Raw genomic sequence first — 57,671 nt, 5'->3', positions numbered from 1 at the left:
GGCATTATCAAGCCTGAAATTCCAGTAGTTATTGGAGAAACACTAGAAGAGACAAAACCGGTTTTTATTCAAAAAGCAACACAGAACAATGCTCCAATTCATTTTGCTGAAGATCTTGAGTGCAAATTACCAGCGTGTGATCTAAAGGGAAGTTATCAACAGTTCAATATAAGAACTTGCCTAAAAAGTATCGAAGTTTTAAATACGTTGAATTGCTGGGACATTTCTCAACAAAACATTGAGAAAGGCTTGAAAAGTGTGGTATCGTCTACTCAGCTTAGAGGCCGCTGGGAAGTCCTTGGCCAAATGCCTAAAATCATAACCGATACGGCGCATAATGCGGAAGGTCTAACATTGGTTTTAAATCAATTGACAAATGAAAGCTTTGAAAACCTTCATATGGTACTAGGATTTGTCAATGATAAGGACCTTAATTCTATCCTCCAGTTATTTCCTCAAAATGCCAAATATTATTTTTCTAAACCAGATGTTCCTCGAGGCTTACCGGCTAAGGATTTACATCAACAAGCTAAACAACAAGGACTTAAGGGCGATGTATTTTTGACAGTTCAAGATGCTTTTAAAGCAGCAAGACAAGAAGCCTCGGAAAACGATCTTATTTATATTGGAGGAAGCACATTTACTGTTGCAGAAATTTTATAAAAATTAAAAATATTAGTTTGTGAAATCAAAATAAGGTTTATATTTGCACTCCCAATTTAGGGTGCGTAGCTCAGTTGGTTCAGAGCATCTGGTTTACACCCAGAAGGTCAGGGGTTCGAATCCCTTCGCACCCACTAACCCTAGCTTAAGTTAGGGTTTTTTATTTTAGAATCGGGTCATTAACTCAGTTGGTTCAGAGTGTTACCTTGACAGGGTAGAAGTCACTGGTTCGAATCCAGTATGACCCACATCAAGCAGAAATCCAATGCCTAATGGTATTGGATTTTTTATTAGACATAAGCTCAAGCTTGCTTGAGATCTTATGTTTAATAAAAAAGACAAAAGCGCGATAGCGGTTTGGATTTTTATTTGCAGGAGTGGATATAGTCTGGATCAACGCTAGTTAATCCATGGTTTACAGATCTATTTTTAGTCTAACTTCAAAACAACAGGAACTGCGATAGCGGTTTGGATTTTTATTTGCAGGAGTGGATCTAGTCTGGATCAACGCTAGTTAATCCATGGTTTACAGATCTATTTTTAGTCTAACTTCAAAACAACAGGAACTGCGATAGCGGTTTGGATTTTTATTTGCAGGAGTGGATCTAGTCTGGATCAACGCTAGTTAATCCAAAATATTAAGCGTTAGTTTAATTCTAATTAAAAAAACAGAAGCTGCAACAGAAGCTTGGTATTTCTTTGTGCAAGAGAGGGTCTACTCTGGGATTAACGCTACTTAATCCTACTCCACTACTTTTGAATTTATTTCTGAAAGAAAAAAAACTGTCTCAAAATATGATAAATTGATGAATTTGATATTGAGAGCAGTCAAAACATACTGAATTTCAATAACCTGGATTTCTCGACTACGCCTGTCTGCTTACAGGCAGGCTCGAAATGACAAATATGGAGATTTTAAGAAAGTTGAGCGAATTTCTATTTGCAGAAGTGATTCTACTCTGGATCAACGCTAATTCTTCGGCGTGACTCCATCATTTCACAACTGACTGATGAAGTGATTTTAGCTTTTATTGAATTTGTTCAATTAGTCAATTTCTTATGATAAAAAAACCCAACGCCTATGCGATGGGTTTTAATGATAGTTATTATTGTGCTTAAATCGCAGCTTTATCTTTGGTATAGGTAGAGGGCAATTCCATGGTACACAGCGCCTCTTTATTTTCATGAAGCTCGTGCTGAATCACTTCCCCGAAATAAACTCTATGATCTCCCATATTTATGCTATTCACCACTTTACAGGTCATATAGCCTAAAGTTCCCTCAACAATAGCTTGTTCATTTTTCTTTTGGAAAGGAATATTATTAATTTTTCCATCTTCGATGGTTGATTTTGAAGCAAACTTTTGTACATACTCTTTGTGGTCTTTAGATAAGACATGTACACTGAAGTGTTCACTATAATCTATGGTTTCGTTTAAATCACTGTTTTGACCTACTGCGATCGATATTATCTCGGGAGAAAATGAAACCTGAGATACCCAGTTGGCCGTGCCGGCTGCTATATAATCTTTTTCTCTAGTCTTCAAATTATCTCCTTTTTTTAAGGCCGTAATGATGTAATAACCGTAAGTCATTTGTTTACTTAATTCGCTCATATGTTTTTTTTTTAAATTTACATTGATGAGTCACTCTTTAGTCAAATTATCCATTTTTTTAAAAAACTAGCAACTCTTTTCTTTTTTCTAAAAATAGGGCATCAAGGACAGTTGAGCTGTTAATAAAATGGCAAGATTCAGGTAATACCTCCTTAATCCTGCTCAGTTAAGGCTAATTAGACCCTAAAGTAATCCTTTGATTAATCATCTTCCAAACTAAGCGATAACAGCTTAATCGAAATCCACTATAGTTAAAACCTGTTAAATTACTACTTTGCTATGCATAGTACTGTAACAAACATAGAATTGGATCGTCTTTCTTATATAAACATAACCTAAAACCCTTTAATCATGAGAACCTTAGACAACGACAACTTATCAAAAAGAGGAAAAGACACAGTTTCATTTAACTGGAATTCGAAAAGACGGTATAGAACCGGATTTGGTTATTAACTTTTAAAACTTTTAAACATGAGAACCTTAGACAGTAAAAATTTATCACGAAGAGCAAAGGACACCAATGGATTTCATTGGAATTTGAAAAGACGGCATAGAACAGGAACTAATTAATAACCTTTAAATCCCAAATCAATGAAAGCACTAAAATCTGTAGATCAGCATCGTAGAATTGAACCCGATAAAGGATATAGTGCTAGATTTATGAAACAAGAACTAAGTTTCGGTTACAAACTATCTACACATAAGCCCGTTGGAAACCAAAATTATTAACCTGGTTATATTGCTAAACTTCAACCGTTTTGAGGCTTAGCAATTTTTTTTGAGAGCATCTCCTGAATTTATGTCATTAAAAAAAGCTAAAGTTTAAAATATATGCGTTTAATGTTTGATATTTCGGCATAGAAACAACTAGACAATACAGGTCTTTTATCTGAAACTAACATGTCAAACTATAATTTTTTAAACAAGCCACATCGTTGGTATAAAAAATTCAGAGTAAGTAAATCTCCTCAAATGAATCTTGTTTGGGGATTTTTTCTTTACACCATCATCGGCTTTTTGGTTCTATCCATCCCTTTGTTTCATAAGACTAGTGTCGGGTTTTTAGATCACCTGTTTATTTCCACATCGGCTATTTCTACAACGGGATTGGTCACTGTAAGCGTTTTCGATTCTTACAACTTTTTTGGTCAAATAGTCATTATGGCTCTATTCCAAATTGGAGGGATTGGATACATGACCCTTACCACCTACTTTCTATTGTTTACGACCCAACGTCTTACCCGTTGGCACAGTAAAATCATGGGAGCAGAATTTACCTTGCCGGAGACCATCAAAATTAGAGATTTTATAAAAAGCGTTATTGTTTTTACGGTTGTGATGGAATTTATTGGAGCGATTTGTTTTTATTTCGCCTTTCAACAAACGGGCATGGAGGGAATAAAGGCGGTTTGGTTTTCTATATTTCATAGCGTCTCTGCATTTTGTACCGCTGGGTTCGGTTTGTTTAACGATAGTTTTGAAGGCTACAGTGGCAATACGTTTATCAACAGCATCATAGCGGTATTAGCAATTGCTGGTTCCTTAGGCTTTATCGTTATTACAGATCTTTGGTATAGATTAACAGGTAAATCCAAGGCCATTTCCTTCACCACCAAAATCGTTACTTATGGGTTTTTGATTTTACTTAGCCTAGGTACTCTTCTGGTCTTTATTGCAGAACCCAGCGTTCAGGATTCTTCTTCAAAATTAGCAGAGTCCTTTTTTCAAGCCATGACGGCTATGACTACCGTCGGGTTCAATACCATTCCTACCAGTAACCTTAGCTTACCCATTCTTTTGTTTGTTATTTTCTTAATGTATATAGGCGCTTCCCCGTCTGGAACTGCGGGTGGAATGAAAATTACAACACTTTTTGCAATGATTTCGGTATTAAAAAGCAGATTGGTAGGACAAAAGAAAATCACCTTCTTTAATAGAGCTATTCCTTTTGAACGTCTCTATGTAGCTACCTCCTCTTTTATACTGTACACAAGCATCATTTTCATCTTTACTTTTTTATTGACACTTACCGAGCAGTTTAGTTTTGAATCTATCCTTTTTGAAGTCGCTTCTGCCCTCGGTACTGTAGGACTAAGTACGGGAATTACTGGTGACCTTTCAGACATTGGTAAAGTTCTCGTTATCCTTTTAATGTTCGTTGGGAGGGTAGGTGTTTTGACCTTTGGCTTTGCATTGCTTCAGCGAAAATCCAATGATCAAACCAAAACTAAAACCGATGATTTAGCGGTATAAAGAAAATCAAGTAATCAAAGAATGGAATCCATAAATTTTTCATCTTTTGAAAATATGAATATTAAAATAGACTCCACATAATTCAGTAAAGTGACATAGTATTTGTCGATTTTAAGATCTTATACTATTAAAAAAATCACCCTCAAAAATGAAGGTGATTCTTTAAAGCCAAAACAATAATAGAATGGATCAATTAATAGAGGAAATTTAAAGCTGTAACATCATTAGAATTGAATTCACCATCTTCATTGTTACTAAAACAAGCCAGCATAATTGATGTAGGATCATAACCACTTGGAGTACCTGGGATGTAGTTCGCCCCAACACCAGCAGTTCCTTCGTTTGTGTTCTGTCCACAACTTTGTCTACTGAAGTAATCGGTGTGTCTAAAGCCTACCGAGTGACCGATTTCGTGAGTGATCACGTGCTCAATCACATTGGTATTGTAGTTACTTAATCCATAGATCTGTACAAATTTAAAGGGTCTGCCATTACTAGGAAATCCCGCAGATCCTCCTGCACCACTTGGGTTGTTGATTGTATTGTTATACACAACCATATCCTTATCTTGGTAACCAGTTCCGAATGTCAAATTGAAATTGATGTTGAGGTTCAATCGGTTATAATTAGCAACCGCCCACTGTAATGCAGTTCTTTCAGAGTTGGTCAAAGCCTGACTTCCTCCAGTATAACCTATAATATTGATCGTTCTAGGGCTAACCAATGCATTGGTACTGTATTGTTTTTGATGAATGTTTTCATAACCATCAAAGTCTAGCTTTTCTAAATCTTCAGGAAACATCACGATATCTCCTTCAACACGAATAACATCTCGTTTTTCACCACCAGGAAGCACCATTTGTTCCTTTTGAGCACCAATAGGACTCAAGTGATTTTTAGAAATCAGGTCTAAAGTTTTGTCATCAAGATTCGTTGGAGTTTCTGAAGTATTTACTCCTAAAACAATTTTTTCGGAATCGTCAATTTGATTCGTATCCGCAACCTCATCAGTTAATGGTTTTTCATTTTCACAGGATGCAAATAGCAATCCTAATACGGCTGGAACAATAAATAATCTTTGTAATTTCATAAAAGTTTAATTTTAGTTAGTTACACCTGCGCAAGTGTTCATTAATTTTGCTCTAATTTCATTTTAAATGATTGTAATGTAAAATTAAAGTTAATTATTAACTTTTTATTAACTAATGTAGATCTTTAATAATTCAATTAAATTTAAACCCAACACTCACAGTGTCTTTAAGGCTTTTAAATAATTTTTAAATTTAGACATCTCATAAAATAAGCATCAAGTCTTAATTGATAGGGCTTAACCTTGATTTTATAAAAAAAATTATAGAAGTTTTGAAAGGCCTTAGCCAAATTGTTTGATTATAAGTATTTCTAAAAAAGTTTTACTTTTAGTGATATAATCTTAAATCGTACCTCATGCTCACTCAACCCCATTTAAAGTTACTTTTTGTATTCGCATTTCTTGTTGGAGTTTCTTGCCAGGAACCTGAAGAAGAAGTAAATATTAACGACCAACTCACAGACTGGTTAGACGAAAAACACGAAGAATCACTCCAGAAAAGTCCCTTAAGACTCACCGCTTTAGGAAGAAAAGAACGATACAGTGATTTAGACGATATGAGTCTTAAGGCTTTAGAGGAGGAAGCTCAATGGATGCAGAAAAGTGTTGACGAACTGAAAGCTAAGTTCTCCTATGAAGAACTTGATCTGCAGGGAAAACTATCTTATGATTTATGGCTCTACCAAAACGACATGAAGCAAATGCAGGTTAAGTATACTCCAATGGAGTATGTGTTTGATCAGATGACTTCTATTCATACCAGGCTTCCTAATATGTTGATTAATTTTCATAAAGTAGATAGCCTGGCCGATATGGAAGCATACCTCAGTAGAGTAGAAAAAATAGGGAGAGCATCAGATCAATTATTAGATCGAGCTAAAGCTCAAGCTGAAAACGACATCCTTCCTCCTCGATTCGCACTTGAAATTGTTCAAAAACAAAGTGAGGCCTTAATAAGTGGACAGCCTTTTGATGAGTCTGAAGAAATTTCAGCTATGTATAACGATATGGTCAAAAAAACGGAAGCTTTATTAAATAAAGAGGCCATTACTGAAGAAAAAGCTGAAGAACTTAAAGAATCCTCAAGACAAGTTTTATTGAAAGTGTTTAAACCTTCTTACGAAAAACTTATAGCCTGGACAGAAAAAGAGATTCCTAATTCGATTGAAAAACCTACAGGTGTAAGTCGTCATGCCAATGGAAAAGAGTATTATGATTATAAATTGAATGCTTCCACTACTACAGAGTTAACCGCTGATGAAATACACAAGATTGGTCTAGAAGAGGTGGAACGTATTCAGGAAGAAATGAAGCTTATCAAAGATAAAGTAGGCTTTGAGGGTGACCTGCAGGCTTTTTTCAAGTTTGTTGATGAAGACCAACAGTTTTATTTTCCTAATACTGACGAAGGACGTCAAGGCTATTTAGACCTAGCAAGAAAATATATCGATGAAATCACCCAAAAGCTACCAGACTATTTTGGAATTTTACCAAAAGCTGAATTGCAAGTTAAACGCGTAGAATCCTTTCGCGAGCAGGATGGAGCACCCCAACATTATATGGCAGGGACTCCAGATGGATCTAGACCAGGCACTTATTATGTTCATCTTTCGGATATGACTTCGATGGATAAAACTACTTTAGAAGGAGTGGCTTACCATGAAGGAAATCCAGGCCACCACATGCAAATCTCTATTGCACAGGAGCTGAAAGATATTCCAAAATTTAGAACCCAGGGAGGTTATAATGCCTATGTGGAGGGCTGGGCCTTATATTCAGAAAAGCTAGCTAAAGAAATGGGACAGTATGAAAACCCATATTACGATTTTGGTAGATTGGTCAATGAAATCTGGAGAGCAATTCGTCTAGTAGTGGACACTGGACTTCATTCTAAAGGCTGGACTGAAGAAGATGCTATTGCATATTTTAAAGCCAATTCCTCTGTTTCTGACAATGCTATCAAAGCAGAGGTTAGGCGTTATATGGTTATACCAGGACAAGCTACAGGATACAAAATCGGAATGCTAAAAATTGGTGAGCTGAGAGATAGAGCAGAACGAGTTTTAGGTGAAAAGTTTGACATCAAAGCATTTCATGACCTGATTCTAGGAAATGGAGCTTTACCTTTAAATATGTTAGAAAATCAGGTGAATATGTGGATAGAATCTAATAAAATTAAAGCTTAATAGGAGTTTTAGGATAGATTTAAAAGAATTGGAATGGTAATATTTTATTTTGCTAAAAATATAAAATTATAATACAATGAAAATTCAATCATATTTATCCTTTAAAGGACAATGCCAGGAAGCTTTAGATTTTTACCAGTCCATTTTTGGTGGTCAGGTGATCAACAGACAAACCTATGAAGACAAAAAAATGGATATCCCAGAGCACTATAGAACTAAACTTCAGCACGCCGAATTGAAAGGTGATGGCTTTCACATCATGGGCTATGATGCTTCACCAGATACTCCTGTAACTGATGGAACTAATATTCAAATGAGTATTGATTTGGATACTGCTGACAAAGCCAAGGATCTATTTCATTCATTAAGCAAAGGTGGTAAAGTGCATACCGAATTTCAAAAAACAACCTGGGGTGCGCATTATGGGCGTATCACTGACCAATACGGCATCAATTGGATGATTAATGCTAAATAGCATTAATTCCCCAACAGTTACTAAGCGCAGTTTTTGACTGCGCTTTTTTTATACCTCTGAAGGTGATTTACGTTTTAATTTTAGAACTGTGACCTCAGGCCAAATGCCCACTCGACCTGGATAAGCCAAATACCCAAAGCCACGATTCACATTGATATAACGCTTTGCATTTTCATAAATTCCAGCCCACTGCTCGTAGCGGTACTGTACCGGGCTCCATTTAAACCAGCCGGGGATCTCAATGCCAAATTGCATTCCGTGCGTATGCCCACTCAATGTTAATTGTACATCTTTTTCGTGGTGCTTTATCTCTTCATCCCAGTGTGATGGATCGTGGCTCATCAAAATTTTAAAATCATTTGCGTCTATGCCTTCTGCAGCTTTTTTAAAATCTCCGGCCTTTTTAAAACCACCTTTACCCCAATTTTCCACTCCAATTAAGTGAAGCTTGCTCTCTCCTTTTGTAATTTCTCTACGCTCATTCCTCAGTAAATCCCAGCCCATATCTGAGTGCACTTTTACTAAACGCTCAAAGTTTTCCTGTTTATCCTTTTTCGTTTTGAAATCATAATAGTCGCCATAATCGTGATTCCCCAATATGGAATACACCCCGTCTTTGGCTTTGAACTCAGAAAATACTGGCGTCCACGGTTTCATCTCGTCCGCTAGGTTATTGACCAGGTCTCCTGTAAAAAGAATGACATCAGAATTTTGCTCATTAACAAGGTTGACAGCATATTCAATTTTTTCTTGATTATCAAAGCTTCCGCTATGGATATCACTAATTTGCGTGATCTGATACCCGTCAAAAGCTTCTGGTAGATTGTCAAATTCCAACTCATAGGCCAATACTTTAAAATTGTATTTTCCCTTAAACATTCCATAGAGAAGAGATAGAAATGGAATCGCTCCTAATCCAAGAGCAATCGTGCTAATGAATTTTCTACGTGAAGGCAAATTATCTACAGAAGAAGTGAATAATTTACGGTATAAGAAGATGAAAAACCTCACAATATCTTCCCCAAACATCATAACAATAATACTCAACTTTAAAGCCATGAGGCTTAAAAAGAAGCCAATCATATAAGCTCTGAATCCCGTGAGGGAACCATTGGGCGTCGGCTGATAAAATGAATAAATCATCAACCCTACTACAATCAAGGTGATACCTACGTAAGCAGATAAACTCCACCAAAATCTAAAAAGCGTCTTAAACGCCTGAAAGGCATAGACTTCCAAAGCTAGCAAAATGACTATAGTTAGGATCCACCGCATCTTTTTTGAGCAAATATAATTTCGATCAATTCTTAACTGCTTCATTTATAAAAAGTTTTATAAGAATTTATACTGAATTTGATTCTGCCAGATTTAACTCTTTATAAAAACACTTGACTTAAGTCTAAAATTGATGCAGATGTCTGGTGGGATGTTCCACTGAAGTATTTGATGATGGGTTTAAATTTGTTACTTCCTCTATAGCAAGCTGAAACAAATGGTAGTTTGATATTCACCGCTAGGACGCAGAGTTCGCTGGGAAAAACCTTCAATATATCTGAGTAAATTGAAATCAGAACTCAAACATCTTCATATAATTAAAGTATGTTTACTTTTTTGAAGGGGCAGCGCCCCAAAATCTTAGTAACTATGCTAAGTAATACAGTTAGAGGGGCAGCGCCCTGAAATATGAAGCTCTTTTTACCTCACCACAAAGGCACAGAGGACGCAGAGCTTGATCTCAGTGCTCTCCGTGGCTTCGTGGTTAAATGAATAGAAACCCATTATTAATTGTAAAAAATTATTTTATACAGCTTTCAACTTACCACGAATTCAAAGTTGTACATATGTTTAACCTTAAACTCCATGATTAGATTTTGAAATCAAGATTTGAGTCCAAACAAACACCTTTATCCATTTTGGCTAGCCCATATTTTCAGTTAAATTTACATTCAACAAAAATTCACTTATGGCTTCCAAAAAACGACTTTTCCTCGTCGATGCTTATGCAATGATCTTTCGCGGCTACTATGCCCTCATCAAAAATCCAAGAATAAATTCCAAAGGACAAGATACCTCGGCTATTATGGGGTTCATGAATTCACTTTTTGATGTGATCAAACGTGAAAATCCAGACCATCTGGCGGTGTGTTTCGATAAGGACGGCAGCAAGGAACGCCAGGAGATGTACGAAGACTACAAAGCCAATCGGGATGAAACTCCAAAAGTGATCAAAGAATCTATCCCTATTATACAAGATATTCTCCACGCCATGGAAATTCCCGTCATTGAAATTTCAGGAATGGAAGCCGATGATATCATAGGAACTCTGGCCAAGCAAGCCGAAAAACAAGATTATGAGGTCCATATGGTTACTCCAGATAAAGATTTCGCTCAGTTGGTAAGCGAAAACATCTTTATGCAACGCCCGGCACGAATGGGTAATGGCGTTGAGAAGTGGGGCATCCCTGAAGTTCAAAAGAAATTTGGGGTGGAACGCCCTGAGCAGGTCATCGACTTTCTAGGCATGATGGGCGACTCAGCCGATAATATTCCTGGATTACCAGGAGTTGGCGAGAAGACTGCCAAGAAATTCCTGGAACAGTTTGGCTCCATGGAAGCCCTTCTTGAAAACATTGATCAACTGAAAGGTAAGATGAAAGAGAAGGTGGAAGAAAATGCAGAACTTGGTCGCCTCTCCAAAAAACTAGCCACCATTTTCACCGATTGTGACGTCACTTTTGATGAAGAAAAGTATGAAGTCTCTCCTCCAAATGTGGAGAAAGTACTCGATATTTTCAAAGACTTAGAGTTTAGACGATTGACGGAGCAGTTCGTCAAAATGTACAACAAAGGCGAAGCTGCAACAGAAGAGTCTTCCTCCTCAAAAGGTTCTTCAAAAACCGCTGGAGCAGGTCAGTTTTCTTTATTTGGAAATGATACGGATGCTTCCAATGTGGATCCCTCGGATTTCGATGGCTATAAAACCCTAAAAAACACAGATCATCACTATCAGTACATCAAAGGAGATATGTCGGTCAAGCTGTTTATGGACAAATTGATGAAACAAACGTCTGTCTGTTTTGATACTGAAACCACCAGCCTTAAAACCCTGGATGCAGAATTAGTCGGTATAGCCTTTTCATGGGAAGCTCATAAGGGTTATTATGTGGTTTTTCCTGAAGCTAAAGAAGAGGCAAAAGAGTTAATTGAAGTCCTCAGGCCATTCTTCGAATCTGAAGATATCGAGAAAATTGGTCAAAATTTGAAATATGACATCAAGGTCCTAGCCAATTATAACCTTAAAGTCAAAGGGCCTTTATTCGATACCATGCTGGCGCATTACATTATTAATCCGGATATGCGACATAATATGAATGTCCTTTCAGAAACTTACCTCAACTACTCCCCGCAACCCATTGAAGAGTTGATTGGTAAAGGCAAGAAACAAAAGTCGATGCGCTCGGTAGACCTGGAAGACCAAACCCAATATGCAGTAGAAGATGCCGATATCACCTTTCAGCTTAAAACTTATTTCGATAAAGAATTAAAAGAAGCCTCTAACCAGCCTTTATTTAAAGACATGGAAATTCCTTTACTTCGGGTCTTGGCAGCCATGGAGCTTGAAGGTATCAATCTGGACAAGTCGGCTTTGGAAAACATTTCAAAAAAACTCAACGAGGACATTAATCAGCTGGAGAAGTCGGTGTATGAAGAAGCCGGAGAGGAATTTAATATTGGCTCACCAAAACAACTGGGGGAAATCTTATTTGGTAAATTGGAGATCGCCAAAAAACCTAAAAAAACCAAGTCTGGTCAGTACTCCACGGCAGAGGATGTTTTATCAGAATACACCAAAGATCATAAGATCGTGAGAGAAGTCCTCGAATGGAGGCAACTTTCTAAACTGAAGAGTACCTACGTGGATGCTTTGCCTAAGCAAATTCATTCAAGAACTAAGCGGGTGCATACTGAGTTTATGCAAACGGTAGCTGCTACTGGTCGTTTAAGCTCCAACAATCCCAACTTGCAAAACATCCCTATCCGAACTGAACGTGGACGTGAGGTACGAAAAGCCTTTGTCCCAAGAGATGAAAATTATGTTTTGCTGGCTGCCGATTACTCCCAGATCGAACTTAGAATTATCGCGTCCTTAAGCCAGGAGGAAACTATGATCGAGGCCTTTAAAAATGGAGAAGACATCCATGCTTCCACAGCTGCTAGAGTGTTTGATGTGGACATTGAAGACGTGACTCGAGAACAGCGAAGCAATGCCAAAACGGTCAACTTTGGGATCATCTATGGCGTGTCGGCCTTTGGCTTAAGCAATCAAACCGATCTTTCACGCTCTGAGTCAAAAGAACTCATTGAAACCTACTACAAGACCTATCCGAAACTGAGAGACTATATCGACGATCAGGTCGAGTTTGCCAAAGAACACGGCTACGTCAAAACCGTGATGGGCAGACGCCGCTACCTGAAAGACATCAATGCCAAAAATAATGTGGTCCGCAGTGCTGCCGAACGAAATGCCGTAAACGCACCTGTACAGGGAAGCGCTGCCGACATCATTAAAGTCGCTATGATCAATATTCACGAGGCTATGGAAGAAAAGAACTTCAAATCCAAAATGCTTTTACAAGTGCATGATGAATTGATTTTCGATGCGCATAAAGATGAATTGGATGAGCTCAAAGCTTTAGTCAAAGACAAAATGGAAAACGCCTTTAAGCTAGATGTTCCGTTGGATGTGGATATGGGAACGGGGCAAAACTGGCTGGAAGCGCATTAACAACATACCCCGAGGCAAAGCCATCGGGGTATCTCTATTTTTATAGGATAAGGTTGTCACCGCGGTCCTGCCTGCGTTTCGCTCCGGAAGGCAGGAGCAGCTTTGTCAACCTGAACTTGTTTCAGGTTCTAAATCAAGTGATTGAATAATTAGATTCTGATCCCGATAGCTATCGGGACAGAATGACAATACTATCCCACTATATTCACAATCTTACCCGGAACAATGATCACCTTTTTAGGGGTTCTGCCGTCTAGTTGCTTTTGGGTGCGCTCATCAGCCATCACCACCTCTTCGATCTCGTCTTTGCTCAATTCTAGGGAAAGATCCATGGTGAATCGCATTTTTCCGTTAAACGAAATCGGATAGGTTTTGGCGTCTTCCTTCAGGTATTGTTCGTCAAATATAGGATAAGCCACTTCAGAAATACTTCCAGAATACCCAAGACCTTCCCACAGTTCTTCCGCAATATGCGGCGCATAAGGTGAAATCAATATGGCCAAAGGCTCCAACACTTCTCTGGACTTGCATTTCTGTTGAATCAATTCATTCACGCAAATCATAAAGGTAGACACTGAAGTATTGAAACTAAAGTCTTCAATATCCTGAGTCACTTTTTTGATGGTTTTATGTAATGTTTTTAAAGACTCCTTAGAGGCTGAATCTTCGGTAACTTCAAACTGGTCTCCGTTGTGGTATAATTTCCAAAGCTTCTTTAAGAAATTATGCACCCCCGAAAGGCCGGCGGTATTCCAGGGCTTAGCCTGTTCTATAGGCCCCAAAAACATTTCGTAAAGACGTAAACTATCGGCACCATATTCCTCGCACACATCGTCTGGATTAACCACGTTGAATTTGGATTTGGACATTTTTTCGACTTCTCTGCTCACGATGAACTCTCCTTTTTCATTGAGGATAAAATCGGCGTCTTTAAATTCGGGTTTTAGCAACTTAAGTGCCTCAATGTCTAATTTATTGGACGTATCAACAACAGATACATCGACGTGAATCTTCTGATAATCATCATCAACTTTAACATCCTCTGAATAATAGGTGTTACCAATCCGTTTTACAAAAGCGCTTTCTCCCAAAATCATTCCTTGGTTAATCAGCTTTTTAAAAGGTTCGTCTTCCGGAAGCACTCCTCTATCGTTAAGAAATTTAGTCCAGAAACGAGAATATAGCAGGTGACCGGTCGCGTGCTCACTCCCTCCAATATACAAATCCACGTTGTTCCAGTAGTTCAAGGCTTCATCAGAAGCGATATGTTGGTCTCTGTTGTTTTGTTCTTCCATATAACGGAAGAGGTACCAGGAACTTCCTGCCCAGCCTGGCATGGTGTTTAATTCCAGAGGAAAAATGGTTTTATGATCGATCTTATCATTAGACACTACTTGACTGGCTTCTGTATCCCAGGCCCACTCATTGGCTCTTCCTAAAGGTGGCGCCCCATCTTCAGTTGGTAAATACTTCTCCACTTCTGGCAACTCTAAAGGCAAGTGCTGTTCTGCTATCATTTTCGGTAGTCCGTTGACATAGTAGACGGGAAAAGGCTCTCCCCAGTAGCGCTGTCTGGAAAACACTGCATCTCTCAATCGGTAATTTATTTTTTTCTCACCAACGCCTTTATCGGCTAGCGCCTCAATGGCTTTGGGGATGGCTTCTAAAACCCCTAATCCGTTTAAAAATTCAGAGTTAGCGATTTTGGTCGCATTGGACTTATCGGTGTGGGCTTCTTCAGAAATATCGATACCTTCAAACACATTTGGAATTGGGACTCCAAAATGCTTGGCAAAATCATGATCACGCTGGTCACCGCAAGGGACGGCCATAACCGCTCCAGTGCCATATCCTGCCAACACATAATCGCCAATCCAGATCGGTATAGGTTCCTGAGTGAGTGGATGCTCAGCATAAGCACCGGTAAACACTCCTGAAATGGTTTTGACATCGGCCATACGATCGCGTTCGCTGCGTTTGGCCGCGGCTTTAATGTAAGCTTCAACCTCTTTCCTTTGCTCTGGTGTTGTAATTTGGCTGACTAACTCATGCTCTGGAGCTAGGGTAACAAAGGAAACTCCGTAAATGGTATCTGGTCTTGTCGTAAAAGCCGAAATACCAAAGGTTGAATTTTGAATTTTGAATTTGACCAATGCTCCAACCGATTTTCCAATCCAGTTTCTTTGGGTTTCTTTAAGACTTTCGCTCCAGTCTAAATCTTCGAGTCCTGACAACAAACGTTCAGCAAAAGCGGAAATTCGCATGCTCCACTGCTTCATTTTCTTCCTCAGCACCGGATGACCACCGCGTTCTGAGACTCCGTTTACGATTTCATCATTAGCCAAAACAGTCCCTAGTGCCGGACACCAGTTCACCTCTGTTTCGGCTAAATAGGTAAGTCGATAATTTAACAGGAGACGTTCTTTATCATCGTTGGAAAAATCCTTCCAGTCTTCAGCTGAAAATGATGGGGTTGCCTCATCACAGATGGCTTTCACCTCAGAGTTTCCCTGTGTTTCAAAAGTGGAAATCAACTCTGAAATCGGCTTGGACTTTTGAGCGGCTTCATCGTACCAGCTCTCAAACAATTGAATAAAAATCCACTGCGTCCACTTATAATATTGGGGATCACTCGTCCGTACTTCCCTACTCCAATCGAAAGAAAAGCCAATTTTATCGAGTTGCTCTCTATAGCGCTTGATGTTGGTTTCTGTCGTTTTAGCGGGATGTTGCCCGGTTTGGATGGCGTATTGCTCGGCAGGGAGACCAAAGGAATCGTAGCCTTGCGGATGCAAAACGTTATAACCAGTGTGTCTTTTATAACGCGCATAGATATCACTGGCAATATAACCCAGAGGGTGTCCTACGTGAAGTCCTGCTCCCGAAGGGTATGGAAACATGTCCAACACATAAAAGGGTGGCTTAGGTTCACCAATAAAATCCTGAGGTTGCTTAGCTTTAAAGGTTTGGTTCTTCGCCCAATAGGTTTGCCATTTGTGCTCTATTGCCTTAAAATCGTACGCCATAGTAAGTCTGCTTATTTACAAGTGGCAAAACTAATATATATGAAGTTAACTCCTAGTGGAGAGAGGAATTAAAATAGGTTTTTAGACGGTAGATGGTAGATGGTAGATGGTAGATAAAATTAAAATCTATACCCGATATAAAAATCGCCAGCGGCCACAAACTCATTAGGGCTATTGCCCAGTAAATTTCGACCGATTCCCAATTTGATCTCAAAAAGAACACCAGAAGAATTGATCCATTTGGAGCCAAGTGAAAATCCTGGAGCTACGTCGAAAAATGAATCTCCACCTTCGATTCTTTCTATTCCGTTTTGAAAAAAATAGACTTCATCGTCTTCGCCAGAATAAAAAAAAGAAAAAGCTTCAACAAAAAAGCGATGTCCTTGAAACTCTGGGTTTTTTCCAAAATAGAATCTATAGTAAGGGCTTACGCCAAATTTTTCATTTTCGATAGCATCGTCAAGATTAATAAAGACCGATGCCCCGAATCCAGAACGTGGGGTATTGATGTATTCGTAACTGAGATCGAGATAGCCTCCGGCCAAAAGCTTAAAGGCTCCCAACCTTAGCTCATGAATTTTATGGTAGTTGGAATTGTTTAATGAGTCTGTTTCAATGGTGTCTTGGTCGGATTGAGCATAAGTGAATGTAAAGCTCAAAACTAATAAAAGGGTTAAAAAGGTTTTCATATCAATAAGAGGGATGATTAGTCTTAAGCTAAGATAGCCTAAAATCTGAAACTTAAATTTTAAATTGATAATTAAACTTCTATGCGCTCCCGATAGGAGTGGAAACCCTGTAAGCCTATTTTTTGAAAAATGTTGAACTGATAGGAGCTTGACCAAAGGAAAAGCCTCAAAGCAGTTACAACTTTAAAAAATAGGCTTGCGGAGTTGTAACATATAACGGGTTGAAGCGCCCATAAAATTAATCTTGGCCTATGTCGTTATAATGCTATAGTTTTATATTTTTACCAAAATTTATAAAGTGGCTTCATCTTTTGAGAAATACCAGAGACGGCGATTGATTACTTCCTATTTTTCGGTGGTAATTAGTATTGCTTTGGTTTTGTTTCTCGTAGGCCTGCTCGCCTTGCTGGTGCTCAACACCAAAAAAGTAGCAGATCACTTTAAGGAACAGATTGCTTTGTCTATCTACCTTAAAGACACCGCCAAGGAGGTGGAAATTGACCAGCTGCAAAAAACGTTGGCCTTATCAGACTACACTAAAGGCATTGAGTTTGTGTCTAAAGAAGAAGCGGCCAAAGCCTACAGCAAGGAAATCGGAGAAGATTTTATGGAATTTCTAGGTTATAACCCCTTACAAAATTCGATTGATGTATACTTTAACGCTGATTTTGTCTCTGAAACTAAAATCGCCGAGATTTCCAGAGATCTGGGAGAAAAAGAATTTGTAGATGAAATTATCTACGACAAGCCTTTGATCGCTTTGCTGAATGATAATATCAAACGCCTGAGTTTCTGGATTTTGATTGTGAGCGGATTGTTGACCTTTATTGCGGTTTTACTGATCAATAGCTCCATTCGTTTATCTGTATATTCCAAACGCTTTACCATCAAGACCATGCAAATGGTAGGAGCGACCAAGCGATTTATCCGCAGACCTTTTATACTGAAAAGTGTAAAACTGGGCATCATAGGCTCTTCGCTTTCTTTGATAGGTATGGCTGTGGTATTGTATTACCTGGATCAGGGCTTTCCAGAGCTTAATTTAATAAGTGATGAAATCCTTCTCGCTGCAATATTTACAGGAGTACTCCTCCTAGGAATCTTGATTTCCTGGCTAAGTACTTTCTTTGCTACACAGCGTTTTTTAAATTTGAAAACCGACGAATTATATTATTAATATGGGAGAAAGCAAACGTAAGAAAGAAGCTAAAGCCAACGAAAAGTTCATTTTTGAAAAAGAGAACTATAAATTTATGGTGATTGGCTTAGCAGTGATTGCTCTTGGATTTATCCTTATGGCAGGTGGCGGAAGCGATGACCCCAACGTCTTTAATCCAGAGATTTTTAGTTGGAGACGCATTCGACTTGCACCAACTGTGGTTCTGATTGGCTTTGCCATTGAAGTATATGCTATCCTACTCAAGCCAAAATCGGCCAAATAATGGATGTATGGGACGCAGGTATCCTTGGGATCATCCAAGGTTTAACGGAGTTTCTTCCAGTTTCTTCTAGTGGACATTTAGAGTTAGGAAAGGCCATTTTAGGAGACGATAGCTTGCCTAAGGAGTCTTTGTTGCTCACCGTCATTCTACATTTCGCAACCGCCTTAAGTACCATAGTCATCTTCAGAAAAGACATTGCTGACATTCTAAAAGGCCTAGTTTCTTTTCAGTGGAACGAACAAACTCAGTTTTCGCTAAAAATCATTATTTCCATGATTCCTGCGGCTTTGGTAGGCTACTTTTTTGAGTCTGAAATGGAATTGCTGTTTGGTGAAAACCTCATTTTGGTTGGGTTTATGCTCATTTTTACTGCGCTTCTGCTTTGGCTTACCGACAAAGCTAAAGCTACCCGAAAACCAGTATCTTATACTAATGCTTTTGTAATTGGTGTAGCTCAGGCCATTGCCATTTTACCTGGAATTTCCCGAAGTGGAGCAACCATTGCTACTTCTGTATTGCTTGGCAACGACAAGCCCAAGGCGGCTAGATTTTCTTTTTTGATGGTCATCCCTCTTATATTAGGAAAAATTGCTAAGGATATTGGAAGTGGAGAGATTTCAACTGAAAATGCCAATTTTATGATCTATGGTATTGGCTTTATCACTGCTTTTATTTCTGGCTTATTCGCTTGCACCTGGATGATTAGTATCGTAAAAAAAAGTAAGTTAAAGTACTTCTCTATCTACTGTTTTGTGGTAGGTGTGGGTGCTATTATTTTTACTCAAGTGAATGGATAAACTAACTTTAGAACAGATTAAAGAGGGACAGGTATTGTTATTCGACAAACCTTTAAACTGGACTTCCTTTCAGGTGGTCAATAAAGTCAGGTGGCTCATCAAACAAAAGTTTAAACTAAAAAAGATTAAAGTTGGCCACGCTGGAACCTTAGATCCTCTGGCAACTGGACTTGTTATACTGTGTACAGGAAAAGCCACCAAAACTATTGAATCTTTGATGGGACAAACTAAAGTGTACACTGGTGAATTTACGTTGGGGGCCACTACCCCTTCTTATGATATGGAGACTGAAATTGATGAGAGATTTGAAATTGATCACATTGATCACGATTTAATTGAAGAAACTATAAAGCAATTTCAAGGTGAAATCATGCAGCAGCCTCCCGTATTTTCTGCCTTAAAAAAGGAAGGAAAGCGGCTTTATGAATACGCCAGAAAGGGTGAAAAGGTAGATATTCCCATGCGTAAAGTAAAAATTGATCATTTCATGATCACTCGCTTCAACTTGCCTCAATTAGAATTTAAAGTGAAATGCAGTAAGGGGACTTACATCAGGAGTCTGGCTCATGATTTTGGAAAATCCTTAAGCTCTGGAGCCTACTTATCTGGACTTAGGCGTACTCAAATTGGAGATTATAATGTAGATGACGCCTTTTCTATTGAAGATTTTGAAAAGTTATTGAATGACTAGTTGGCTGCTTTGAGACAATTCACGAGATCTTCGGCAATGTTTTTTCCCTTATCCTGGTTGTACCATTTCTGTAGAGTCACTTTAAATTCATCTCTCAATTTTCCGTGTTCTGCTTTTTCTTTGGCCACCAACTCTGCCGCTTCTTTAGGCCGCGGGCCCCAGGTAAAGAACAATTGATCTTCTTCTAAATTAAAAGCGATTAACTTAGGAATAGATTTTCCTCCGTTGGTCAAAAATTCACTCATCAATTCGTCATTTTCGTCTCTTAAAATCAATTTGAAGTCAATTAATGGATTATGATCAGCTATTTTTTTCATGATGGGAATCACTGGAGCTGCGTCTCCACACCAGCCTTCGGTTATGACTAGCCAGGTTTGCTTTAGATCAACTTGTTGTATGCTTTGAATTTGTTCTGAGGTCAATTCTGAAGTTTTTTCCCAACGTTTCATACGGTTAAATCCAAGTTTAGAATAATTGAGATAGGCCTCATTTTGTGTATGACCGGTTGACTTCCCTTCTTTTAAAAGACGCTCAATAAGCTCCTTATATTCTGAATAGGAAAGCGTATGGTCTAAATGCTTTTTTATAATTTGGAGTTTATGCTGTTCTGACATAATCGTATGTTTACTTTATGAATCAAAATCAATTTTAATAAATCATGACAAAAGTAAGATGTGACTGGTGCAATAATTCTGAAATCTATGTGAAATATCACGATGAAGAATGGGGTGTTCCTGAATATGATGACCAAAAACTTTTTGAAATGTTGGTGCTCGAAAGTTTCCAGGCTGGACTTAATTGGCTTACCATTTTGAAGAAAAGGGAGAATTTCAAAAGCGCTTTTGATGATTTCAACTATGAAATGATATCAAAATACACGGAAATGAAAATTTCTAAGTTACTTAAGAATGAAGGTATCATAAGGCATCGCGGGAAGATTGAAGCTACTGTACAAAATGCAAGATCGTTTATGAAGGTTCAGGAGGAGTTTGGTTCCTTTTCCACTTTTATCTGGAGCTATGTGGATGATCGACCTAAGATAAATTCATTTAAAAATCTGGACCAGGTTCCTACTCAAACTGAGTTGAGTCAGCGTATTTCTGAAAATTTGAAAAAAAGAGGGTTTAAGTTTTTAGGGCCAACAACAGTTTACGCCTTTATGCAAGCCACTGGACTGGTCAACGATCATGTCATCTATTGTTTTAAACATAAAAAAAGCGCCTAATGGCTTAGGCGCTTTAAATTTTTATCATGATAAATTAGTTACTTACCAATTGGGTATCTAATTTATCCCAGGTGCTTACCTGAACGATTTTATTATTATCGTAATCGACTTCAGATAGCATCCCATCGTTCCAGAAGAACCATTTTCCTACTTTATTTCCTTGATCATAAGTCGCTTTCGCTATCTTATTTCCTTCTTTATCGTAAGATTTCCATTCTCCATGTAGCTTGTTTTTTAAGATGAAACCAACTTGATGAACTTCACCTGTTTCATAATACATAGTCACTTTTTCTAAATCACCTACTTTTTCTTTCTTCACCAAGTTATTTTCTGTCTGAGCAAAAAAAGTAAAACTCATTAAAAATACCATTACAAGTGTGCTAAATGCTTTCATATCTTTTTATTTATATCCAAAGATACATATTATTTACATTCAAAACACATTTAGTTAACATTAAATTTACATACCGAGGCTAAACCCCTATGATTCATACAGTTTTAAAAATAAGATTTGGTAACATTGATCGAAAGTTATTCGTAAAAATTTTCAAGGCTTAACTTTAATAAGACCGCTAACTTCTTATTTTTGCAAATCATTTCAGAAATCAAAACGCATGTATAGAGATCACAATAACAGCGAGTTAAACCTCAGTTCTGTAAACAAAAAGGTAACCTTATCGGGATGGGTTCAGAAAATAAGAGATAAGGGATTCATCATTTGGGTAGATCTTAGAGACCGGTATGGGATAACTCAGCTCGTGTTTGATTCTGAAAGAACCTCATCAGAAATGATGGAGCAGGCCAAAAAACTAGGTCGGGAATTCGTTATCCAGATTACAGGGACTGTTTTAGAAAGAGAATCTAAGAATGATGCTATAGCCACCGGTGATATTGAAGTGTTGGTGGACCAGCTTACCATATTGAACAGTTCTGAAACCCCTCCATTCACCATTGAAGATAATACTGACGGGGGAGAGGATTTAAGAATGAAGTACCGTTATTTAGACATCAGACGAAATCCTGTAAAAAACAAACTGATCTTTCGCAGCAAAGTATCCATGGCTGTAAGAAACTACTTGACCCTGCAGGAATTCGTAGAGGTGGAAACGCCCTACTTAATCAAGTCTACTCCAGAGGGTGCCAGAGATTTTGTAGTGCCTAGCCGAATGAATGCAGGACAGTTTTATGCCCTACCTCAATCGCCACAAACCTTTAAGCAGCTGCTTATGGTTGGAGGCTTAGATAAGTATTTTCAAATTGTCAAGTGCTTTAGAGACGAAGATTTGAGAGCTGATCGACAGCCGGAATTTACCCAGATTGACTGCGAGATGACCTTTGTGGAACAGGAAGATATCTTAAACACTTTTGAAGGCCTTACCAGACATTTATTAAAAGAAATTAATGGAGTTGACGTAGAAGAATTTCCTCGTATGACTTATGATGAGGCCATGAAAACTTACGGAAACGATAAGCCAGATATCCGGTTTGGGATGATGTTTGGTGAACTTAATGACGTAGCACAACATAAGGATTTTAAAGTATTTAATGAGGCAGAGCTAGTTGTAGGAATCGCTGTACCTGGAGCTGCATCTTATTCCAGAAAAGAAATCGATAAACTTATCGACTGGGTGAAGCGTCCACAGGTAGGAGCCAAAGGCATGGTCTACGTCAAATATAATGAAGATGGCAGCCTCAAATCTTCTGTTGATAAATTCTACGATGAAGACGATTTAAAAGCTTGGGCAGAAAAAACTGGCGCAAAGCCAGGAGATTTGATTTGTGTCTTATCTGGTGATGCCAATTCTACTCGAGCTCAGCTAAGCGCTCTCAGAATGGAAATGGGCAATCGCCTTGGCTTAAGAAGGCCTGATGAATTTGCTCCACTATGGGTGATCGATTTCCCACTTTTAGAATGGGATGAAGACACTCAACGTTACCATGCGATGCACCATCCGTTTACCTCTCCTAAAGTTGGCCAGTTACCGCTTCTAGAAACCAACCCTGGTGCTGTAAAAGCTAATGCTTATGATTTGGTATTAAATGGAAATGAAATCGGCGGAGGATCTATCAGAATCCACGATCAAAAAACACAATCCAAGATGTTTGATTATCTTGGGTTTACAGAGGAAGAAGCCGAAGCACAATTTGGCTTTTTGATGAAAGCCTTTACCTACGGTGCTCCTCCTCACGGTGGAATCGCCTTTGGATTGGATAGACTTGTAGCTATTTTAGGCGGACAGGAAAGTATCAGGGATTTTATTGCCTTCCCAAAAAACAATTCGGGTAGAGATATTATGATAGATGCTCCAGCACCTATTGACGAAGATCAATTGAAAGAGCTAGATTTGAAGTTACGAAGTAAGTAAGAATCTATTAAAGTATAGCCATGAAGTTCAGCCTGTCGGGAGTATTATCTAACATGACTGCCTGGCTAGAAAAGCACCTAACCAAGCAGCAATTATTGATTTTGATAAGTGCTGTGGTTGGTCTTTTGTCTGGACTCGTTGCCGTACTAATTAAGAACCTTACCTACCTCATTCAATCATTACTCGGTGGCAGTTATATCTCCAACTATCACAATGTTTATTACTTTGCATTTCCGGTTATCGGTTTATTATTGGTTTATCTTTTCTCCAAATTCATTTTAAAAAAAGAAATTGGCCAGGGTATTTCTACCACTTTGTATTCCATTTCCAGACGAAATGGATTTATGAGGAAGTTTCAAAACTATGCTTCTATTATTACAGCACCTATCACACTTGGGTTTGGAGGATCTGCTGGACTCGAAGCTCCTACAGTAGTGTCAAGCGCAGCCATAAGCACCAGCTTTTCTAAGTTTTTGAACTTAAGCCAAGCCTCTAGAACGCTAATGATTGGCTGTGCAGCTGCAGGGGCCATGTCTTCCATTTTTCAGGCTCCCGTGGCAGGGATTATATTTGCAATAGAAATTTTCAGTCTGGACTTAACCTTAGTTTCTATGATTCCCCTTCTAGTGGCTTCGGTTTCTTCTATACTTACCTCCTATTTCTTTTTTGGCTCCGATATCATTCTCCACACACAATTAGGAGAAGCTTTTGAGATCAGCGATGTTCCTTTTTACATAGCTTTAGGCATCTTTACAGCTATTGCCTCCATATCTTTTACAAAAATTTACATCTTCACCTTTAAAACCTTCAATGCTTTTAAAAATAAATTCAGTAAGATTTTAGTAGGTGGACTGATTTTAAGCGGGATTTTATTTTTGGTTCCTCAGATTTACGGTGAGGGCTATGCCTCTATTAATGAATTACTTTCTGGTAATAACGAGCTGGTCACTCAGAATAAACTCTTCCAAGGCTGGGATTTATCCTGGATGGTCATCGTTTTTTTAATCCTTTTAGTCGTTTTCAAAATGATTGCCACCTCCATAACCATTGCCGCAGGAGGTATTGGAGGTATTTTTGCTCCTGTTTTATTTATGGGAAGCATGATAGGGCATTGTTATGCGCTGGTTATAAATACTCTGGGATTTACTAAGACTCCAGTATCCTTGAGTCAGTACACTCTTGTTGGAATGGCTGGGCTTATTGCGGGAGTAATGCATGCGCCTCTCACAGCTATATTTCTAATTGCTGAAATCACTAGTGGCTACAGCTTGTTTATACCGCTGATGATAACAGCGGCTATTTCTTATGTCATTACCAGCCAGTTCCAACCCAATTCTTTGTACACCATGGAACTGGCAGCGCGGGGAGACCTTGTGACTCATAATAAAGACCAAACCGTTTTAACTTTAATGGATATACACCAAGTTATCGAGGACAATTTCAGAGTCCTTAATGATACTATGAATTTAGAACAAATTGTTAATGAAGGAGTTATAAAATCTAAACGTAATATTTTTCCAATTGTTGATGAAAACCATACCTTTAAAGGCATCATACTTCTCGATGATATTAGGACAATCATGTTTGATAAGACCTTGTACACAGAGATGAGCGTCACAGATCTGATGCAAAACGCACCAGACGTGATCGAACTCAATGACTGCAGAATGAACGATATAATGAAAAAATTTCAGGACACAGATGCCTGGAATTTACCAGTGGTAAGAGACGGAAAATACGTGGGTTTTATATCCAAATCTAAACTACTCACTGCTTACCGACAGAAATTAATTGAAGTAACTGTATAAAACCATGAGAGCACTTATTAAATTAGTCTTTATACTCATAGCAGCAGGTTTTGCTCTAGGCGTTTACTTTAAACTTTATGAAGAAGAAATCGTTGGGGAACGTATTATCGGCATAAGTGTACTAGCTAGTGCCTTTATTTTGATGCCTCTTTTTTTAGCTCACCGTTGGAAAGGTAAGAGGTTACAAGATTATACCTTAACAAAGGAAAATATCGAGAGGATGAATAATAAGAATAGTGAGGAATCTGATGGTGAAAGTAGACATGAAAAGAAAGATTAGATAAAATCTGTGTAGTACTCTGAAAATGATTGAATTAAAAAACAAGATTTTTTATCAAAATGTACACAGCACATTAATTTTATTTACATTTGTATAATATTATTAATTATTATTTATTATTATGCAAGGTAAAGTAAAATTTTTCAATGAGTCTAAAGGTTATGGATTCATTACAAACGACGAGACAGGAGAAGATATTTTTGTTCACGTCACAGGACTTAACGGAGAGACTCTAAACGAGGGTGACGAAGTTGAGTACACAGAAGAAGAAGGAAGAAAAGGAATGAACGCTACAGATGTACGTTTGATCTAATCATATAAACATTTTTTTTTCAAGACCTTAAAACGCCACTCTTTCGAGTGGCGTTTTTTTTGGTATGATTAGGATTGCTTTGGTGAGTGTTAAAAAATTATTTGAAAGTCATCCTAACAAAACAGGACCAGAAATAACAAAAAAACTCCTTTAAATGAATAAAGGAGTATATGATATACCGTAAAGAGTAGAGGTTTACTCTACTACTTCTGCGTCTTCTGTATTATCGATAAGAACCTGACCTCTGTAGTACAATTTACCTTCATGCCAGTGCGCTCTATGAAACAAATGCGCTTCTCCAGTGGTAGTGTCTGTAGCGATTTGTGGCATCTTCGCCTTGATATGAGTTCTTCTCTTATCTCTTCTTGTGGTCGATATTCTTCTCTTTGGATGTGCCATTGCTCAAATATGTATTATTCGTTTAGTAATTCTTTTAATTTATCCCAACGAGGATCTGTATCCTCTTCTTTTTCTTCTGAAGCTGATTTCGGTTTCAACTCTTCTAATTTTTCAAGAATGTCAGACTTTATGGAGCCATCTTCAACACCTGGATGAATTCTTTTGGCTGGTAGAGCTAAAACTATTCCTTCGTAGATGTATTGCTGAACTTCCACTTCATGTTCTCCATGAGGTAAAACCAAAAGCTCTTCATTATCATCATTATAATCTTCACCAAATTTTACAACCAGAGATAAATGATTATCGATGGGTTGATCGTAAGGCTCTAATGAAACATCGCAATTAATGTTTACTGTACCTGTGAAATCAAATTCCAGTTCTAGCATGTTAGACTTCTTAGTGAATTCTAAATCGACTTTTACATCGGAGGTATTGAATTCCTGAAAATCAAAAAGATCAAAGAACGCATTATCAATCTCATAATCAAATCTGTGCTGTCCTTCTTTCAACCCTACGAAAGGGATGGCATAAGCCTTAAACTTCCTCATAAAGCATCAGTTTTGAGCCTGCAAATATATTAAAAATTAATAATATTCAATACTTAATTATCGAATGATTTTACAGAGGATTTTTAGTCAGTTGAATATATTCCATCCTGTTCTTAAAAATAGAGATAGACATATAAATAGCTTGGGCAAATGAGCTCCCATTAGCGACACCTTTCCCTGCAATATCAAATGCAGTTCCATGATCTGGTGAAGTTCTTATTCTGTTGAGTCCGGCTGTGAAATTTACCCCATTACCAAAAGACAAGGTTTTGAAAGGGATCAAGCCCTGATCATGATAAGCAGCCACTATAGCGTCGAAATTGGCATTGTTTTTAGATCCAAAAAAACTATCTGCCGCATAGGGTCCAAAAACGAATTTACCATTATCTATAAACTTCTTTATAGCAGGCTTCATGGTTTCGTCATCCTCATTCCCAATCACTCCTCCGTCCCCAGAATGAGGATTAATGCCTAAAACGGCGATTTTAGGTTCTCTAATACCAAAATCTTTAACAAGGGATTCGTGAATGGCATTGACCTTTTTCTCTATCAATTCTCCTGTAATTTTTGAAGAAACGTTCTTTACAGGAACATGATCGGTAAGCAAGCCCACCTTAATATTGTCTGATACCATAAACATCAAACTATCCCCTTTAAGCTGTTGGGCAAGAAAATCCGTATGTCCTGGAAAATCGAATTCATCCGACTGTATGCTGTTTTTATTGATAGGAGCTGTTACCAAGGTATCAATATCTTTTCGAATTAAAGCTTTAGTAGCTGCTTTTAAAGATTTTATGGCATAGCCACCTATGACCTTATCTTCTTCTCCAAAGTTGACCTTAACGTTCTCCTTCCAGACATTAACGACATTTATTTTACCCTCTACAGCATCTTCAGGTTTTGATATCCCATGAAACTGAAGTTTAATCTTAAAAAAATTACCAAAAAAAGACATCATTTTTGAATTCGCGAAAATAACAGGGGTAAATAATTCTAAAACTCTGGAATCTTCCAATGATTTTAGAATGATTTCCGGGCCAATCCCATTCATGTCTCCAATGCTAATTCCTACTCTTATATTTGAATGCGTTTTCATAAAATTCGTCTATTTTTGCACTAAACAAAGGTAATTAAATAATCTACAATTATGTTTACAGGAATAATAGAAGAAGTAGGAAAAGTCAGTAAAATTGAGACTTATGGAGGTAACATAGATTATACCATACAAGCAGAAATAGCCAGAGAACTAAAGGTGGATCAAAGTGTGGCTCATAATGGGGTTTGTCTAACAGTAGTCGACATTGAAGATAAATCTTACAAAGTAACCGCAATCGATGAAACTCTAAATAAGACCAACCTAAAGCACCTTAAAGAAGGAGACCTTATCAATCTTGAACGTGGGATGAAGATGAATGCACATCTTGACGGGCATATCGTACAAGGACACGTAGACCAGGTGGCCACTTGCGAACGAGCAGAAACTAAAGATGGCAGTTGGGAGTTTACGTTTTCCTATGATCCTAAACTGATGAACGTCACTATAGAAAAAGGCTCTATCACTATCAATGGTGTTAGTTTAACCGTTGTCAACTCAAAATTGAATGAATTTAGTGTGGCTATCATCCCCTATACTTACGAGCACACGACTTTCAGAACACTAAAAAAGGGGGATGTAGTCAACTTAGAATTTGATGTTATTGGGAAATATGTCAAGCGATTAATGGAGATGCAGTCTCTCTAAGCTTACTCGTCTAAGGTTACGTCATTGATCAGTATGTTAAAGAGATCTGCTTTGGATTTAAGCAATTTCTCAAACACTTTAATTTCTTTTAGCCTAGAGTTAATTAGTTTTACTTCCCGGGAGTTGATTAAAAAAACCGAACTTTCACCGAAGCTAAATTTACGCTCTTCAGCTTTTAACAGCGTGGAGGTGTCTCTTACGATAGACTGAAATGTGTTTAACTGAGTGATATAGGAAAGTATTTCGCTTCGTGTTGCCTGTATCTTGTTTTGAAGTTGAAGCGATTCAAAATCAAGATCTAACTGAGCTTCGTTTACTTTAATTTTAGCCAGCTTCAGATCTCCCCTTTCTTTTCTTAGAAATAGTGGAAGCCTAAAAAATATTCCTGCCTTATAATCTTCAGTATTGAAGTTTTCAAATTCTCCAACACGTTCATTTATAAAATTATATTCCAGATCTAATTGTGGTTTCAACATCTCAGCTTTTAGACGCTGATTCACTTCCAGCTGGTCTATCTTAAAATCTAAAGCCTTGATCTTTGGATGATCCTCCAATACAAAATTTTCCAATTGAAGCAGATTAGTGCCCAGTACAGGATCCAAAGAATTTTCGTCCAAAGCTTGAGGCACTACAAATGGGCCAAGTTCCAGGGGAATAAAATCTTCAAACCATAAAAAGTTGGATAACGCCAGTCTACTTTTGATCAGCTTTAAGTTAGCCTGCTCCAAACTTAATTTTCTGTCTTGAACTGTAATACCAGCTTCGAGTGTATCTATAGTTGGAATATCTCCGGCCAAGGCACTTTCCTTAATACCCTCAAAACGTACTTCTGCCCGATCTACAAAATTATCAAATAGAGTAACTTCTCGGTTGGCCAGGTACCAGTCCAAGTAAGCCATGACAGCTTCAGAAAGCAGCTGGTTAAGACGTATATCGCGTTGTGCCTGGCTAAGATCCTGCATGATCTTGGCTTGCTTAAGATCTGCCATTCTTTCATTGATGAATAAGCCCTGTCCTACAGGCACAGAAATACCAGCACTGTAAAGACCATCGTCTGGAACCACGTTCTGAGGATTTAAAAAAGACCCCTGGTTTTGCTCAAAGCCTGCTTTCACTTCAATACCATACCAGGTTGGAATTTTAAAGGTGGAGTTGAGAATATCATAATATTCGGTTCCTTTAAATTCTTTATTCTTCCAATCTACAGTAACCTTAGGATCAAAAGCACCTCTGGATTTAAGCAACTTGGCCTGTGCTGCAGATATTTCAAAATTAGCCAGCTGTGCGATAGGGTGATATTCCTTCACATAAGCTAGAAATTCATTTAAGCTAAACACATTTTGATCTTCTGCTAGTGGTGCGTCCTGAGCGATTCCTGACAAAGACCAAAAAAAACTGATCACTAAGATAAAGTTGCGAATCATTTAGGTGAATTTTGATTCTTATCTGCGCTTTTATTAGAAGCTTTTGGTTTATAGTAATCTGGTGGAAACCCGTTGATCTGCCTCCATATTTCATACCATACAGGGACATCATTGAGCAAGGCCAAAGTCTTGGCCCCGGATCCTGCTCTTACCACATCTGGCCACTCTTTTTCCTTAGGATCTTCCTTGATTAAAACTCTGAATTTACCTTTCTCTGGATCTAAAGTTCTAGATACGGCTACAATTTCGCCACCGTAAGTTCCATAGGACAGGTTTGGCCAACCAGAAAAGAAGATTGCAGGCCAGCCATCAAAAATGATACGGATAGGCTCACCCGGATGTAATAGTGGAAGATCAATAGGGTCTACGAAGGTTTCTACCGCCAATTCAATATCCAGTGGCATTATGCTTACGATTTGAGTACCTTCTTTGAAGGTTTCTCCAATTCCGCTTTGCAGAACTTTATTGATAAAGCCTGACTGTGGAGCTTTAATGTAGCGCATATTGGATCTTACAGAAAAATTTGTAAAGTCTGTCTCCAGTTTTGTTCGCTGTGCTTCTGTATCATACTGACTGGATAGTGCAGAAAATTTATCACTTTCTGCTTTAGAAATTTTGTCCTGGTAACCTGCTTTGATACTTGAAATTTCAATTTTAGCGTTGATGACTTCATTTTTACTAGCTAACAATTTATTCTTTTGCGAAACTATTTTTGCCTGACTGTTCTGAAGTTTTAAGCGCTTAGCTTCAAGGTCTGTCACGGCCTTCAAACCTTCTTTTTGCAGACTTTCTGTACGCTCAAATTGACGCTCGGCAATGGTTAATTGGGTTTTTGCAGCTTCCACTTCTATGCTATCACTTTCTACTTTCAAGTTGGCCTGTATCAGCTTGTTTTGAGCCTGTTCCAATTTTAATTCTCTTTCCTGCTTTAAGGCCTCGATTTGGAAATTTAAAGCCTTTACCTTTTCTGTATAGGAATCTAAGGAGAAATTCTTAGCTGTAATTTGAGACTGAGCTCTTTGCAGTAGATCTGGATCAAAAAATTTATCCTTTATTTCAGAAATATGAAGTATTGTATCGCCTTTTTCAACGATTTGTCCTTCCCGAACGTACCATTTTTCAATCTGTCCTGCGATTGCAGATTCGATAGATTGAGGCCTTTGGTTGGGTTCTAAACTTGTCACAAATCCCCTTCCTTGAACAATTTGCGTCCAGGGAAGAAATAAGATGGCTAACAGCACTATTCCAAATATCGTCATGATCTTATTGAATGTTAGAAAACGGTCTTTGTGCGTCGTGAATTGCATTGATTTATAATTAGATAAATCAATCTTTTCATTAAGTCTGAGTTTTGATATATCTAGCATACTATTCTTTTGTATCTAATTTACCTTCATCCATAAAGAAGGTTCGGTTGCATTTTTCTTTCCAAATCTTATTATTGCTCACTACCACCAAAGCCCAAGGTCTTTCTGGATTGGTAAGGAAATCTATGATTTTCCTAGATTCACCTTCCTGTAGATCTTCAGTTGGATCTTTTAAAACCAGGAGCTTTGGCTGAGAAGCTACTGCTCTGGCAATCATAATTTTCTTATTGATAGTATATGGCAATTGTCTACCTTCAGTATAAATTGTTGTTTGAATACCTTTTTCTTGAGATTTAACAAATTTCCGAAGTTCCAATTTGTCGATCAAAAACTGGACGTACTCCATAGATATCTCAGGATTATTTAATGTTATATTTTCAAGAATCGTGCCCTCGAAAGTTTTATTACTTGGGAAATAATGTCCTGCAAAATCTCTGAAGTAAGTTAAGTTTATATTTTTTAGGTTATAATCGTTCACGATGATATTACCTTCAATTTCATTTATCAAACCTACCAACACTCTAAGTAAGGTTGACTTACCAGATCCTGGTGTTCCTTCGATTAAAATCAAATCTTTAGGATGGATTGTCGTATTGATATTTTTAAGAATCACTTCATTACCGATCCTTAAGCTTACATTTTTATATTCAAAGACAAAGCTTTCCTGCTTATTGAAGGGCTTATTGCCTGCCTGAGTCTCGATAGGAATATCGGTAACTCGACCAAGTTTTTCAATACCGGCTAAAAGTCCATAAAGATCTTCCAAGCCTTTGATCAGCTTTTCTACCGAGGTAATCATGAGCAAAATCACAATTTCAGCTGCTACAAACTGACCAATATTCATTTGCTGATTAATCACTAAAAGTCCACCTCCAACAAGTAAGGCTGCTGCCACGAGTACCTTAAAGGCTATCATCTTGAAGAATTGAAATCTGAGTACACGGAAATGCCGCTCTCTGGCATTAAGATAGTGCAAGCTGGTATCATCGTTTCTTTTAGAAGAATATGAAAAACTCTCCGACACTTTAAAGCCTTCGATACTTCTGGCCACCTCCTGGATCCAGTGGGCAGTTTTGTATTTATAACTGGACTCGATCAAGACTTCTTTTACTCCTTCATTAAGGGATAATTTAAAAATGACATAAAAGAATAAAATGATTAAGAATCCAAAAAACACGAAAAATGGGTGGTAAAAGGAAAGTAAAATCAATCCAAACCCTATTTGGATAAAGGCAGCTGAAAAATCAATGAGAAGCTTAGGTAATGATTTTTGTATAGTCATCACATCAAAAAAACGATTAGCCAGCTCTGGTGGGTACTCATTCTGTAGTGCAGAATATTTCATTTTTGGAAATCTGTAAACCAGCTCAAAAGAGGAACGTGCAAAGATACGTTGCTGCAAATCTTCACCAATTCTCAGCTGCATGTACCTTAAAATTCCGGCAAAAGCTACAGTGAAGAGCACAATGCCTATAAGCAGAATCACAGAAGCATTAAAACTTCCCCCCACGATGATATTTACAATTGCCTGAATACCTAATGGCAGACCTAGCTCAACTAAACCTGCAAAGATGGCGTAGAAAATGATTTTATAAACAGATTTTCTCTCTAGTGTGAGTAATCTCCACAACCTTACCCAGGGTGTTCTAGTATCTCCATTTTCGGCCATTGGTTATTGCTTTAAAGTTTTTGTCAATAAATCTTCGTAAAATAAGTATAAATTGTCTTCAGAATGACAATCTGTGAGGCTATGAAAATGTTCCGATAAAAAATATTGGTTCAAAGAGCCTTCAATTATCATCGAAGATAAGCTGTTACTATAAGAATAAGATGCATTTACATCATTAATTAGTTCAGAGATTCTCAAGACCAGACGTTTATAAATACTGAAATATCCTGCTTTGTTTTGCTCGTCCACATGTTTATTGTGATAGGCTTTTACAAATTCAGAATTAATAATATGACGTAATTTGGCACCATCCAATTTAAAAGATGAATAATTCAGTTTTGGAGTACTAAAGAGAACCTCAACTGCTTTCATTAATCTTTGCATACCAGCCTTCATGCTGTTAGTTTCCATAACAAGCTGAAATTCCATAATACCCCAATAAAGCGATGAGAGATATAGCAAAAGACGCTGTTTATTCTCAAAGTATCTATAAATCGAGCTTTCAGTAGACCCGATCTCTTTAGCTAATTTTTTGAAATTGAATTCCTCTATCCCATGTAAGTCTATTAAATCTATACTTGATTTAATTATATTTTGGCCTAATGAAGAACTCTCCGGGTCTTTCAAATAAAGACTCGGATTGACGTCCACTCTAAAATTGGATAGTAGATTGTGCATTATGTGTTATATTAAACGCAAATTTAATAGTAAAACTATCAATTTTAACCTAAAAAGGATGTGCGTCTTATTAATTAATTGTTAAAAAAAATAAGGAGAAATACTTAAGTCGTCTCAGAAAATATGTATTTTGCCTTTAATTTTTATTTCACATGAAACTGAAATTTAAATCCAGGCCTAAGCGCTTTATTCACAGAGGAAACCAGTGTTTAAACTACCATCATCCTTTGGATATTTCTGAACGCTTTTGCTCCAGTTATGGTCAAAAAAACTCCTCTAAACCTTTAAATCTTAAAGATCTTCTGACTGAATTTTTTGCTGGAATCATTGCATATGATTCAAGGTTTAGGAAAACTATATCTGCCTTGATCTTTAAACCTGGAAAAGTAAGTCGAGATTATGTAAATGGAAAACGTGTAAGCTATGTAAATCCTTTTCGATTTTTTATCAGTACTGCCATTATCTTTTTTTTGGCCATCAGCTGGGTTAATAAAGATCAACTCAATAGTCTTGAAAGCCTCTCAGGTGAGAATACATCAGAATCTGAAGAAATGACTAATTACGAATTTGATTTTGACAATAAAACCCCTGCCTCTATACTTCAGGACTATGTCAACGAAAACCCGAGCTCTAGCTATAATGAAGCCATCGAAAAGACAGGTTTGGAAAATAATTGGACCAATAAAATCAAATTTGATTTTCTTTTAGGTTATTACAGGCTCAAAGAAAATCCAAAGGCATTTGTAAATTTTCTACTTCCCAAACTTCCGTTTTTCTTATTCTTTTATATCCCCATACTCAGCCTTTTCAGTACATTAATATATGTAAGAAGGAAAATTCCCTATGCTCAGCATCTTATTTTTAATTACAATTAACAGGCTATCTTTTTGATTCTACTATTTCTTGCTGTGTTCATCGATTTTATTTGGACTTGGGTTTGGGTATTGCTTTTTTTATTCTACCTGTATAAATCCATGAGAAATTTTTATAAACAAGGCAGATTAAAGACCTTATTCAAGCAATTTATACTCATTAACAGTTACCTCATAACCATTTTTATAGTCATTACATTTATGGCTATGTCAAGCATTATCTTCTTTTAAAGATAAGACCGAAAACATATAGGCAATTTCTCTACCTATATCCATAGCTCTTTCAATATATTTATCATTTTGCAGTTTAGTCCCATCAAAAATTTTCGGGTCCTCATAAGGTGTTGAAAACCTATAATTGGCACCTGATATAAACGGGCAGTTTTCATCTGCATGAGAACAGGTCATGATGGCTAAAAAGCCAGATTCAGGGTTTTCGTTATCATCAAACAGCTTTGAAAAACACCTTGTTGACTGACTTTTACCGTATTTCACATCATAAATAGGATTACTCCCATGGGCCATGGTCTCCATTTTAAAGCCTAAAGTTTCTAATGCTGATATTGTGTTAGGGTGAAAAGCAGTAACTTCTGTTCCTCCAGAATAAGCAGATATTATTTTGGACAAACCGTAATATTGAGCTAATGCACTCGTCCAGATTTGACCCATATGACTCCGTCTAGAATTGTGAGTGCAAATAAAAACTAATTCAGCTTTGTTACTAAGATCAATATCATGCTTTATGGCTTGTGCAATGCTTTCTAAAATTAGTTTTCTTTCTTCTGATATAAGATCTGTCTGACTTTCAAATTGCTGACAGAGTTTTTCAATTGAATCATGCATTTATTTAAGTTTTATTGCCGCTCACTAATATTTAATAACGCCATTTATTAGCAATCGCTACCAAAGACAACATCACAGGTACTTCTATCAGAATTCCAACTACTGTAGCCAGTGAGGCACCAGAGTTAAGTCCAAATAACGAAATAGCCACAGCAACTGCCAACTCGAAAAAATTACTAGCCCCAATCATGGCAGAAGGGGCACATACACTATGCTTCAATTTGATGTGTCGACCTATAAACCAAGTGATGAAAAAAATGAAGTAGGTTTGGATCGTCAGCGGTACTGCTATCAATAAAATATCAAAAGGCTTGTTTATGATTTTATCGCCCTGAAAGGCAAACAGCAACACCAAAGTAGTAATCAATGCAATCATTGAAATGGGTTTGAACTTAGGTGAAAATACAGTATTGAACCAGGCCAATCCCCTTCTTTTAATTAAGTACCTGTTTGAAATGTACCCCGCAGATAGGGGAATCACCACAAATATAAGTAACGAATACAGCAGTGTATCGTAAGGTATCTCAACACTGGTGACGTCCAGAAGCAATTTTACCAGTGGTATAAATAACACCAGTAAAATCAAATCATTTAGAGAAACTTGTACAAGCGTATAGTTGGCATCGCCTTTAGTAAGGTAAGACCACACAAAAACCATTGCCGTACAAGGAGCCGCACCTAAAATGATCGCTCCTGCAATATACTGCTCGGCATCTTCTGGAGATAAGTAAGCTTGGAAAATCTGGTCTAAAAACAGCCAGGCAAAAAAGGCCATGGTGAAGGGTTTCACCAACCAGTTGATCACTAAAGTAAGTCCAATCCCTTTACTGTTTTTAGTTATATTTCTAAGCGATGAAAAATCGATCTGCACCATCATTGGGTAGATCATCATCCAGACCAAAATAGCAACTGGAATATTGACTTTTGAGACCTCCAATTCACTTAAAAATACAATAGAATCTCCGAATAATCGACCAATCGCGATGCCTACCAAAATCGCCAAAAGAACCCATAGACTCAGGTATTTTTCAAATTTTCCCATTGTTGTATTAAAATAAATTTTTGTGTGATGTTCAGTTCGAGTGAATTGATAGAATCTAATGAAGTAAAAACATATCGAGAGCTAGCACCACAGTCTTTTCTAAAACTAGCTCTCGATACAATGCTATATCATATTCCGCGCAACTCGAGCTAACAATTATCGGAAATATTGTAAAGTCCAGACTGCCTGTATCTCATTGAAAGCTCATTAACAACAGCCAGAACCAGGCGCACAGGTGGTTTCTTCTTGAACTTCAGGTTCAGAAATTCCACACTTATCCTTGGCTAAACAATCGGTTAATGTACTTACGAGATGAAAAGCGCCATCTTTAAAATCGAGATGATATTTACCAATGGTGTCTCCCTGATACTCTACTTCTACCTCAAGCCTGTCGTCTATAAAAAGCTTCTTTTCTGAAAGTTGAATGATATTTTTAAGTTTTTTGGGTTGCAGTCTATGATCTTTATCATCTGCACTCCAAAGTTGAAAGTTGACGACTTTTTCGTGTCTCAAGGTACCACCACAGTCGATAAAATCTTTGCTGACCTGCCCAACTTCAGTCACATGAAAATGAGAGGGTACAATGCTTCCATCTGGTAGTTGAAATTTTAAAGAATTTATAGTCTCTAAATGTGTCTTTACTTGTTTAAGTGTCATATATAAAATTTAAAGTAATTAATTAGCAACAATCTTTTGATCTAGGAAAACGATCGAACAGTTCATTAAATATTATCTTAAGCTCATACCATTTCTCTTCGTTGATACAATAGCAAATAGAAGTCCCTTCAATATTTCCCTGGATGATCTCAGCACTTTTCAATTCTTTGAGGTGCTGACTTATGGTAGACTGAGCAAGACCTAATTCTTCAACTAAGTCTCCACAAATACAGGAGTCTGATTTTAAAAGGAATTCAAGGATAGCTAATCTTGCCGGATGACCAAATACCTTGGCCACTTTGGCAAATTCATTTTGCTTCTCAGTAAATAAATCGGTTCGCGTAATTCCCATATCGTAATAATTATATATTGCAATATTACGATTAATGATAAGAAATTGAATTTTATTATAGAATAATTTCAACTTATTTTATTTCTAAAAGTCCTATCAACGTAAATTTGCCGAATTAAATTTTTAAACTAATGTTTAGACACTCTGTCTACCTCCTTATATTTTTAACTTCATTAACCGTTATTGCTCAAGACAAAAAGCAATACCAAATAACCAGACAAAATGAATCTGCAAAAATTGATGGTGAGTTAAATGATGACGTTTGGCAGAACTTAGAAGTAGCTACTAATTTTACTCAATTTACTCCCAACTTAAATCTTGCTGCAACCTCAGATCGGAAAACAGAAGTTAAATTATATTATAACGATAAAGCGGTATTTGTCTCTGCTAGGTTATACGATGATCCTAACAAAATCATGAGTCAAAACACGATTAGAGATGAGTTTGGCCAGACTGATTATTTTACCCTTGTCCTTAACCCTAATAACGATGCGCAAAATGATACACAATTTATAGTTTTTAGCTCAGGCACTCAAGCCGATGCGTTGTCATCTCCAAGTATTGGACAAGATTTTGGCTGGAATGCTGTTTGGGAAAGTGCAGTGCAAAAGACAAGTTTTGGCTGGCAATTAGAAATGAAAATACCCTACAGAACACTTAGATTTCCCAAAACAGATATTCAAACCTGGGGGGTGCAATTCAGAAGGTATTTTAGACGAGAACGCTCAGAATACGCCTGGAATCCTATCGACAGGACCAAAGGCTATGAAGGCCTTTATCATGGGAAATTGATTGGTATCCAAGATCTGAAGCCACCACTTCGCTTAAATTTATACCCTTTTACCACTGGAATTGTGAATACGATTGGTGATGAAACCACTACCGACTTTAAACTGGGAATGGATGTGAAATACGGCATTACTGATAACTTGACTTTAGACGCCACACTGATACCCGATTTTAGTCAGGCCAGATTCGACAATGTGGTTCTTAATTTAGGTCCTTTTGAGCAAACCTTCGCCGAGCAGCGTCAATTTTTTACTGAGGGTGTTGACCTTTTCACAAAGGGCAATTTATTTTTTTCACGAAGAGTAGGTAGTGCTCCTATAGGTAGCGTAGAACTGGAAGATGATGAGGAATTAATCGATCGACCGAGTGAGGTAGAGCTTATCAATGCGGTAAAAATGTCTGGTCGATTAAAGAGCGGTTTGGGTATTGGAATTTTTAATGCCGTCACCGAAAGTACTAATGCTACAGTTTTGGATACCATACAAAATGAAGCAAGATCCATAGAAGTTGAGCCCCTGTCTAACTATAATATTTTAGTGGTTGATCAACAGTTCAATAAAAACTCATCTGTGAGTTTAATTAATACCAATGTTACCCGTTCAGGCAGTGCAAGAGACGCCAATGTGACTGGTGCTTTATTTAACCTTATAAATGACTCTAACTCCTACAGGCTGGCAGGTGAATTGAAAATGAGTCATATCAGCGACATTGAAGATAACAGCACAGGCTTCAGTTCTGCTCTAGAGCTAGCTAAAATTAGTAATCAGTATCAATTTTCTATTGGGCATTCTTATGCTGATAGAAAGTATGACATCAATGATCTTGGTCTTCTGCTTAGAAATAACTTTAATAATTTCTCTGCCAATGTTTCTTATAGAATATTTGAACCCACAGATAGGTTTCAAAACTATAACATAAGCTTTTCTTCTCGATACAAACAGTTGGCCTCCCCGAATACCTATACTGGCTTAGAGTTGGATGCGAGCTATAGAATAAATTCCCTAAAATTGGACACCTACGGCTTTGACATAGGAATAGAACCGGGTAGACAGTTCGATTATTTTGAACCCAGAGTAGACGGTCAATTTTTTATTTACGAGAACTTTACAAATTTTGGTGGTTTTCTATCATCCAATTATAACAGAACTTTTGCCATAGATCTAAGAAGCAACGTAAATACTTTTTTTGAGGAAGGAAGAGACTCCTACGGTTATAATTTCAGGATTGAACCCAGAGTAAGATTCAATGATTTTTTCTTCATGGTCTACGAATTTTCTTTAGACAAAAGAATAAACGACAGGGGCTTTTCAAATTTTCTTGAAGGCGAACCTATTTTTGGAGAGCGTGATCGATCTATCATCGTAAATAGTGTTTCTGCTAATTATAATTTCAACCCGTTTCACGGCTTGAAATTACAGCTCCGTCATTATTGGGACACCGTTTTATACGATGAATTCATGTATAATCTCAATGATAACGGTAGACTTACAGAAAACACTAACTTACCAAAGTCTGCATTGCCCAATAATCCAGATATCAACTTTAGCACCTGGAATGTAGATTTAAATTATTCATGGCAATTTGCTCCTGGAAGCTTTCTTACTGCATTATACCGAAATCAATTGTTCAGCAATACCAGTGAAGCGCAAAAGAATTTTGAAACCACGTTTACTGATTTATTCCAGCAAGACATTCAACACACAGTGTCCATTCGGCTTCAATACTTTTTTGACGTGAATACTGTAAGGTCTGTATTTAAATCGGAGAAAGGTTAATCAACTAAATTCATCTTATTAACTGATTAAACTGAAGAGGCTACGTTAAAATATAATGTACTAAGCTTTAGCTATTTAACCTTTCATTAGCAGGTCTTAATCCTCTATTTATTTAATTTAACAAGAAAATTTAATCATGACATTTTCAAAATCAATTTCAACTTTAGGGTTAATATTTGTCTTCTTTCTCTTTTCATTTGTAATGACAGCCCAAGACCAAACTCCAAGAGCAACATCTGTGGAAGCCATGGCCAATCAACTTACACGATATGAAGTCGACCAACTTAAACTAGATGCCAGAGAGGCAAAGGATTTAAAAAAAATAAATATGATCTATGCTGAAAGTCTTTTAGATCTTAGGAAAAAAGCAGGCAAAGAGAATACTATAACTCAGGAAAGAGCGCTAAGGAGGTCCCATAATCTTAAAATTAGGTCCATATTGAGCTCTAAAAAGTATCAAGAATATCTGGCTTTAAAACAGCGAGATGCTGAGGATGAAAAGGAAAATTAATAGGTTAATAAATTTATCTTAACCAATCTATAGTTGAAGTTTAAAGGAGTTTAATATACTTCATTATTTACACGATAAGTTCTTAGTCCTTGTAGATATGAGTAAGTTTTACAGGCTGCTTTTTTAAAAGAATTGTAGTTTTTGCTTCAGTTTCAGATGAACTAAGACAAGAAGTAAATAAAATAATGAGTAGGCAAACGAAATTGAGATGTAGCATAAAAATCAATCACTAAGTTTAAACTGAATAAAGCTAAAGATCAAGTAATTCAGTGGTGAATTCCGAAGAAAACTTAATGACGTGACCGCTTTCGTGCAGGATTTTTAGAAACCATAAATACTCCTAAAAACACTAATATAGCTGAAATGACCTTCACAAAAGTGAGTTGATCTGCTCCAGATAAAATGGCAAAGGCTATAGCAATGACGGGTTGCAAATAGGTAAACACACCAATGGTAGAGGCTGAAAGATGCTTTAAGGCAAACATATTGAGTAAGTACGTGGTAAAGGTTGTACCTAGCACAACAAAACCTACACGCCAGAGCGCAGAAAAGGGCATATTGACCCAATCTACCTGCTGAAACTCCGACCAGCCAATTGGAAGATTGATGATTATAGCCGTTAAAAATAACCATCGCATCAAAGTGATAGGATGGTAAGTCTTGGTAAGTGGTTTAGCTACAATTAAGAACATCCCATAGGATAAAGCGTTAATCAGCAGCATAACATTACCCAAAGGGATATTGGGCGCCCCCGTTTGCTGTTGAACCCCAAACAGAATAAGACTAAGGCCACCAAATAGACCTAAAAGAGCTCCAGAGCCTTTGAGTATAGTAATCTTCTCTCTGATTAAGATAGCTGAAAGCATGAACACCAAAATGGGTGTAATCGTGACAATTACAGAGCTATTGATTGGTGTAGAAAGACTTAAGCCCTTAAAAAAGAAAAGCATGTTGAGCACCATTCCAAACACTGCACTTAACAGCAGACGCGGCCAGTGTTCTTTCTTTATGCGTTCATTTTTGATAAAGAGACTTACCAGCCAAAATAAAATTCCTGCCCCAAGCACCCGGATGGTTATAAACCCTAGAGGTTGTACGTAATCTGGCATGAGGCCTTTGGCCAAGGTGTGGTTTATTCCAAAAATTGTTGTTGCTACAAAAGCTGCAAGGAGAGCCAGGACACGATTACTCATTGAAAAAAGACTTCAAGGCCTCCACCGTCTGCTTACTGTTTCCAATAAATAGATTATCGTTTACAATAAATATGGGTCTTTTTAAAAAGGTGTAGTGAGAAAGAATGTATGATTTAATTTCATCTTCAGATAGATTTTCATCCTTAAGCCCTTCAGTCCTGTATTTTTGAGCTCTTTTGTTAAGTAACAGCTCATAGGATTTAGTTTGGCTATAGAGGTAATCTAGATCATCTTCGGAGATATGTTCTTTTTTGATATCCTGTAACTCAAGGTCTTCAGGTAAGTTTAATTTCTGAAGAATCTTTTTGCAAGTATCACAGCTAGATAGATAGAAGACTTTATTCATCGATATTATTTTGCTGGGTTTTTTTCTTCTGAAAAGATTTGTAAACAAAATATAAAACACCAAACACTAAAATGTAAGGAAAAGCCATAAGATAAATAATACCATCATTAATAGCTTCTGCTTGGCCCTGGTCTGCTTCGGTTTCCAGGACAGCTCTACACATCGAACATTGAGCTGTGGCATCCAATACCATTACTAACGATATTATAAGTGTAAGTCCAATAGTTTTCATCTTCATCATCTTATATATTTTAATAATAGGGCAACATAAATAAATATACTAAAACTCCAGTAATAGCCACATACATCCAAATAGGAAACGTCCATCTGGCTATTTTCTTATGCTTTTGATATTCACCTGTCAAACCTCTGTACATGGTGAATAGCACTAAAGGTATAATGATTGCTGAAAGTGCTATGTGCGAAATCAATATGAAAAAATAAACATAACGTAAAGCACCTTCACCACCATATGGTACAGGCTCATTACTTATTTTAGAAATGACGTAACTTACTAAGAATAAAGCAGATAAGCCAAATGCAGTAATCATTACATTTCTATGCGCTATTTTTTTCTTTTGTCTTATAAATCGGTATCCCAGAAAAAGCAGAATGGCGGTCATCCCATTAATGACTGCATGAAAAAATGGAAAAGAGCCTACTTCCAATCCTAGCAAGTCATAGCGTGTTGGGAGGTTCATCAAAATCACTACAACAATGGGTACCACTACAGATAGAGCTATAATGATAGGGACAATAGTTTTGTCTGATTTGCTTAGTGTCGCTTTCATTTTAAAAGTATTTCTATATCTTCTATAAGTATATCTATTTGCTGGGTTTCATGTGACTGACTGGAGGTTTCATTTCTAGGCACAGAACCTTGATAAAAAATAATTGGATTGCCTGCTTCATCAGTTCTGCTTCTAATAAAACCCTCCTGATCTATCAAAGCAAAGAAACCAGAATGCTCAAAGCCTCCTTCTGCATTTTTGTCTTCACGAGCGTAAATATTAAACCCCTCATTGGCAAGCTCATATATCTCTTCACGGTCGCCTGTTAAAAAATTCCAATGTGGATGCTTCACTCCTAGCTCCTGTGCGTGCTCCTTTAAAACCTCAGGCGTATCATGTTCAGGATTGATAGTAAAGGAAGCTATTCCAAAATTCATATTACCATAGAATTCATCCTGCACTTCAAGAAGGTTCTCGTTCATAATAGGACAAATCGTTGGACAAGTGGCAAAGAAAAATTCTACAACATACACCTTTCCAAGATAATCTTCATCGGTTATGGTTTCTCCATCCTGATTAGTAAACTTAAATTCTGGCACTTTTTTGCGCTGACCTTCAATTTCGAGGTAGGCTAGACTATCTTTAGAATTTCTGCTAAGCATTTCACTTACTACCCAGATTCCAAAAACTAAAATGACAAGCGATATGCCTACGTAAGAGTATTTCTTCATTTATTTTTGCCTTTGAGCGTTATTTTTTTTCAATGCGAATCTATATTCTGCCAGGATTATTTTGACATCATCATTCATCTTATCACTTACTTCCTTTAGATTACTCATATCATAAGCAAACTTTGTTCCTTCTTCTTCATCATCGCTTCGTCCTCTCAATTTCATCTTCTTATCGATTATAAAAGCATAAGGTGATGATAATTCATTGTCGAGTTGCAGATCGGAATTTAAACTATTGAATAATGATTTCGTGTCTTCATCTTCTAAAGGCATAAATAACCATTCTGAAGCATCAGAAGACTTATTGATTTCAGCTTTGAAAGTCTGTATGTCTTCTTCGGAATTGGGCGAAGTTACTGTAACAACCTGAAAGTTATCGAACTCATGATAGCGATCATAGATTTTCTCCTTCATATTGAAAGCATGAACTTTTCGAACGTCGAAATTATGACCAAAAAAAGTGAGTATCGTTATTTTATTGTCGAAGTTAATGCTATCGGTTTCGAAACTCTTTAAAACCGAAAGATTTTCGTTTAAAACAGGAAGTCTTCCAAAAGAATTAATTCCACTAGAAAAGAACAAATAGGCTACTAGTGGCAGTACAAATAAAACAATAAGAACGATGTACTTTTTCATCAGAATGTTTTTGCAAAATTAAAAAAGGCGGTTTTTGAAAACCGCCTTTTGAATTATATTTAACCTTTCATTTTTAAAAGTCCCAGGTGATATATTCAGTTTCATAGACCTCCTGAATATAAGATCCCTCGATTAATAAAATTGCAATAAGATAGCAAATCAAGAACACGCCGGTCCAGACTACTACTCGTCTTAAACTTGCGGCTTCATGCTCCATGTGCATAAAAGCCCAAACAATGTAGTATGCCTTAATGATTGTTAATATGATAAATATCCAGTTAAGGAGTGATATCGAAACTAAATCTGTATCAACTAAAAATTCTGGTTTAAATATCCCTAAAACCACCTCTACAATTGTAAGGATGGAAAGGATAATAAAAACTTGCCAGATTCTCTTTTTTGCTCCTGAATGTTCGCCGTGAGTTGTATCGTGTGCCATTAGATAAGTGTTCTAAAATTTTTAATTAAACCAAGTAGAAGAAAGTGAATACAAAAACCCAAACCAGGTCCACAAAGTGCCAGTATAGCCCTACTTTTTCAACCATTTCATAACTACCTCGTTTTTCATAGGTTCCTAACAAAACATTAAAAAATATAATGATAAGAATAAGAACTCCAGATAGGACGTGGAAACCATGAAATCCTGTAATGAAGAAGAAGAAACCACCAAACAATGGCGCCCCATACTCATTCCTGGATAAATTGGCCCCTTGAATAACGCCTATTCCAGACTCATTTAATTTTAATAATGATTCTTCTCTATTTAAAAGTTCTTTTTCTCCCTCTTCTGTAAGCTGCATAGTTCTCACACGCAGGTCTGGATTGGCCGCAAAGCCTCTTTTCACATCTTCAATCCCTAAAGGATTGTAAGAAGCCTCAGCCTCATACCAGACACCATTTTTATTTTCATGCTCTGCTCTTTCACCAGGAGTAGCAGTGGCAAATTCTTCTAAAGAAACTCTATTACCCTCTGCATCTGCAAACTGTAATATTTTACCACTTCTTGTTTCAACAGCACCATATTCTCCACTGATGAAGTTAGACCATTCCCAGGCTTGAGAACCAAGAAAAACAATTCCCCCTAAAATGGTTAAGGCCATATAGGTGACTACCTTATTCTTTTTCATCTGGTGTCCCGCATCCACAGCCAATACCATGGTTACTGATGAGAAAATAAGGATAAACGTCATTAAAGCTACATAATACATAGGTGCATCTACACCATGTAAAAAAGGAAAGTGATTAAAGACCTCATCTGCGATTGGCCATTCATTGATAAATTTAAATCTTGAAAAGCCATAAGCGGCAAGAAATCCAGAAAATGTTAATGCATCAGAAGTGATAAAAAACCACATCATTAATTTTCCGTAACTAGCCTTTAGAGGTTTCTCTTCGCCTCCGCCCCATGTTTTTCCTTCGGTACCTGTTTTCGCAACGGTAGTAGCTTCCATAAAAATCAAATATTAATGTTCTGCAAAAATAGACAATTTTATCATTATCTAAAGAAATATAAAAACAAAAAGAGGTACAACCAGAGCCCATCGACAAAGTGCCAAAAGGTGACTCCAAGGCGTAAACCTAACATATTTTCTTTTGAATATTTCTTTTTAAAATGATTATAAATTACAACTAAGAGTACGATAAGTCCTGCTGCGACATGAACCACATGAGCCAAGACCAACAGGTAGATAAAAGACATGGTGATACTACTAGCACTACCTGTAAAATAGTAACCTGCTTCTACGATGTCGTTAAACCCCATAAATTGCATCACGACAAAGAGAACTCCTAAAATGAAAGTCGTGATAATAGCTATATTAGCTTTACCAAAATCTCCTTCAGCCGTAAATTTTTTAGTGAGATGAAAGGTGATACTGCTTATAAAAATAACCACAGTACTCCATATGAAAACATCTGGAAGCTGATAATCAGTTAACCAGTCTGGTCTATTTTTACTAACGACATAAGCACTCGTCAAGCCGGCAAACATCATTCCCATACTGATGATTCCAAACCACATCATCATCATCCTTGCGCGTTTATGTTTTTCGTCTAAAGCCATAATCTGATATATTTATCTAAAACGTAAATAATTTGTATTAAAGTAATGTATGAGACACTGGCCAGCATAAGCTGCCTCGCATCTTTAGTCGCTCTGTTTTTGAAAAGCTGAATGGCATAATAGAGCATGACTAGCCCAAGTATAAAGACCAGCACGGCCGAAACAATGGATAATTTCAAATCTCCTGTCACGCCGAGCACAGGTACCACAGAAACGATTAATGTCCAAATGGTATATAATATGATTTGAATAGCGGTCCCTTTGTCTCTTTTGCCCGTAGGCAGCATAAAAAATCCACCCTCTTTATAATCGTCATAAAGCCACCAGCCTAGGGCCCAGAAATGTGGGAATTGCCAAAAAAATTGGATCATAAATAAAGTTCCTGCTTCTATACCAAAGGATCCAGTGGCAGCTACCCAGCCCAGCATAAATGGTATGGCACCCGGAAAAGCCCCTACAAATACAGAAAGCGGAGTCATTGTTTTCAAAGGAGTGTAAACACTCACATAAAGAAATATAGAAATCGCCCCAAACATTGAAGTTATTGGGTTGATGATAAAAAGCAAGATTAATCCAACCACGGTTAATAAAGATGCAATAGCAAAAGCCACATTAACGCTCATAGAACCCGATGGGATTGGACGATTTTTAGTCCGCTTCATCTTAGCATCAAGGTTTTTTTCTATGATCTGGTTAAAGGCATTGGAAGCTCCAACCATGGCATAACCACCTAAAGCCAATAAGATAAGATTTCCAAAATTGAGGTCATCTACACCTAGCAGGTATCCTGCAATAGAAGAAAACACCACACTTACAGCAAGCCTGAATTTGGTGAGTTCTTTAAAGTCTTTTATCCAAGAAAATAAATGTGTATAAACTAAGGAATCTGACAATGCAAGAAATTTTTGCAAAGATAAGGCTAAAAAGTTTTTTTGCGTACGCAGACGTTCGTTAATATTTACTAAGTATTCCCTTAATAATCATAGTACCAATTGAAAATATCTGTCCTAAATCCAAGGTTGAGCCAAGTGGTATTTCTTTCAGAATTTAAAACAGTATTTTGAGAAACATCAAGTCTTCTGTGAATTAGATTTAAATAGACTTTCAAGTTCGTCGTAGGGTTGACTATAAATCCAACTTCAAACTCTCCGTAGTAGGAGTTAGCACGATTTCCCTGACCAATGGTGATTCCCTGGTCTGCAATTCTCAGGCGCTCATCACCTAATAAGTTACTGCCATAAAAGGGGTCTGAATTTTCATTAGTTTCAAAACCACGTTCACCAAAAATAAGTTTGGCATGTCCATAAAACCGGTCTTTTCGATATCGCGTAATAAAAAGTAACTCTCTAAAATTCGCTCCCCAAAGGTGAGCCATTGACTGGTTATCGTTGGTATAATGAAGGTTTAACGTATTATGCGAATAGGTATAAGGCCTCACCTGATTGTACTCTAACTGAAAGAACAGGTTATCTACTTTAAAGGCGTTGGCGTATTTGGCACCTAACTGAAATCCAAATTTATTTTTCCAACTCTTATTTCCTGCAGTTACATCGTCTACAGAAAACTCATCTATGAGTAATTGTCCGTAGGTGTTGATTCTGTCTGTCCACTTATATTTATAGCTTAAGCCAATGAGAGATTTACCAGACCTTGAACCTGTGCTGTATTCTACCATATTGTAGAATATTACTGGATTAATGAAATTCCAATCGAAGCCACGATTAGGCTCACTTTCAAATAAAACAGACTCGAATAGGCCGATATTTAAACGTTTATTGACATTATAGCTAAGGTAATGAGTCGCCATATATTTGGTAAGAAAAGCGCCTCCATCAGTTAAAGTATTGGGATTTCTTAATGACGACCAGGTGTTGGTGTATTTGAATCTCCAAAAATTGGTGTTTACTTTTACATAAGCATTTGGGCTAGCATTATCACTCAAAAACAAAGAGCGGTAGCCATCCCCAATGAAGTTATTGCCCCGTCCAAATTGAACGTCTAACCAGTCTGCAGCTTTATAGCTTAGATAACCTTCCACAACAGGATAATCAAATCCATCTCGGTAAGGCTCGCCAATACCTCGACCAGGAATACTCACCTGACTCGAATTACTTCTACCAAGGTCGGTGGCCAGGTCGTTAAAATAGTCTGCAAACTTACCCTGACTTTCATAAATAACGGTGAAGAAATTAAGTCGTTTCCCCAATCCCCCTTGAAAAATTCCAGCTCTGGTATTATTGTAGGTGGTAAAGTCTTCTTCAAAATCTCTTCCCACCTGGAGATCTGCAGCAATATCTACAGTAAACCAGTAGTCTTCACCCTGAAGTTGAACCGTATTTTCATTAAAGAATTTTCTACCAAACCAGGATTTTTTATCGTAAAACAAAGCCTGATTTGCTTCTAAAATATCGTAATAGGGCTTAACTTCAGAATAGCTATAAGGTTTGGAAGCCGTGTGTGCATTGGTCCCGATTTTATTCATTTTCGGGGTAAAACGGTTATAAAACTCATGAGATAGTGGGATATTAAGACCACTTTCGTATTGAGGATAGTTAAATGGTTTTGTTTCAAGACTATCTAACTCATTCTGATAACTTTCCAGGGGGTTTTCTTTCTGAATAACTTCCTCTTGCAAAATGGTGGGAGAAAGCGGAATCTGCAGTGGCATCCTAAATTGAGCATAAGTTGGAGAGCCGTTGTATGTTGCTGGTTTCAATTGAGGCAAAGCCTCAAAAACGCGTTCCAACTCCTGATTGAGTTCCTCAAAATCTGAATTCACATAAAGCACCCGAAATATACCTTCACGATCTACTTCAAAAATAATGGTAGCTACACCCGTATAATCCCTATCTGCTACAACTTGTGGTTCGTTGTAATTATTAAAGACGAAAGTCTTTAACTGCTGCCTGAAACAAGTTCCCTGATCTGTTTGTGACACTGTTTCACATTTAGAAAAAACAGGATAGTTTTCTGCTTTTGAGATAAAGTTCTGACCAAAAATACTTACGCTAAAAAAAAGTAACATTAATGCAAGCCTGTTCATAGTAGATGGGTGTAAATATTTACAAAGATGATTTAAAAATAGCAATAAAAAAATCCCGAATGTAAGATTCGGGATTTGTAATTGTATATCATCAAATTCTAGTCTTGAACTTGGAATGTTATAGGTAAAGAATAAAGCACACCTACGTTTTGACCACGTTGTTGGCCAGGCTTCATTTTAGGCAGTTTTTTGATGACACGCTCACCTTCAGACTGTAGTCTTGGATGTGGTGCACGAGCGGCAACATTTACAATATTACCCTTTTTATCAATTTTAAATTGAACATAAACCCTGTTAACACCAGACAAACCTAAATCAGCAGCTAAGCCAGTATCAAAGTTTTTATTTACAAATTGACTAATTTTTTTACTCATACATTGCTTACGCTCTTCGTTATTACTCAAGCCTTCGCAACCTGGAAAGATGGGCACACTTTCAATAACAGCAAAAGGAACGTCACCAATTTCTTCTTCTACTTCTTCAACTTCCTCAACTTCAACTACTTCATTTTGGTCGGTTTCTGTAGATTCTATTACCACTTCTTCAACATCTTCATCATCTTCAACAACCTCAATTACTTCTGGGGCTGGTGGCGGTGGAGGTGGTGGTGGAGGTGGAGTTTTTTGTATTTCAGTAATTGGCACATCTTCTTCATCTAGCATGTCAAGATCTACAACTCCAGTATCAATTGCATCTCTGTCGTAAGTTTTCCACTCAATCATTCCATAAGTGATCAACAATACAACTACGAGACCAATTTGGAAAAACAAAAGACTTCTTCTGGAAAGATCTTTTTTTGGATTCTTTTTTGGTTCCATATTTTTATTTTAAATAGGTTACTAAAGTATAAAAAAATTGAAATTTAGTCTCAATTCGTGTTTATATTTTCTAAAATTCTTTTTTTCAACAACTGATAAGTAAGATAACTTACTATAACACCTGTACTATTAGCTATGATATCGTAAAAATCAAAAACTCTGTAATCGGTAATAAGTTCTTGAAATACTTCAATAACGATGCCAAATCCAATTATCCCTACTGAAAGTAAAGCGTCAAACCTCGCGAACCTGGACTTATAAGAGGATATGGCTAAAAGCCAGACTGAATTTAAAGCAAAATAAGCAACTAAGTGATACCATTTATCTTCGAACTGCACTTCCAATTTTGGGAGGCTACTGATGTCTGATAAAGAGAGGTAGCTTATAACCAAAGTTGAAACTATAGCGAGGAATAAAAGGTATTTGCTACTCAGTATGCGCTTTATAAGCTTCTGCATCCATCAAATCTTTGACTTCATCTTGGTTGGCAATTTTCATTTTTACCATCCAGCCTTTCTCGTAAGGCTCTTCATTGACCATCTCTGGCTCATCTTCTAGAGCTTCGTTGAACTCAGTAATCTCTCCACTAAGTGGTAAATATAGATCTGAAACTGTTTTCACAGCTTCTACAGTTCCAAAAACCTCGTCTTTGTCTAAGGTTTCTCCAACTGTTTCTACTTCTACGTAAACGATGTCTCCCAATTCACCCTGAGCGAAATCTGTGATGCCAATTGTAGCAGTGTCGCCATCAATTTTAATCCATTCGTGATCCTTAGTGTACTTTAAGTTTTCTGGTGTGTTCATCTATAATTATTTTAGTTACCAAAATTATACCTCAACGTTAAACCAGTCCTAATCGTAGTTTGTGGAAAAATCGTTGAAATTGCATTTTGCGAAAATACATGATCGTAGAAAAATAACGCCGTTAAATTCTTAGTAAATGCATAATCTGCAACAAAATTAATAGACCAGATGTCCTGACCCGATGTAACACGGTTACTCAGGACGTCAAGATTTCTGATAATCGTTTCATTTCTACGTAGGGAAAGATCGGCCCTTAAGTTTAAATCACTACTCAGCACCCTCCTGTTTCCTTCAAATTGAGTCACCACTTTTAGATCTTTTATTCGGTAACCCAAACCTACAACATATTCATCTCCCTGCATTTCGGTAAGCAGGTTATTGTTAAAACTTAAAGATAAGGCTCTGTCTTTTCTAACTTCAGCCACTACACTCACAGAATTTTTCATCTCAAAATCTAACTTGACTAGAGGACTAAACTGCTCGATAAGGTTAACATTTGATATAAATAGTTCCGATCTAAAATCTCCATTCTCATTGATATTGAATTGGCCGAAAGGATCTGTTCGATTGAATTCTAAATCCGATTGAAACTGGTTGACTGTATAAGTGGAAGAATAGCCATGCTGAATTGAAAATCGGTTGAAATTATCTCTAAACCAGTTTAACCTCATCAAGCCCGTATATTTTAGGTTCCAGCCGGGAATAGGGATATCCCTTAAAAGACCCAAATCTTCACTTTCTGGATCCGAGCCAGTGTAAGCTGAGATAAAGGCTGGTAAAAGTACAGACTGACTTGTTCTTCCGTAACCCACCGGGAAGCCGTTTTCATCTATGTTATTTGGGTCGTTGAGGTTAATTCCAGCTTGTTCAGCAAGTCTATTGGCTATGACAAGTCGATTTTCTCTAAATTGATCAAAATTTTCCGACACATCTTTGGTGCTGGTACTGAAAGACGTGCGAATCATGTTGGTGGAAATATTAAAATTTCCATAGGTGTTTGGAATGATAGAATTGTATTCCATGGTCTCAGGATCTACCCGATAGTTCTCCGTGTAGGTATCAGAATACAATCGATTGGCAATAAGATCTACTGTAAGCCCTGGTAGTAACTTTAAGCCAGCCTGTATATCGAGTTGCTGGTTATCTGTTCTTGTATATTGCTCGTTAAAGTCCTGATACATTGTAAGCCAACCTCTTCTTGCTGCTTCTCTCCTCACATCATTCTGACTACCAAAGGTAAAGCCTGCGGTAGGTTTCAATGTTCCTCCAAAGCCTATATTATTAGTATATCCTGGCAGAAAAATTCCTTTAGTATCAGAATAATTGACTTGAACTCTGTCTAATATGGTAGCAAGACCCACTAAGGTATTTAGAGCTTTATCTCCTCCTGTAAGCTCTGTATCGCCTTGATTTTGAGTATTGGATCGATTTTGGTTATCCTGACCCCTACCTTGAGCCCCTCTCCTTCTACTTACATTTCTTTGGATGGCGTTTGCTTTTTGTGCTCTTTTTTTGGTTAATCCCAAATAAGAATACAGGGTTGACATATTAAAGTTGCCATTGATTTGGTGCCTTGCCGAATTCTGTACCGAATTCCCTAAATCTGGTATGCCTTCCAAACCTCTTAATATTTCTGAACCCTTGGTCCATAAAAAATCTCCAGTATACGAATACTGAGTCTGAACAAACTTCAAAAAAGGAATTTTATTAAAGGGTAGTGTGTAATTGAGCTGCAATTGTTGGTAATGCCGGTTTGGAATGCCTACATCGAAAAAATCATCGAACACACCGATGGAATTATCTTGTACATTATTTTCATCGATATAATTTCTAACAATTCGATTAGTTGAAGCATTAAAGTTAAAATTTAAGGCCTTGGTCAAACTGTAATCTATAGCATATTCCCAATCGAAGAAGTAGTTTCTTTGAAAAAGTTTAGGAGTGCCAATACTCCCGGGAGGAAGGTTAAATTCTCTAAATCTTAACTCATTGTATTGGCGATTGACGTTGGCACCAGCAGTAATACTATTGGGCAATAAGTTCACGTTAAAGTCTTTAAATATGGCGAAGTAAGGACTTTTGAAGAGGTCAATGTTTTCAAACGGTTTAATTTCAAACGGCTTAAAATTAAATCCATAGGTCAAAGCTGCATCTATATTTTGATCTAAAGATTCTCTAATTTCAAAATCTCTGTAATCAGTCTGATTATAATTGGCAGAAAGTGTGAAATTTTCGATATCATAAGGCATTGGAGTCTTTTCGGAATTGGTTCGATCCTTCCGAAGACCAATTACACTTATGCCCTGCCGTCTTGTATAAGTCTCTGCCTGTTGTTCAAATTCTGCTCTATCCTCTGCACCTAGGGCATCATCTAAGTTTTGAAGCTCTAAATCTCCATAAAACGGATCGAACTGAGGCGTGATCAATTCTTCACCCCTGCTATAATTTAAAGGAATCTTTACGCCCCATTTCTTAGGTAAGATTTGCCCAAGGTTTAACCCTGTGACCACGTCGTATTGCTGTATGTCTTCTCGACTTCTTTGATTAGGACCTTGTTCTATGGCACCAAACCCAATGGTAGATCGCCTTCCGCTGGCAGAAATATTGGCGAAATCTGCAAAATTGGTGTCCATATTCAGCACAGCAGCCCAGCCTCCTTCATTTTTAAGGCCAGATAATCTTAATTCATTTAACCACACCTCACCAGACACATTTTGATTACTAGAATTTTTCAAACCAAGCATCATCACTCTGATGTTTCCAAAACTGGGGTTACCAATGATACCCACTTTAAAACCTTCAGCTGCATCTGGATCAGGGATATATTGTCCAGATTCATCAAAATAATTGAGTTCGAGGTTGCTAAGATCAAGGTCATCATCCCCTATTACTTTAGCCTTAATTTGCTGAAGTAAATCTAAAGATAAGTTGAGATCATTTTCTAGTGGCCAGACTCCTCTTGGAGAAAAGTCCTGAGGGTCTGAAACTTTTAAAGGAACTTCAATCTGATAATAATTATTGGTAAAGTCGATACCCATTCTAATAAAAGCTGTGAGTTGGTCGTCTTGCAATTCCGGATTGGGAGGCGCCAGAGATTGGGCGTGCAAGTACATTTCCAAACGTTCGTACTGCCTCATGTCGATCTGGTAATTTTTGAAGACCCCCCTTGAGTCCTCAGGTTCCAGGTTGCTTACTCGTAATGAAAGTGATTTTTCATCCTCTCGAATAGCCACATTATTATTGACCAGTTCTTCTCGTATGACTCCAGGTGGAGTCACATAATTAGAAGTGATCTCTTCACTAACAGCTTCAGAATTGAATTGCGTTGTTCCTGTGTTGGGATTCTGTCCATCTGGCAAAATTGGCAAATCGTAAGTAAAATAATCTCCTCTAACTAACTCTAAGGTTCCAAAACGTAAAATGGTTTCCTGGCTAAACTCAGTCATGTACATTCTCATAAACCGAATGGACCTCAAATCACTAATACCTCCAATCGCAAATTCTTCACTGGTTCTTAGCGGTACTCTAAATTGAACCCACCTAGCCTGAATTTGCTCTCCATTTTGGAGGGTAGATACCACTTCCTGTACATCCGTTATATAATCTGAATCTATACCAGCAACAGAACTGGTATTATTTTCTACACTCATGTTAGGAAATACAGGAACTTCATATTCATAATAACTATCGATGGTGTTCATTGTATTGTCCAGATTCACATCTTCTACATCAGGAAAAGCAGAATTACCCCGATTGGTTTCTGTGACTTCTACGGGGTTATTCCCCTCTGCCCCGTTAAAGTTCCTGTATTTATTGAGAATATCACCTTCTCTATCCAGGTAATATTGGTAATTATCATTGGAAGGATCTTCAAAGTTTGCAAAACTTGGGAATTTGCCAGCTTCATCCAAATCGTCTAATCCATCGAAGCCAACATCCTGATTTATCCGCGCCTGTCCCTCCGTATCAAAGGCATATACCAAGGATTGATTACTGGGTACTTTACCAAAGTTGGTAGAAAGGGTGTTAGAATTTCCACCGTCTTCTGGGAGACCATTTTCGAATTGTTTTCTGCCATCTTTTAGAACGTCCTCTGTAATACTTCCAAAATTGAAGACAACTTTACCACCATTGTTACCAGCATTTTCTGGATATATAAAAGGATCCATCACCCAAAACTCAACATATTCTACATTGGACTGCTCAAAATCTGTCGTTTGCAGACCCCTTGTAATACCCCCAAAATTTTGTTCTGGATTTGGAAGAGTATTATCTGTTGCAGAGGCTGGATTATAATTATACATACCTCGTTCTGTAGGTCTATAAACCAGATCTAAAGGAAACAAGGTTTGAATTTGTCCTGGAACTATATCTATGTTTGGAAATATTTCATTAATGAGTACACGTCTGGAATAGTATTGAGATAAATCTTCATCAGTAACATCTGCTGGACGCTGGGAACTATAAAAAATCGGGTCTATGGTGTACCAGTTCAGTTTTGCCCTAAAGTCATTCGTACTCAAATCATTATTGGAATTAAAGGTTCCATTCGCATCATTTGGCCCTCTAAATCCTACAGGTGCGCTAGCCAATTTCCAGGCTAATGGATCTATTACAGAAATACTGGTTTGAGAACCTTCAAAGTCATCGACATAACTCGTTGCTTCTCCTCCAAAATCGCTTGCCTGAGGAGTGCCAGGTCTTAGATAGGCAAATTCTCCTCTTAGTGAAAAATTAGATTCTACATCTGTATCTATATTCGGCAGCTTGTTCACCATTCTCGTAAAAAAAGGCACCGTTGTATTATAATTGAAGTTCACCCCATATATACTATTATTGACAGGATCTGTACCATAATCTGCTTTCTGAGTAACTGGTCTTTCATTGAGATTTAAAAAGGTTCCGCCGATCAACAACTCTTCGCTAAATCTATGTTGAACGTCAATTCCTGTAAAGCGTTTCGTTTGCCTTCCAAATAGGGCATTGTTCTCTGTAGAAACCTGTATTGGGGTATCAGAAGCCAACAGGGCATCGTCGAGGATATTAACCCTGCCTAACTCATAATCTACGGTATAATCGATCCCCTCTTGGAGAGTTCTTCCTCCAGCAGTAACCGTAACAGATCCTCGTGGCACATTAAAGGCACCAATTGGGATACCGCCTGTAGTTGTGGCTTTATAACGTCCTGAAAGCTGAAATTTATTTTGCTCGGCACCATCCTGCTGAGCTTGTATTTTCGTTGTTGTGTAAAGACTCCTAAATACAAATTTAGCCTGGTTATCGTTGTAGGTTTGGGGGTTATCGTAGTCTTCGGTTCCAGAGTTTGGAGTCAAGTCAAGCTTTTCGAATAGATACTCTCCAAAAGGCTCAACTTTGGTAAATTTCAAAATCCCATTCTCTGGATCTATGGTTATACCAGGAACAAAATCAAAGAATCCATCTCCTCCATTTACAGGGTCATTGTTGAGGTTTAATTGATCCAAATCCAAGACCTGCAATAAATTCGTTTCACTTACATCATCTGGGAGTGGAGTATTACTCCCAGGAGCTTGTGATATAAAATTTACAGGCTGTGGATCGGAATATAAAATATTGAACCTAAACCCATCCTGCTCTAGACCATTTGCTCCAAGGCTGTAAAAGTTTTTCATCATCAGGTCCCAAATTGGTTCCTGAACAAAGGTCACCGGACTCTTTAAAAGTTTCACAATAAGATTTTGGTTTTGCGCAATGGGCTCATCCTGAAGCTCTGGGTTTTCTATGGTTTCTGTTCCGGGAGGGCCACCATTTCCAAATTCACCCACTCTAAATACACGACCATCTGTGGTGGTGTATTCAAAAGCAACCCCGAGTACCTCATCGTTATTGAGTCGTTGGTTTAACGAAATATAGCCCAGCTGAGTATCTAAAGTATATTCATTAGGCTGCAATTCTCTGGCATTTTCTAAAATAGCATAATCCCTTCCCTCGGAAACAAAGGGCTCTGCAGAACCAAAACCCTGCTGTATAGTTGCAAAATCTCTTATCTGACTATTGAGAACCGTTTGGCCCTGACCACTTATCCCATTAGGATTGAAAAGGTTATTGGCATTGTCTGGCCTGGCATTTGGATTTTGAATAAAGTTAGGTAATGGTGGAGCAATTGGATTGCCTGCATTATCCAACAAAAGCCCTACATTTTGCGGTGCACTTTCTCCAAGGTCCTGAATCGCAACGATATTTCTGGCACTAGAGGTAGTTGCCGAATTATTGGTCCTGTTGGTTACCCACACCTGAATTCTTGTGATTTGAATCCTACTGTTGATAAAAGGATAATTATCCAGAGCTTCATTATATTGATTTCTAAAAAAATGGGCAAGAAAGAAGTGCCTGTTTTCATCATAATCTAAAGCGAATTTATCAAAATCTCTTACGGTTCCTCCTCCCTGTATGTTAACACTTTGGCGTTCTGAATTTAATTCTGAAAACACTCCTGTAATCGTCGTTTTACCAAACTGTAATTGAGTTTTCACCCCAAATAAGCTTTGGGATCCTTGAATTAAAGAGCTGTTGGTAGGCATCTGTACGTTACCAACTTCAATTTTCTGAATGATATCATCTTCAGTTGGTGTATATTCTAATCTAATTTGATTTTGAAAGTCAAAAGTAGATTCGGTATCATATTCAGCATTCACCTGAAGCCGAGTCCCAACAGAAGCCTGTAAACTCATGCTGATACGCTGATCGAAATCAAACGTCAAATTACTCTGGTTTCTAGGGGAAAGTGACGGGTTATCTTGTTTACTATACAAAATCCCCATATCCACAGCAACAGAACCTCTTGGTGTCACTTCAATTTGATTCCCTCCAAAAACAGATTGAAAGAAGGAGTTGTTGACGTAGAAAATAGGAATTAGGTTTTTTTGTTCTTCCTCATCACCCCTTCCAAGAGCTG

At 37.5% G+C, this 57,671-nt stretch carries 52 protein-coding genes and 2 tRNA genes (2 of these 54 only partly in view); 21 read left to right on the top strand and 33 right to left on the bottom strand.

What is annotated here, in order from left to right; genetic code table 11:
• From F598_RS0103370 to F598_RS0103360, 3 genes are all read left to right on the top strand, one after another.
• Positions 1–663 carry the 3' portion of a bifunctional folylpolyglutamate synthase/dihydrofolate synthase gene (locus tag F598_RS0103370; RefSeq protein ID WP_019037613.1) on the top strand. 558 nt of this gene lie to the left of the window's left edge, so the window shows 663 of its 1,221 coding nt (coding positions 559–1,221); its start codon lies off the left edge, out of view; the stop codon is at positions 661–663.
• Between the two features lie 59 nt (positions 664–722).
• Positions 723–797 (top strand) — tRNA-Val (locus F598_RS0103365).
• 39 nt (positions 798–836) lie between these two features.
• Positions 837–911: transfer RNA gene (locus F598_RS0103360), tRNA-Val, on the top strand.
• Positions 912–1,778: 867 nt separating this feature from the next.
• Here F598_RS0103360 and F598_RS0103355 read toward each other — a convergent pair.
• Positions 1,779–2,279: a flavin reductase family protein gene (locus F598_RS0103355; protein ID WP_019037612.1), complete on the bottom strand. Its 501-nt coding sequence runs from the start codon at positions 2,277–2,279 to the stop codon at positions 1,779–1,781.
• 591 nt (positions 2,280–2,870) lie between these two features.
• Here F598_RS0103355 and F598_RS15250 point away from each other — a divergent pair.
• Positions 2,871–3,008, top strand: a complete 138-nt coding sequence (locus F598_RS15250; RefSeq protein ID WP_019037611.1) for a hypothetical protein — start codon at positions 2,871–2,873, stop codon at positions 3,006–3,008.
• A 171-nt stretch (positions 3,009–3,179) separates the two neighbouring features.
• Entirely contained in the window at positions 3,180–4,532 is a 1,353-nt protein-coding gene (locus tag F598_RS0103345; protein ID WP_019037610.1) for a TrkH family potassium uptake protein, read from the top strand.
• 193 nt (positions 4,533–4,725) lie between these two features.
• Here the strand turns inward: F598_RS0103345 and F598_RS0103340 are convergent, their stop codons facing one another.
• On the bottom strand, positions 4,726–5,622 hold the full coding sequence (locus F598_RS0103340) for a zinc-dependent metalloprotease (RefSeq protein WP_019037609.1): 897 nt from the start codon (positions 5,620–5,622) through the stop codon (positions 4,726–4,728).
• Positions 5,623–5,978: 356 nt separating this feature from the next.
• Here F598_RS0103340 and F598_RS0103335 point away from each other — a divergent pair, with 356 nt between their 5' ends.
• Together F598_RS0103335 and F598_RS0103330 are read left to right on the top strand one after the other, a co-directional pair.
• Positions 5,979–7,808, top strand: a complete 1,830-nt coding sequence (locus F598_RS0103335) for a DUF885 domain-containing protein (RefSeq protein ID WP_019037608.1) — start codon at positions 5,979–5,981, stop codon at positions 7,806–7,808.
• A gap of 76 nt (positions 7,809–7,884) precedes the next feature.
• The gene (locus F598_RS0103330) at positions 7,885–8,283 is read left to right on the top strand and encodes a VOC family protein (protein WP_019037607.1); all 399 of its coding nucleotides are present in this window, start codon (positions 7,885–7,887) and stop codon (positions 8,281–8,283) included.
• Positions 8,284–8,331: 48 nt separating this feature from the next.
• Here the strand turns inward: F598_RS0103330 and F598_RS0103325 are convergent, their stop codons facing one another.
• Entirely contained in the window at positions 8,332–9,558 is a 1,227-nt protein-coding gene (locus F598_RS0103325) for a metallophosphoesterase (protein WP_026302494.1), read from the bottom strand.
• 688 nt (positions 9,559–10,246) lie between these two features.
• Here F598_RS0103325 and polA point away from each other — a divergent pair.
• Positions 10,247–13,069 carry a DNA polymerase I gene (gene polA / locus F598_RS0103320; RefSeq protein ID WP_019037605.1) on the top strand — a complete coding sequence of 941 codons (2,823 nt, stop codon included), beginning with the start codon at positions 10,247–10,249 and terminating at the stop codon, positions 13,067–13,069.
• A gap of 191 nt (positions 13,070–13,260) precedes the next feature.
• Here polA and leuS read toward each other — a convergent pair whose 3' ends face one another.
• Positions 13,261–16,095 carry a leucine--tRNA ligase gene (leuS, locus tag F598_RS0103315; protein ID WP_019037604.1) on the bottom strand — a complete coding sequence of 945 codons (2,835 nt, stop codon included), beginning with the start codon at positions 16,093–16,095 and terminating at the stop codon, positions 13,261–13,263.
• A gap of 119 nt (positions 16,096–16,214) precedes the next feature.
• Positions 16,215–16,784: a hypothetical protein gene (locus tag F598_RS0103310; RefSeq protein ID WP_157594935.1), complete on the bottom strand. Its 570-nt coding sequence runs from the start codon at positions 16,782–16,784 to the stop codon at positions 16,215–16,217.
• A 298-nt stretch (positions 16,785–17,082) separates the two neighbouring features.
• Here F598_RS0103310 and F598_RS0103305 point away from each other — a divergent pair, with 298 nt between their 5' ends.
• Genes F598_RS0103305 through truB form a run of 4 tightly spaced genes read left to right on the top strand, consistent with a single transcriptional unit; the run spans position 17,083 to position 19,714 of the window.
• The gene (locus F598_RS0103305) at positions 17,083–17,961 is read left to right on the top strand and encodes a cell division protein FtsX (protein WP_026302493.1); all 879 of its coding nucleotides are present in this window, start codon (positions 17,083–17,085) and stop codon (positions 17,959–17,961) included.
• 1 nt (position 17,962) lies between these two features.
• Positions 17,963–18,226 carry a DUF3098 domain-containing protein gene (locus tag F598_RS0103300; protein ID WP_019037601.1) on the top strand — a complete coding sequence of 88 codons (264 nt, stop codon included), beginning with the start codon at positions 17,963–17,965 and terminating at the stop codon, positions 18,224–18,226.
• On the top strand, positions 18,226–19,023 hold the full coding sequence (locus F598_RS0103295) for an undecaprenyl-diphosphate phosphatase (RefSeq protein WP_019037600.1): 798 nt from the start codon (positions 18,226–18,228) through the stop codon (positions 19,021–19,023). Before F598_RS0103300 ends, F598_RS0103295 begins: the two co-directional genes overlap by 1 nt.
• Positions 19,016–19,714 (top strand): tRNA pseudouridine(55) synthase TruB, encoded by a 699-nt coding sequence (gene truB / locus F598_RS0103290; RefSeq protein WP_019037599.1) that lies wholly within the window; start codon positions 19,016–19,018, stop codon positions 19,712–19,714. Before F598_RS0103295 ends, truB begins: the two co-directional genes overlap by 8 nt.
• Here truB and F598_RS0103285 read toward each other — a convergent pair.
• The gene (locus tag F598_RS0103285) at positions 19,711–20,328 is read right to left on the bottom strand and encodes a thioredoxin family protein (protein WP_019037598.1); all 618 of its coding nucleotides are present in this window, start codon (positions 20,326–20,328) and stop codon (positions 19,711–19,713) included. The two genes, truB and F598_RS0103285, sit on opposite strands and share 4 nt — an antisense overlap.
• Before the next feature lie 44 nt (positions 20,329–20,372).
• Between F598_RS0103285 and F598_RS0103280 the strand changes: the two genes are divergently transcribed.
• The gene (locus F598_RS0103280) at positions 20,373–20,939 is read left to right on the top strand and encodes a DNA-3-methyladenine glycosylase I (RefSeq protein WP_019037597.1); all 567 of its coding nucleotides are present in this window, start codon (positions 20,373–20,375) and stop codon (positions 20,937–20,939) included.
• 34 nt (positions 20,940–20,973) lie between these two features.
• Here the strand turns inward: F598_RS0103280 and F598_RS0103275 are convergent, their stop codons facing one another.
• Positions 20,974–21,333, bottom strand: a complete 360-nt coding sequence (locus tag F598_RS0103275; RefSeq protein ID WP_019037596.1) for a toxin-antitoxin system YwqK family antitoxin — start codon at positions 21,331–21,333, stop codon at positions 20,974–20,976.
• A gap of 220 nt (positions 21,334–21,553) precedes the next feature.
• Between F598_RS0103275 and aspS the strand changes: the two genes are divergently transcribed.
• The 4 genes from aspS (at position 21,554) to F598_RS0103255 (ending at position 25,706) form a co-directional block, all read left to right on the top strand.
• The gene (gene aspS, locus F598_RS0103270) at positions 21,554–23,305 is read left to right on the top strand and encodes an aspartate--tRNA ligase (RefSeq protein WP_019037595.1); all 1,752 of its coding nucleotides are present in this window, start codon (positions 21,554–21,556) and stop codon (positions 23,303–23,305) included.
• 20 nt (positions 23,306–23,325) lie between these two features.
• On the top strand, positions 23,326–25,113 hold the full coding sequence (locus F598_RS0103265; protein ID WP_019037594.1) for a chloride channel protein: 1,788 nt from the start codon (positions 23,326–23,328) through the stop codon (positions 25,111–25,113).
• A gap of 4 nt (positions 25,114–25,117) precedes the next feature.
• Positions 25,118–25,393, top strand: a complete 276-nt coding sequence (locus tag F598_RS0103260; RefSeq protein ID WP_019037593.1) for a membrane protein — start codon at positions 25,118–25,120, stop codon at positions 25,391–25,393.
• A gap of 121 nt (positions 25,394–25,514) precedes the next feature.
• The gene (locus F598_RS0103255; RefSeq protein WP_019037592.1) at positions 25,515–25,706 is read left to right on the top strand and encodes a cold-shock protein; all 192 of its coding nucleotides are present in this window, start codon (positions 25,515–25,517) and stop codon (positions 25,704–25,706) included.
• 195 nt (positions 25,707–25,901) lie between these two features.
• On the opposite strand, the gene rpmF is transcribed toward F598_RS0103255, so the two are convergent.
• The 3 genes from rpmF to pdxA form a co-directional block, all read right to left on the bottom strand.
• The gene (gene rpmF / locus F598_RS0103250) at positions 25,902–26,105 is read right to left on the bottom strand and encodes a 50S ribosomal protein L32 (RefSeq protein WP_019037591.1); all 204 of its coding nucleotides are present in this window, start codon (positions 26,103–26,105) and stop codon (positions 25,902–25,904) included.
• A 14-nt stretch (positions 26,106–26,119) separates the two neighbouring features.
• Positions 26,120–26,653 (bottom strand): YceD family protein, encoded by a 534-nt coding sequence (locus F598_RS0103245; protein ID WP_019037590.1) that lies wholly within the window; start codon positions 26,651–26,653, stop codon positions 26,120–26,122.
• 70 nt (positions 26,654–26,723) lie between these two features.
• On the bottom strand, positions 26,724–27,749 hold the full coding sequence (pdxA, locus tag F598_RS0103240; protein WP_019037589.1) for a 4-hydroxythreonine-4-phosphate dehydrogenase PdxA: 1,026 nt from the start codon (positions 27,747–27,749) through the stop codon (positions 26,724–26,726).
• Positions 27,750–27,800: 51 nt separating this feature from the next.
• Here pdxA and F598_RS0103235 point away from each other — a divergent pair, with 51 nt between their 5' ends.
• On the top strand, positions 27,801–28,394 hold the full coding sequence (locus F598_RS0103235; protein ID WP_019037588.1) for a riboflavin synthase: 594 nt from the start codon (positions 27,801–27,803) through the stop codon (positions 28,392–28,394).
• A gap of 2 nt (positions 28,395–28,396) precedes the next feature.
• Here F598_RS0103235 and F598_RS0103230 read toward each other — a convergent pair whose 3' ends face one another.
• Genes F598_RS0103230 through F598_RS0103215 form a run of 4 tightly spaced genes read right to left on the bottom strand, consistent with a single transcriptional unit; the run spans position 28,397 to position 33,532 of the window.
• Complete coding sequence (locus F598_RS0103230; protein WP_019037587.1) at positions 28,397–29,818, bottom strand: TolC family protein; 1,422 nt, start codon at positions 29,816–29,818, stop codon at positions 28,397–28,399.
• Positions 29,815–31,185, bottom strand: coding sequence for an HlyD family secretion protein (locus tag F598_RS0103225; protein WP_019037586.1), 1,371 nt, complete (start codon positions 31,183–31,185; stop codon positions 29,815–29,817). The genes F598_RS0103230 and F598_RS0103225 overlap by 4 nt, the downstream gene beginning before the upstream one ends.
• A 1-nt stretch (position 31,186) precedes the next feature.
• Positions 31,187–32,854, bottom strand: coding sequence for a peptidase domain-containing ABC transporter (locus tag F598_RS0103220; protein WP_019037585.1), 1,668 nt, complete (start codon positions 32,852–32,854; stop codon positions 31,187–31,189).
• A gap of 3 nt (positions 32,855–32,857) precedes the next feature.
• Positions 32,858–33,532, bottom strand: a complete 675-nt coding sequence (locus F598_RS0103215) for a helix-turn-helix domain-containing protein (RefSeq protein WP_019037584.1) — start codon at positions 33,530–33,532, stop codon at positions 32,858–32,860.
• A 152-nt stretch (positions 33,533–33,684) separates the two neighbouring features.
• On the opposite strand from F598_RS0103215, the gene F598_RS14730 reads away from it, so the two are divergent.
• On the top strand, positions 33,685–34,407 hold the full coding sequence (locus F598_RS14730; RefSeq protein WP_019037583.1) for a DUF3667 domain-containing protein: 723 nt from the start codon (positions 33,685–33,687) through the stop codon (positions 34,405–34,407).
• 207 nt (positions 34,408–34,614) lie between these two features.
• On the opposite strand, the gene F598_RS0103205 is transcribed toward F598_RS14730, so the two are convergent.
• The 4 genes from F598_RS0103205 to F598_RS0103190 form a co-directional block, all read right to left on the bottom strand.
• Positions 34,615–35,247, bottom strand: a complete 633-nt coding sequence (locus F598_RS0103205) for an arsenate reductase/protein-tyrosine-phosphatase family protein (RefSeq protein WP_019037582.1) — start codon at positions 35,245–35,247, stop codon at positions 34,615–34,617.
• 31 nt (positions 35,248–35,278) lie between these two features.
• Positions 35,279–36,289 (bottom strand): ACR3 family arsenite efflux transporter, encoded by a 1,011-nt coding sequence (gene arsB / locus F598_RS0103200; protein ID WP_019037581.1) that lies wholly within the window; start codon positions 36,287–36,289, stop codon positions 35,279–35,281.
• 207 nt (positions 36,290–36,496) lie between these two features.
• The gene (locus F598_RS0103195) at positions 36,497–36,946 is read right to left on the bottom strand and encodes a DUF6428 family protein (protein ID WP_019037580.1); all 450 of its coding nucleotides are present in this window, start codon (positions 36,944–36,946) and stop codon (positions 36,497–36,499) included.
• 22 nt (positions 36,947–36,968) lie between these two features.
• A complete protein-coding gene (locus F598_RS0103190; protein WP_026302491.1) occupies positions 36,969–37,298 on the bottom strand; it encodes an ArsR/SmtB family transcription factor in 330 nt (109 codons plus the stop codon).
• Between the two features lie 131 nt (positions 37,299–37,429).
• Here F598_RS0103190 and F598_RS0103185 point away from each other — a divergent pair, with 131 nt between their 5' ends.
• Complete coding sequence (locus F598_RS0103185) at positions 37,430–39,862, top strand: DUF5916 domain-containing protein (protein WP_019037578.1); 2,433 nt, start codon at positions 37,430–37,432, stop codon at positions 39,860–39,862.
• A gap of 136 nt (positions 39,863–39,998) precedes the next feature.
• Positions 39,999–40,373: a hypothetical protein gene (locus F598_RS0103180; protein WP_157594934.1), complete on the top strand. Its 375-nt coding sequence runs from the start codon at positions 39,999–40,001 to the stop codon at positions 40,371–40,373.
• Positions 40,374–40,663: 290 nt separating this feature from the next.
• On the opposite strand, the gene F598_RS0103175 is transcribed toward F598_RS0103180, so the two are convergent.
• The 15 genes from F598_RS0103175 to sov form a co-directional block, all read right to left on the bottom strand.
• Entirely contained in the window at positions 40,664–41,566 is a 903-nt protein-coding gene (locus tag F598_RS0103175) for a DMT family transporter (RefSeq protein ID WP_019037576.1), read from the bottom strand.
• Positions 41,559–41,912: an arsenate reductase family protein gene (locus F598_RS0103170; protein ID WP_019037575.1), complete on the bottom strand. Its 354-nt coding sequence runs from the start codon at positions 41,910–41,912 to the stop codon at positions 41,559–41,561. Before F598_RS0103170 ends, F598_RS0103175 begins: the two co-directional genes overlap by 8 nt.
• Positions 41,905–42,150, bottom strand: coding sequence for a hypothetical protein (locus F598_RS0103165; protein WP_026302490.1), 246 nt, complete (start codon positions 42,148–42,150; stop codon positions 41,905–41,907). The genes F598_RS0103170 and F598_RS0103165 overlap by 8 nt, the downstream gene beginning before the upstream one ends.
• 13 nt (positions 42,151–42,163) lie before the next feature.
• Positions 42,164–42,703 (bottom strand): DUF420 domain-containing protein, encoded by a 540-nt coding sequence (locus F598_RS0103160; protein ID WP_019037573.1) that lies wholly within the window; start codon positions 42,701–42,703, stop codon positions 42,164–42,166.
• Complete coding sequence (locus F598_RS0103155; protein ID WP_019037572.1) at positions 42,700–43,374, bottom strand: SCO family protein; 675 nt, start codon at positions 43,372–43,374, stop codon at positions 42,700–42,702. The genes F598_RS0103160 and F598_RS0103155 overlap by 4 nt, the downstream gene beginning before the upstream one ends.
• On the bottom strand, positions 43,375–44,010 hold the full coding sequence (locus tag F598_RS0103150) for a membrane protein (RefSeq protein ID WP_019037571.1): 636 nt from the start codon (positions 44,008–44,010) through the stop codon (positions 43,375–43,377).
• Positions 44,011–44,083: 73 nt separating this feature from the next.
• Entirely contained in the window at positions 44,084–44,449 is a 366-nt protein-coding gene (locus F598_RS0103145; protein WP_019037570.1) for a cytochrome C oxidase subunit IV family protein, read from the bottom strand.
• Between the two features lie 25 nt (positions 44,450–44,474).
• Complete coding sequence (locus F598_RS0103140) at positions 44,475–45,461, bottom strand: cytochrome c oxidase subunit 3 (RefSeq protein ID WP_019037569.1); 987 nt, start codon at positions 45,459–45,461, stop codon at positions 44,475–44,477.
• Between the two features lie 44 nt (positions 45,462–45,505).
• The gene (locus F598_RS0103135) at positions 45,506–46,072 is read right to left on the bottom strand and encodes a cytochrome c oxidase subunit 3 (RefSeq protein ID WP_019037568.1); all 567 of its coding nucleotides are present in this window, start codon (positions 46,070–46,072) and stop codon (positions 45,506–45,508) included.
• The gene (cyoE, locus tag F598_RS0103130; protein ID WP_019037567.1) at positions 46,063–46,965 is read right to left on the bottom strand and encodes a heme o synthase; all 903 of its coding nucleotides are present in this window, start codon (positions 46,963–46,965) and stop codon (positions 46,063–46,065) included. The genes F598_RS0103135 and cyoE overlap by 10 nt, the downstream gene beginning before the upstream one ends.
• Before the next feature lie 80 nt (positions 46,966–47,045).
• Positions 47,046–49,115, bottom strand: coding sequence for a hypothetical protein (locus F598_RS0103125; RefSeq protein WP_019037566.1), 2,070 nt, complete (start codon positions 49,113–49,115; stop codon positions 47,046–47,048).
• Between the two features lie 98 nt (positions 49,116–49,213).
• Positions 49,214–49,933 (bottom strand): energy transducer TonB, encoded by a 720-nt coding sequence (locus F598_RS0103120; RefSeq protein ID WP_019037565.1) that lies wholly within the window; start codon positions 49,931–49,933, stop codon positions 49,214–49,216.
• A gap of 50 nt (positions 49,934–49,983) precedes the next feature.
• Positions 49,984–50,391 (bottom strand): VanZ family protein, encoded by a 408-nt coding sequence (locus F598_RS0103115; RefSeq protein WP_051080721.1) that lies wholly within the window; start codon positions 50,389–50,391, stop codon positions 49,984–49,986.
• Positions 50,360–50,737 (bottom strand): glycine cleavage system protein GcvH, encoded by a 378-nt coding sequence (gcvH, locus tag F598_RS0103110; RefSeq protein ID WP_019037563.1) that lies wholly within the window; start codon positions 50,735–50,737, stop codon positions 50,360–50,362. Before gcvH ends, F598_RS0103115 begins: the two co-directional genes overlap by 32 nt.
• An 11-nt stretch (positions 50,738–50,748) precedes the next feature.
• A protein-coding gene (gene sov, locus F598_RS0103105; RefSeq protein ID WP_483826375.1) for a T9SS outer membrane translocon Sov/SprA crosses the window boundary here: on the bottom strand, positions 50,749–57,671 show its 3' portion. Its footprint extends 265 nt past the window's final position; the window shows 6,923 of its 7,188 coding nt (coding positions 266–7,188); its start codon lies off the right edge, out of view; its stop codon occupies positions 50,749–50,751.

The sequence above is a fragment of the Psychroflexus tropicus DSM 15496 genome, assembly GCF_000378765.1.
Classification (GTDB): Bacteria; Bacteroidota; Bacteroidia; order Flavobacteriales; family Flavobacteriaceae; genus Psychroflexus; species Psychroflexus tropicus.
The sequence above is the reverse complement of the archived record's forward strand: the minus strand, read 5'-3'. Positions and strand labels throughout refer to the sequence as shown.

Coding starts and splice junctions, on each gene's coding strand:
- F598_RS0103355 (WP_019037612.1), bottom strand. CDS start 2,279: ATGAGCGAATTAAGTAAACAAATGACTTACGGTTATTACATCATTACG.
- F598_RS15250 (WP_019037611.1), top strand. CDS start 2,871: ATGAAAGCACTAAAATCTGTAGATCAGCATCGTAGAATTGAACCCGAT.
- F598_RS0103345 (WP_019037610.1), top strand. CDS start 3,180: ATGTCAAACTATAATTTTTTAAACAAGCCACATCGTTGGTATAAAAAA.
- F598_RS0103340 (WP_019037609.1), bottom strand. CDS start 5,622: ATGAAATTACAAAGATTATTTATTGTTCCAGCCGTATTAGGATTGCTA.
- F598_RS0103335 (WP_019037608.1), top strand. CDS start 5,979: ATGCTCACTCAACCCCATTTAAAGTTACTTTTTGTATTCGCATTTCTT.
- F598_RS0103330 (WP_019037607.1), top strand. CDS start 7,885: ATGAAAATTCAATCATATTTATCCTTTAAAGGACAATGCCAGGAAGCT.
- F598_RS0103325 (WP_026302494.1), bottom strand. CDS start 9,558: ATGCGGTGGATCCTAACTATAGTCATTTTGCTAGCTTTGGAAGTCTAT.
- polA (WP_019037605.1), top strand. CDS start 10,247: ATGGCTTCCAAAAAACGACTTTTCCTCGTCGATGCTTATGCAATGATC.
- leuS (WP_019037604.1), bottom strand. CDS start 16,095: ATGGCGTACGATTTTAAGGCAATAGAGCACAAATGGCAAACCTATTGG.
- F598_RS0103310 (WP_157594935.1), bottom strand. CDS start 16,784: ATGAAAACCTTTTTAACCCTTTTATTAGTTTTGAGCTTTACATTCACT.
- F598_RS0103300 (WP_019037601.1), top strand. CDS start 17,963: ATGGGAGAAAGCAAACGTAAGAAAGAAGCTAAAGCCAACGAAAAGTTC.
- F598_RS0103295 (WP_019037600.1), top strand. CDS start 18,226: ATGGATGTATGGGACGCAGGTATCCTTGGGATCATCCAAGGTTTAACG.
- truB (WP_019037599.1), top strand. CDS start 19,016: ATGGATAAACTAACTTTAGAACAGATTAAAGAGGGACAGGTATTGTTA.
- F598_RS0103285 (WP_019037598.1), bottom strand. CDS start 20,328: ATGTCAGAACAGCATAAACTCCAAATTATAAAAAAGCATTTAGACCAT.
- F598_RS0103280 (WP_019037597.1), top strand. CDS start 20,373: ATGACAAAAGTAAGATGTGACTGGTGCAATAATTCTGAAATCTATGTG.
- F598_RS0103275 (WP_019037596.1), bottom strand. CDS start 21,333: ATGAAAGCATTTAGCACACTTGTAATGGTATTTTTAATGAGTTTTACT.
- aspS (WP_019037595.1), top strand. CDS start 21,554: ATGTATAGAGATCACAATAACAGCGAGTTAAACCTCAGTTCTGTAAAC.
- F598_RS0103265 (WP_019037594.1), top strand. CDS start 23,326: ATGAAGTTCAGCCTGTCGGGAGTATTATCTAACATGACTGCCTGGCTA.
- F598_RS0103260 (WP_019037593.1), top strand. CDS start 25,118: ATGAGAGCACTTATTAAATTAGTCTTTATACTCATAGCAGCAGGTTTT.
- F598_RS0103255 (WP_019037592.1), top strand. CDS start 25,515: ATGCAAGGTAAAGTAAAATTTTTCAATGAGTCTAAAGGTTATGGATTC.
- rpmF (WP_019037591.1), bottom strand. CDS start 26,105: ATGGCACATCCAAAGAGAAGAATATCGACCACAAGAAGAGATAAGAGA.
- F598_RS0103245 (WP_019037590.1), bottom strand. CDS start 26,653: ATGAGGAAGTTTAAGGCTTATGCCATCCCTTTCGTAGGGTTGAAAGAA.
- pdxA (WP_019037589.1), bottom strand. CDS start 27,749: ATGAAAACGCATTCAAATATAAGAGTAGGAATTAGCATTGGAGACATG.
- F598_RS0103235 (WP_019037588.1), top strand. CDS start 27,801: ATGTTTACAGGAATAATAGAAGAAGTAGGAAAAGTCAGTAAAATTGAG.
- F598_RS0103230 (WP_019037587.1), bottom strand. CDS start 29,818: ATGATTCGCAACTTTATCTTAGTGATCAGTTTTTTTTGGTCTTTGTCA.
- F598_RS0103225 (WP_019037586.1), bottom strand. CDS start 31,185: ATGCTAGATATATCAAAACTCAGACTTAATGAAAAGATTGATTTATCT.
- F598_RS0103220 (WP_019037585.1), bottom strand. CDS start 32,854: ATGGCCGAAAATGGAGATACTAGAACACCCTGGGTAAGGTTGTGGAGA.
- F598_RS0103215 (WP_019037584.1), bottom strand. CDS start 33,532: ATGCACAATCTACTATCCAATTTTAGAGTGGACGTCAATCCGAGTCTT.
- F598_RS14730 (WP_019037583.1), top strand. CDS start 33,685: ATGAAACTGAAATTTAAATCCAGGCCTAAGCGCTTTATTCACAGAGGA.
- F598_RS0103205 (WP_019037582.1), bottom strand. CDS start 35,247: ATGCATGATTCAATTGAAAAACTCTGTCAGCAATTTGAAAGTCAGACA.
- arsB (WP_019037581.1), bottom strand. CDS start 36,289: ATGGGAAAATTTGAAAAATACCTGAGTCTATGGGTTCTTTTGGCGATT.
- F598_RS0103195 (WP_019037580.1), bottom strand. CDS start 36,946: ATGACACTTAAACAAGTAAAGACACATTTAGAGACTATAAATTCTTTA.
- F598_RS0103190 (WP_026302491.1), bottom strand. CDS start 37,298: ATGGGAATTACGCGAACCGATTTATTTACTGAGAAGCAAAATGAATTT.
- F598_RS0103185 (WP_019037578.1), top strand. CDS start 37,430: ATGTTTAGACACTCTGTCTACCTCCTTATATTTTTAACTTCATTAACC.
- F598_RS0103180 (WP_157594934.1), top strand. CDS start 39,999: ATGACATTTTCAAAATCAATTTCAACTTTAGGGTTAATATTTGTCTTC.
- F598_RS0103175 (WP_019037576.1), bottom strand. CDS start 41,566: ATGAGTAATCGTGTCCTGGCTCTCCTTGCAGCTTTTGTAGCAACAACA.
- F598_RS0103170 (WP_019037575.1), bottom strand. CDS start 41,912: ATGAATAAAGTCTTCTATCTATCTAGCTGTGATACTTGCAAAAAGATT.
- F598_RS0103165 (WP_026302490.1), bottom strand. CDS start 42,150: ATGAAGATGAAAACTATTGGACTTACACTTATAATATCGTTAGTAATG.
- F598_RS0103160 (WP_019037573.1), bottom strand. CDS start 42,703: ATGAAAGCGACACTAAGCAAATCAGACAAAACTATTGTCCCTATCATT.
- F598_RS0103155 (WP_019037572.1), bottom strand. CDS start 43,374: ATGAAGAAATACTCTTACGTAGGCATATCGCTTGTCATTTTAGTTTTT.
- F598_RS0103150 (WP_019037571.1), bottom strand. CDS start 44,010: ATGAAAAAGTACATCGTTCTTATTGTTTTATTTGTACTGCCACTAGTA.
- F598_RS0103145 (WP_019037570.1), bottom strand. CDS start 44,449: ATGGCACACGATACAACTCACGGCGAACATTCAGGAGCAAAAAAGAGA.
- F598_RS0103140 (WP_019037569.1), bottom strand. CDS start 45,461: ATGGAAGCTACTACCGTTGCGAAAACAGGTACCGAAGGAAAAACATGG.
- F598_RS0103135 (WP_019037568.1), bottom strand. CDS start 46,072: ATGGCTTTAGACGAAAAACATAAACGCGCAAGGATGATGATGATGTGG.
- F598_RS0103125 (WP_019037566.1), bottom strand. CDS start 49,115: ATGAACAGGCTTGCATTAATGTTACTTTTTTTTAGCGTAAGTATTTTT.
- F598_RS0103120 (WP_019037565.1), bottom strand. CDS start 49,933: ATGGAACCAAAAAAGAATCCAAAAAAAGATCTTTCCAGAAGAAGTCTT.
- F598_RS0103115 (WP_051080721.1), bottom strand. CDS start 50,391: ATGCAGAAGCTTATAAAGCGCATACTGAGTAGCAAATACCTTTTATTC.
- gcvH (WP_019037563.1), bottom strand. CDS start 50,737: ATGAACACACCAGAAAACTTAAAGTACACTAAGGATCACGAATGGATT.